This is a genomic window from Streptomyces sp. NPDC031340 (assembly GCF_055569945.1).
Genome location: NZ_JBVIIE010000043.1, coordinates 9,317 through 66,987, shown reverse-complemented (window position 1 = coordinate 66,987; position 57,671 = coordinate 9,317). Strand labels below are relative to the sequence as shown.

Annotated in this window: 45 protein-coding genes and 2 tRNA genes (1 of these 47 cut by a window edge); 12 read left to right on the top strand and 35 right to left on the bottom strand. The window is 71.3% G+C overall.

The window, feature by feature from the left end; translation table 11 throughout:
* The 4 genes from ACZ5GT_RS28790 to ACZ5GT_RS28775 all read right to left on the bottom strand — a co-directional run.
* On the bottom strand, positions 1-1,442 hold the 5' end (the start) of the coding sequence (locus ACZ5GT_RS28790) for an Rne/Rng family ribonuclease (RefSeq protein ID WP_469031834.1). 2,668 nt of this gene lie to the left of the window's left edge; only the first 1,442 of its 4,110 coding nucleotides appear in the window; the start codon lies at positions 1,440-1,442; its stop codon lies off the left edge, out of view.
* Between the two features lie 272 nt (positions 1,443-1,714).
* Positions 1,715-2,479, bottom strand: coding sequence for a TIGR03936 family radical SAM-associated protein (locus ACZ5GT_RS28785; RefSeq protein WP_469031833.1), 765 nt, complete (start codon positions 2,477-2,479; stop codon positions 1,715-1,717).
* A gap of 48 nt (positions 2,480-2,527) precedes the next feature.
* Entirely contained in the window at positions 2,528-3,718 is a 1,191-nt protein-coding gene (locus tag ACZ5GT_RS28780) for a hypothetical protein (RefSeq protein ID WP_469031832.1), read from the bottom strand.
* 248 nt (positions 3,719-3,966) lie between these two features.
* Positions 3,967-6,006 (bottom strand): restriction endonuclease, encoded by a 2,040-nt coding sequence (locus ACZ5GT_RS28775; RefSeq protein ID WP_469031831.1) that lies wholly within the window; start codon positions 6,004-6,006, stop codon positions 3,967-3,969.
* A gap of 438 nt (positions 6,007-6,444) precedes the next feature.
* Here ACZ5GT_RS28775 and ACZ5GT_RS28770 point away from each other — a divergent pair, with 438 nt between their 5' ends.
* Both ACZ5GT_RS28770 and ACZ5GT_RS28765 read left to right on the top strand, forming a co-directional pair.
* On the top strand, positions 6,445-8,124 hold the full coding sequence (locus tag ACZ5GT_RS28770; RefSeq protein WP_469031830.1) for a SpoIIE family protein phosphatase: 1,680 nt from the start codon (positions 6,445-6,447) through the stop codon (positions 8,122-8,124).
* Positions 8,125-8,338: 214 nt separating this feature from the next.
* Complete coding sequence (locus ACZ5GT_RS28765) at positions 8,339-9,334, top strand: terpene synthase family protein (protein ID WP_469031829.1); 996 nt, start codon at positions 8,339-8,341, stop codon at positions 9,332-9,334.
* A gap of 83 nt (positions 9,335-9,417) precedes the next feature.
* Here the strand turns inward: ACZ5GT_RS28765 and ACZ5GT_RS28760 are convergent, their stop codons facing one another.
* The 12 genes from ACZ5GT_RS28760 to ACZ5GT_RS28705 form a co-directional block, all read right to left on the bottom strand.
* Entirely contained in the window at positions 9,418-11,391 is a 1,974-nt protein-coding gene (locus ACZ5GT_RS28760) for a TIGR03960 family B12-binding radical SAM protein (RefSeq protein ID WP_469031828.1), read from the bottom strand.
* A gap of 141 nt (positions 11,392-11,532) precedes the next feature.
* On the bottom strand, positions 11,533-13,053 hold the full coding sequence (locus ACZ5GT_RS28755) for a CYTH and CHAD domain-containing protein (protein ID WP_469031827.1): 1,521 nt from the start codon (positions 13,051-13,053) through the stop codon (positions 11,533-11,535).
* Positions 13,054-13,268: 215 nt separating this feature from the next.
* A complete protein-coding gene (gene rodA, locus ACZ5GT_RS28750) occupies positions 13,269-14,468 on the bottom strand; it encodes a rod shape-determining protein RodA (protein ID WP_469031826.1) in 1,200 nt (399 codons plus the stop codon).
* The gene (gene mrdA, locus ACZ5GT_RS28745; RefSeq protein WP_469031825.1) at positions 14,465-16,714 is read right to left on the bottom strand and encodes a penicillin-binding protein 2; all 2,250 of its coding nucleotides are present in this window, start codon (positions 16,712-16,714) and stop codon (positions 14,465-14,467) included. Before mrdA ends, rodA begins: the two co-directional genes overlap by 4 nt.
* An 89-nt stretch (positions 16,715-16,803) precedes the next feature.
* Complete coding sequence (gene mreD / locus ACZ5GT_RS28740; protein ID WP_469031824.1) at positions 16,804-17,481, bottom strand: rod shape-determining protein MreD; 678 nt, start codon at positions 17,479-17,481, stop codon at positions 16,804-16,806.
* Positions 17,482-17,494: 13 nt separating this feature from the next.
* Entirely contained in the window at positions 17,495-18,436 is a 942-nt protein-coding gene (mreC, locus tag ACZ5GT_RS28735; protein ID WP_469031823.1) for a rod shape-determining protein MreC, read from the bottom strand.
* Between the two features lie 169 nt (positions 18,437-18,605).
* Positions 18,606-19,625 carry a rod shape-determining protein gene (locus ACZ5GT_RS28730; protein ID WP_006133575.1) on the bottom strand — a complete coding sequence of 340 codons (1,020 nt, stop codon included), beginning with the start codon at positions 19,623-19,625 and terminating at the stop codon, positions 18,606-18,608.
* Between the two features lie 348 nt (positions 19,626-19,973).
* Complete coding sequence (gene ndk / locus ACZ5GT_RS28725) at positions 19,974-20,387, bottom strand: nucleoside-diphosphate kinase (RefSeq protein WP_360745780.1); 414 nt, start codon at positions 20,385-20,387, stop codon at positions 19,974-19,976.
* Positions 20,388-20,454: 67 nt separating this feature from the next.
* Positions 20,455-20,811, bottom strand: coding sequence for a DUF4233 domain-containing protein (locus ACZ5GT_RS28720; protein WP_469031822.1), 357 nt, complete (start codon positions 20,809-20,811; stop codon positions 20,455-20,457).
* Between the two features lie 4 nt (positions 20,812-20,815).
* Entirely contained in the window at positions 20,816-22,300 is a 1,485-nt protein-coding gene (gene folC / locus ACZ5GT_RS28715) for a bifunctional tetrahydrofolate synthase/dihydrofolate synthase (protein WP_469031821.1), read from the bottom strand.
* Positions 22,301-22,460: 160 nt separating this feature from the next.
* On the bottom strand, positions 22,461-25,085 hold the full coding sequence (locus ACZ5GT_RS28710; protein ID WP_469031820.1) for a valine--tRNA ligase: 2,625 nt from the start codon (positions 25,083-25,085) through the stop codon (positions 22,461-22,463).
* On the bottom strand, positions 25,082-26,260 hold the full coding sequence (locus tag ACZ5GT_RS28705; protein WP_469031819.1) for an RNA-guided endonuclease InsQ/TnpB family protein: 1,179 nt from the start codon (positions 26,258-26,260) through the stop codon (positions 25,082-25,084). The genes ACZ5GT_RS28710 and ACZ5GT_RS28705 overlap by 4 nt, the downstream gene beginning before the upstream one ends.
* A 689-nt stretch (positions 26,261-26,949) precedes the next feature.
* On the opposite strand from ACZ5GT_RS28705, the gene ACZ5GT_RS28700 reads away from it, so the two are divergent.
* Positions 26,950-27,933 (top strand): hypothetical protein, encoded by a 984-nt coding sequence (locus ACZ5GT_RS28700; protein WP_469031818.1) that lies wholly within the window; start codon positions 26,950-26,952, stop codon positions 27,931-27,933.
* 106 nt (positions 27,934-28,039) lie between these two features.
* Here ACZ5GT_RS28700 and clpX read toward each other — a convergent pair whose 3' ends face one another.
* The 5 genes from clpX to ACZ5GT_RS28675 all read right to left on the bottom strand — a co-directional run bounded on the left by clpX (position 28,040) and on the right by ACZ5GT_RS28675 (position 32,822).
* On the bottom strand, positions 28,040-29,329 hold the full coding sequence (clpX, locus tag ACZ5GT_RS28695; RefSeq protein WP_469031817.1) for an ATP-dependent Clp protease ATP-binding subunit ClpX: 1,290 nt from the start codon (positions 29,327-29,329) through the stop codon (positions 28,040-28,042).
* Between the two features lie 168 nt (positions 29,330-29,497).
* Positions 29,498-30,178, bottom strand: coding sequence for an ATP-dependent Clp protease proteolytic subunit (locus ACZ5GT_RS28690; RefSeq protein ID WP_469031816.1), 681 nt, complete (start codon positions 30,176-30,178; stop codon positions 29,498-29,500).
* 70 nt (positions 30,179-30,248) lie between these two features.
* On the bottom strand, positions 30,249-30,854 hold the full coding sequence (locus ACZ5GT_RS28685) for an ATP-dependent Clp protease proteolytic subunit (protein ID WP_469031844.1): 606 nt from the start codon (positions 30,852-30,854) through the stop codon (positions 30,249-30,251).
* Positions 30,855-31,111: 257 nt separating this feature from the next.
* A complete protein-coding gene (gene tig / locus ACZ5GT_RS28680) occupies positions 31,112-32,521 on the bottom strand; it encodes a trigger factor (protein WP_469031815.1) in 1,410 nt (469 codons plus the stop codon).
* A 224-nt stretch (positions 32,522-32,745) separates the two neighbouring features.
* Positions 32,746-32,822, bottom strand: a tRNA-Pro gene (locus ACZ5GT_RS28675).
* Between the two features lie 166 nt (positions 32,823-32,988).
* On the opposite strand from ACZ5GT_RS28675, the gene ACZ5GT_RS28670 reads away from it, so the two are divergent.
* Positions 32,989-33,059: transfer RNA gene (locus ACZ5GT_RS28670), tRNA-Gly, on the top strand.
* A gap of 96 nt (positions 33,060-33,155) precedes the next feature.
* Positions 33,156-33,668 (top strand): hypothetical protein, encoded by a 513-nt coding sequence (locus ACZ5GT_RS28665; RefSeq protein ID WP_469031814.1) that lies wholly within the window; start codon positions 33,156-33,158, stop codon positions 33,666-33,668.
* Positions 33,669-33,797: 129 nt separating this feature from the next.
* Here ACZ5GT_RS28665 and ACZ5GT_RS28660 read toward each other — a convergent pair whose 3' ends face one another.
* Both ACZ5GT_RS28660 and ACZ5GT_RS28655 read right to left on the bottom strand, forming a co-directional pair.
* Positions 33,798-34,145, bottom strand: coding sequence for a DUF1330 domain-containing protein (locus ACZ5GT_RS28660; protein ID WP_469031813.1), 348 nt, complete (start codon positions 34,143-34,145; stop codon positions 33,798-33,800).
* A gap of 185 nt (positions 34,146-34,330) precedes the next feature.
* The gene (locus ACZ5GT_RS28655) at positions 34,331-34,525 is read right to left on the bottom strand and encodes a hypothetical protein (RefSeq protein WP_469031812.1); all 195 of its coding nucleotides are present in this window, start codon (positions 34,523-34,525) and stop codon (positions 34,331-34,333) included.
* Between the two features lie 542 nt (positions 34,526-35,067).
* Here ACZ5GT_RS28655 and ACZ5GT_RS28650 point away from each other — a divergent pair.
* A complete protein-coding gene (locus ACZ5GT_RS28650) occupies positions 35,068-36,288 on the top strand; it encodes an acyltransferase family protein (protein WP_469031811.1) in 1,221 nt (406 codons plus the stop codon).
* Between the two features lie 29 nt (positions 36,289-36,317).
* On the opposite strand, the gene ACZ5GT_RS28645 is transcribed toward ACZ5GT_RS28650, so the two are convergent.
* Together ACZ5GT_RS28645 and ACZ5GT_RS28640 are read right to left on the bottom strand one after the other, a co-directional pair.
* Positions 36,318-36,761 carry an HD domain-containing protein gene (locus ACZ5GT_RS28645; protein ID WP_469031843.1) on the bottom strand — a complete coding sequence of 148 codons (444 nt, stop codon included), beginning with the start codon at positions 36,759-36,761 and terminating at the stop codon, positions 36,318-36,320.
* Positions 36,762-36,902: 141 nt separating this feature from the next.
* Complete coding sequence (locus ACZ5GT_RS28640; protein ID WP_469031810.1) at positions 36,903-38,081, bottom strand: SpoIIE family protein phosphatase; 1,179 nt, start codon at positions 38,079-38,081, stop codon at positions 36,903-36,905.
* Between the two features lie 161 nt (positions 38,082-38,242).
* On the opposite strand from ACZ5GT_RS28640, the gene ACZ5GT_RS28635 reads away from it, so the two are divergent.
* Positions 38,243-39,505, top strand: coding sequence for a GNAT family N-acetyltransferase (locus ACZ5GT_RS28635; RefSeq protein ID WP_469031809.1), 1,263 nt, complete (start codon positions 38,243-38,245; stop codon positions 39,503-39,505).
* A 91-nt stretch (positions 39,506-39,596) separates the two neighbouring features.
* On the opposite strand, the gene ACZ5GT_RS28630 is transcribed toward ACZ5GT_RS28635, so the two are convergent.
* Positions 39,597-40,406: an Fpg/Nei family DNA glycosylase gene (locus ACZ5GT_RS28630; RefSeq protein WP_469031808.1), complete on the bottom strand. Its 810-nt coding sequence runs from the start codon at positions 40,404-40,406 to the stop codon at positions 39,597-39,599.
* 34 nt (positions 40,407-40,440) lie between these two features.
* Positions 40,441-40,929 carry a ribose-5-phosphate isomerase gene (locus ACZ5GT_RS28625; protein WP_469031807.1) on the bottom strand — a complete coding sequence of 163 codons (489 nt, stop codon included), beginning with the start codon at positions 40,927-40,929 and terminating at the stop codon, positions 40,441-40,443.
* 115 nt (positions 40,930-41,044) lie between these two features.
* Between ACZ5GT_RS28625 and ACZ5GT_RS28620 the strand changes: the two genes are divergently transcribed.
* On the top strand, positions 41,045-42,499 hold the full coding sequence (locus ACZ5GT_RS28620; RefSeq protein ID WP_469031806.1) for an amino acid permease: 1,455 nt from the start codon (positions 41,045-41,047) through the stop codon (positions 42,497-42,499).
* 135 nt (positions 42,500-42,634) lie between these two features.
* Here ACZ5GT_RS28620 and ACZ5GT_RS28615 read toward each other — a convergent pair whose 3' ends face one another.
* The gene (locus ACZ5GT_RS28615) at positions 42,635-43,213 is read right to left on the bottom strand and encodes a biotin transporter BioY (protein WP_469031805.1); all 579 of its coding nucleotides are present in this window, start codon (positions 43,211-43,213) and stop codon (positions 42,635-42,637) included.
* Positions 43,214-43,511: 298 nt separating this feature from the next.
* On the opposite strand from ACZ5GT_RS28615, the gene ACZ5GT_RS28610 reads away from it, so the two are divergent.
* Positions 43,512-43,745, top strand: coding sequence for a hypothetical protein (locus tag ACZ5GT_RS28610; protein ID WP_469031804.1), 234 nt, complete (start codon positions 43,512-43,514; stop codon positions 43,743-43,745).
* Between the two features lie 53 nt (positions 43,746-43,798).
* Here ACZ5GT_RS28610 and ACZ5GT_RS28605 read toward each other — a convergent pair whose 3' ends face one another.
* On the bottom strand, positions 43,799-44,437 hold the full coding sequence (locus ACZ5GT_RS28605; protein ID WP_469031803.1) for a mycothiol-dependent nitroreductase Rv2466c family protein: 639 nt from the start codon (positions 44,435-44,437) through the stop codon (positions 43,799-43,801).
* A gap of 136 nt (positions 44,438-44,573) precedes the next feature.
* On the opposite strand from ACZ5GT_RS28605, the gene pepN reads away from it, so the two are divergent.
* Together pepN and ACZ5GT_RS28595 are read left to right on the top strand one after the other, a co-directional pair.
* A complete protein-coding gene (gene pepN, locus ACZ5GT_RS28600; protein ID WP_469031802.1) occupies positions 44,574-47,144 on the top strand; it encodes an aminopeptidase N in 2,571 nt (856 codons plus the stop codon).
* Positions 47,145-47,452: 308 nt separating this feature from the next.
* Positions 47,453-48,643, top strand: coding sequence for a hypothetical protein (locus tag ACZ5GT_RS28595; protein WP_469031801.1), 1,191 nt, complete (start codon positions 47,453-47,455; stop codon positions 48,641-48,643).
* A gap of 83 nt (positions 48,644-48,726) precedes the next feature.
* Here ACZ5GT_RS28595 and ACZ5GT_RS28590 read toward each other — a convergent pair whose 3' ends face one another.
* Positions 48,727-50,490, bottom strand: a complete 1,764-nt coding sequence (locus ACZ5GT_RS28590; RefSeq protein ID WP_469031800.1) for a TIGR03767 family metallophosphoesterase — start codon at positions 50,488-50,490, stop codon at positions 48,727-48,729.
* A gap of 209 nt (positions 50,491-50,699) precedes the next feature.
* A complete protein-coding gene (locus ACZ5GT_RS28585) occupies positions 50,700-51,167 on the bottom strand; it encodes an NUDIX hydrolase (protein ID WP_469031799.1) in 468 nt (155 codons plus the stop codon).
* Between the two features lie 320 nt (positions 51,168-51,487).
* On the opposite strand from ACZ5GT_RS28585, the gene ACZ5GT_RS28580 reads away from it, so the two are divergent.
* The gene (locus ACZ5GT_RS28580) at positions 51,488-54,790 is read left to right on the top strand and encodes a S8 family serine peptidase (protein WP_469031798.1); all 3,303 of its coding nucleotides are present in this window, start codon (positions 51,488-51,490) and stop codon (positions 54,788-54,790) included.
* Between the two features lie 66 nt (positions 54,791-54,856).
* Here ACZ5GT_RS28580 and ACZ5GT_RS28575 read toward each other — a convergent pair whose 3' ends face one another.
* The 4 genes from ACZ5GT_RS28575 to ACZ5GT_RS28560 all read right to left on the bottom strand — a co-directional run bounded on the left by ACZ5GT_RS28575 (position 54,857) and on the right by ACZ5GT_RS28560 (position 57,442).
* Positions 54,857-55,552: a hypothetical protein gene (locus ACZ5GT_RS28575; RefSeq protein ID WP_469031797.1), complete on the bottom strand. Its 696-nt coding sequence runs from the start codon at positions 55,550-55,552 to the stop codon at positions 54,857-54,859.
* Positions 55,549-56,082, bottom strand: coding sequence for an RNA polymerase sigma factor (locus tag ACZ5GT_RS28570; protein WP_469031796.1), 534 nt, complete (start codon positions 56,080-56,082; stop codon positions 55,549-55,551). Before ACZ5GT_RS28570 ends, ACZ5GT_RS28575 begins: the two co-directional genes overlap by 4 nt.
* 63 nt (positions 56,083-56,145) lie before the next feature.
* Positions 56,146-56,919, bottom strand: a complete 774-nt coding sequence (locus tag ACZ5GT_RS28565; protein ID WP_469031795.1) for a hypothetical protein — start codon at positions 56,917-56,919, stop codon at positions 56,146-56,148.
* Between the two features lies 1 nt (position 56,920).
* Positions 56,921-57,442: an RNA polymerase sigma factor gene (locus ACZ5GT_RS28560; protein ID WP_469031842.1), complete on the bottom strand. Its 522-nt coding sequence runs from the start codon at positions 57,440-57,442 to the stop codon at positions 56,921-56,923.
* Between the last annotated feature and the right edge of the window lie 229 nt (positions 57,443-57,671).

Below are 57,671 nucleotides of genomic sequence, written 5' to 3'. Positions count from 1 at the left end.
CGCTCGGCCTGCTCGGCGGCGAGGTCGTCGGATTCGTCCGCGTCCTCGTCACCGCCGGCCTCGGCCAACTCGCCACGGCGGCGGCGACGGCCGCCCCGGCGACGGCGGCGGCGCGAACCGCCGTCCTCGCCGTCCTCGCCCTCGACGGCGTCCTCGGCCGACTCCTCGGCCTCCTCCTCGTCCTCGGCGACGGGCTCCACGGCCCTGGCCGCGGTCTCCTCGTCGGCGGCGGCACCCCGGCGGCGACGGCGGCGGCGCGTCCCGGCGGGCTGCTCCTCCGGCGTCTCCTCGGTCTCCACGGCCTCCACGACGTCGACCACGTCCTCGGCCTCCGCCGCCTCGGCGGCGGCTTCGGCGGCGGCGCGCTCCGGCGTCTGGAACTTCGGCTCGGTGAACACGGGCGCCTGGAAGACGGCGACGGCGGGCCGCGCGGGCCGCCGCTTCTCCTCCGGCTCGGCGGTCACCGGGGCGGGCGCGGAGAACCCGACGGCGGCCTTGCGCACGCTCCGGCGACGGGCACGCCGGGGAGCGGCGTCCTCGGACGCCTCGGGGGCTTCTGCGGCGGGGGCCTCGGCAGCGGGCGCCTCGGCGGGCGCCTGCGGCTCTTCGGGGGCCGGGGCGGCGGGCGTGGACGTCGTACGCGTGGCGCGGCGACGCGTACGACGCGGAGCCGCCTCCTCGGCCGGCGCCTCCTCCGGGACCTCGGCGGCGGGCGTCTCGGTGACGACCTCGGCGGCAGGAGCCTCGGCAACGGCCTCGGCGGACTCCGGCGCACCGGCGGGCGCGGACACCCGCCGCGTGGCACGCCGACGCGTACGGCCGGCAGCCGGCGCGGCCTCCTCGACAGCAGGCGCCTCGGCGGCGGGCGTCTCGGTGACGGCCTCGGCGGCAGGAGCCTCGCTCGCGGCCTCGGCGCTCTCGGCGGGCGCGGACACCCGCCGCGTGGCACGCCGACGCGTACGACCGGCAGCCGGCGCGACCTCCTCGACAGCAGGCGCCTCGGCAGCGGGCGTCTCGGTGACGGCCTCGGCCGCGGGGCTCTCAGCGGCGGAAGCCGACGGCAGCACGGTCTCCGCACTCTCCGCGTCGGCGGCAGACCCGGCGGGCGCGGAGGCCCGGCGGGTCGCACGGCGGCGCGGCCGAGCGGCGGGCGGCGCCGTCTCGGCGGCCTCGGTCTCCTCAGCGACCTGCGCCTCTTCGGCAGCCGCAGCCGCTTCGGTCTCCTCCGCCACGGCGGTCTCGACGGCCGTCTCGGCCTCGTCGGCCGGGTCGGCGTCGTCGGCCGTCACCGTCGGCGCGGTGATCTCGGCCGCGGTCTCGGCGGCTCCGGCGGGCGGTCCGGCCGGCCGGGAAGCGGCACGGCGCCGACGACGCGGCGGCAGGGTGTCGCTGGGAGTGTTCAGTTCTTCGGAACCCTGGGTGGGTTCGGTCGGTTCGAGCATGCGGGCGTTTCTCCCGTCAGGCTCCCGGGCGCCGCGCCTGGTCCGGCGTCGATGACTCGACCGCCGTTGACGTCCGCGGCTCGCGCTGTGCGCGGTGCCGCCGTCCGGGGCGCGGGCGCCACACGGGAGCTCTCTGTGTCCTGTCTCGCCGGTTCCGTCCGCCGATTTGCGCACGGCCTGGCGAAAGTCTTGTGGTCGGTGCGCTGCCCGACCCAGGTGGCTCCCGAGTCCGAGGGCGGCGCTTACGACGTCCGTCCTTCGCGGGACCTTCCTTACGCCGGCGCCTTCGCGGCGGCGGCTGAACCGGCCGTGATGAGGGCCGTCGCCGCCTCGCGGTCGGGCGCGAGCGGGTCGGTCACCGTGCCGGTCCCTTCATCGAGCAGCCCCTGCGCCAGCCTGGTCACCGCTACGGGGACCGGCGGCGCCAGGTCGGCCACGGCGCGGAGACCGGACAGGACGTCGTCGGGTCGTACGGCAGGCGTCACGTGCCGAACCACCAGCCGCAGTATCGCACAGGGCTGGTCGGTCGGCCTATCAACCGGTTCACCTTGTGTTTCGAGTCTCACGACCGCCGGGCGGGCGTCGAACGTCCGTACGCCGTTCTTCGTCATGCGCTGGACCTCGACGGCCTCGGCGGACTTGAAGGCGGCGACCGCCCGTTCCGCCTCGGCCGGGTCCACGCCGTCCAGTCGCAGCTCCCACTCGGAAGCGGTCAGCCGGTCGGCGAGTCCGGAGGTCCTGGCCTCCACCGCCTCGACGATGTCGAGCCCGGCGGGCAGCGACTCGTCGAGGAGCGCCCTGAGCAGTTCCGGATCCCGCGCCTCGGTGAGGGCGATCTCCAGGTACTCCGCCTCACTGCCCGTGCCGGTGGGTGCGGCATTGGCGTACGACACCTTCGGATGCGGCGTGAACCCCGCCGAGTACGCCATGGGCACCTCGGCGCGGCGCAGCGCACGCTCGAAGGCGCGCTGGAAGTCACGGTGGCTGGTGAACCGGAGGCGGCCGCGCTTGGTGTAGCGCAGTCGGATGCGCTGCACCGCGGGTGCGGGCGGCGGGCCTTCGGGCTGTCGCTTGCCCAGTGTCGTTCAGTCCTTCGTGAGAGCGGTCGTACTGCTACCAAGAGTACGTGTCTCGCGACCCGAAGGTTCCCGCCGGTCATCGGACCCGGTCTTCGCGGGCTCCCCGAGGAGCATCCGCCGGAAGTCGGCCCGCGCCTGCCGCACGGACGCGCGCGCGGAGGCCAGCGCCTCCCGCACCGCCCGCCCCACCGTGCGCGCGACTTCGGCGGCGGGCCGCAGCACCGCGTCCCGCAGGACGTGCCCGACGGGGGTGAGCACCGTCCGGTACACCCACCGCACCGGTTCCACGAAGATCCACCGCAGGAGGGTCCCGAGGAACCGCCCGACGGCGAGCGAGATCCGCCCGGCGACCCGCCAGGCGTGCCCGAGCGCGTCGCGGACCTCCCGCCCGACGACGAGGAGGAGACGTCCGGCGGGCGCCAGCACCCAGCGCCACAGCGCGAGCGCGGGCAGCACGAGCAGGACCCGGGCGAGCCAGTACAGCGCGACGCCGACACCGGTCACGACCAGGCCCGCGAACCGCGCGAGCCCCCTCGCGCACCAGACCACGGCCCGACCGATCGGCGCGAGCACCCACGCGTACACCCACCGGGCCGGTACGACGAGGAGGTACCGCACCAGCCACGCCACGGCGGCGAACACCCCGGCCGCGACCAGGGCGAGAACGGCCCCGCCCTTCCCCAGCACCCACAGCACGGCATGCCCGACCGGAGTGAGCACACGCGCGTACACCCACACCAGAGCGGCGCCGATCCCCCGCAACACGCAGACCGCGCCGCGCCCCACCGGCGTCAGCACGCGCGCGTACACCCACACCAGGCCCGCGCCGATCCCCCGCGCCACCCACACCAGACCGTGCCCCAAGGGCGTCAGCACGTGCGCGTACATCCAGGCGAGGGGGACGACGACCAGCACCTTCCCCAGCCACGCCAGCGCCCTGCCGCCCGGCACCAGGACGTACCGCCACAGCGCCACGAACGGCCACACGAAGACAGCCCGGCCGACCCACACCAACGCCCGCCCGAGCGGCCGCAGCACGGTGTCCCGCAGCACCCGGCCGGCCACGACGAACGCGTCCCACACCATCCGCACCGGCACGACCAGCACGAGCACGACGATCCGCACCGGAACGCGGACCGCGACGGCGAGGCACCCCTCGGGCTCCCGGCGCCGCGGCGGCGGCTTCTCCAGATCCATACCTGCGTAGACGCGGTGAACCGCCCCGCGGATGCAGCCCGCCTCGCCCGGCCTACCGCCCGGCCCGGCGCTCCAGGTCGACCGGCCCTGCGCGCCGGGGAGTCGGGGGGACCGTCAGCACGGCCCGCATCCCGCACCGCGGAACGGTCCTGGCCGGCCCGAGACGCCTCCCCCACCGGACCTGAGGCCACGTCCCCGGTACGGCGTCGGTGACCCCGGCGCCCCGGCGGCACTCCACGACCCCCGTGTCACTCCACGTCGATGCCGAAGTCCCGCACGAGTTCCTCCAGACCCCCGGTGTAGCCCTTCCCGCCGAGCACGAAGTCCCAGTCACCGCCCGCCCTGCGCCGGAAGGAACCGAGGACCAGGGCGGTCTCGCGGGCGCGGCCGTCGGAGACCTCCAGCCGGCCCAGCTCGGTCATCGACCGGTCCAGCAGCCGGATGCGGGCGTCGGTGAACCCGGACAGGTCGGCGTGCGGGTTCACCTCCGGGTCGACGGCCGCCACCAGCACGAACCGGTCGGCGGCCGCCGGCAGCGCGTCGAACGCGACCCGCATCGCCGCCTTGTCCGGCGCCGCCGCCCGCACCGCGCGTACCGAACCGTCCGGAGTCTGCGGATTGTTGAAGAAGACGAACTGGTCCTCGCCCAGCACCCGGTTGCCGTGACAGACCAGCGCGCACACGTCCAGCACGACGTCCCCGGACCAGCTCAGGCCCAGCACATTGTGCTCGTCCGGGGCGGCCGCGGGAGCGGGCGGAGCCGGTCGCGCCGGCGCCGGCCGGCCGCCGTCCCCCAGGCGTCCCCGCAGGCCGTGCCGGTGCAGCAGGTCGACGAGTTCCCGGCCCGAGACGAGTTCCAGGGGCTTGCCCCGGACGAAGGTGTGCGAGCCCGGACCGAACCCCGACGTCGTCACCAGGACGCCCTTGTTCGCACCGGTGTCCTGGACCGTGCCGTACAGGTCGCGCACCGCCGTGGGAGGCACCGTGTTGCGGTAGCGCTTGACCTGCACGACGATCTTGCCGCCGCGGATGGGTGCCGGGTCCACCGCGTCGACGTCCACGCCGCCGTCGTTCGAGCGCTGCGTGGTCACCGCCTCCATCCCCATGGCACGGAAGAGATCCGCCACGAGCGACTCGAAGGCGAGCGGATCCATCTCGTACAGGTCGGGTTCCTCGTCACCGCCGTGGGCGGCCACCTGACGTCCCACGTCCTGGGGCCGCCGCCCCGGCCGCACCGCGGAGGTGAGCTGGTCGGGCCGGGTCGCGAGCTGTCCCCGCAGGGCATCGCTCAGGCAGCTCACCGCCTCCACCTGCGCCAGGTGCAGCTCGGTGAACACCGCCCGCGGGGCCATGACGGTCGCCAGGAAGATCTGCGCCTGCCTGCCCGTCGCCGGATCGCGGGCGTCCACGTAGCCGTTCAACGCGACGGAGTCGAGGACGCGGTGCTCGTCCGCGGCGAACAGCTGATGCAGCACCAGCAGAACGCTCTGCGCCAGCACTTCCCGGTACAGCGAACGCCGTTGGCCCACCGGACGTGCCGTCTCCTTGTACTGGCCGGTGGCGGACACGTACCTCACCGACTTCGCCTCCGGGACGACGTCGTACCCGGGAAGCTCCCAGTCCAGGACCAGTTGCCGCCCCTCCGGGTCGTAGGCCGCGGCGACCTGCCGCGGGAACTCCGCCGGCCAGGCCGTCGACGAGTAGAGCGCGGCGGTGAAGTACTCGACCACCGCGTCGGGTTCGCCGCGCCTCACCCCCTCGACCGCCTCCGCTATCCCGGCGTTGTGCCGGCGCACCTCGGCCCGCAGGGCCTGCGCCCGCTGCTCGTGCTCCCACTGCAGCGCCGCCAACTGCCGTTGCCGCTCCGCCTCGGCGGCCTGCGCGGCATGCCAGTCACGTTCGAAACGTGCCCGCGCCTCGGCCTGCGCCTGCGCCCGCTGGTTCGCGGTCCAGCCGCTCTGCGCCTGGTACTGGGCCGGATCGGGCATGCGCACCGGCCAGGCCAGCCGCCCCGGGTCGAACGGCGGGACCTCCTCCGCGCGCATCAAGGGCGCCGCCCTGAAGGCCGGCGCCGCGCAGCCCGTGCTCAACACCGCCTGCAACGCGGCCGTCTGAGCCTCCAGTTCCTCCGTCCGCCGCACGGCCTCCGCCTGCCGCTGTTCCCGGTGGTTCTGGGCGGCGAGCCGCTGACGGGCCCGTGCCTGCCTCGCCTCGGCCTCCGCCTGGCGCTGCTGCTGTCGCTGGATCTCGGCCCAGGCACCGACGAAACCAGCAGAGCGACGACTCATCCGCTACAGGCCCTCCCCAGGACGTCGGCAACGCCGACCGAGCTCCGGCCGCCCCCAGCGACCAGCAGTAACCATGCGACTGTATCCAGCGATCGCCGTTCCGGAGCCGACGCCCCCGATCCCGTCGCCGCCCTCCGTTCGCCGGCCGGCCCGATCGGCCGGGCGGGATGTCTGGCGCAAGATCCGGGAAGTCACTAACATGCACACAATCCGGCCACAGTCGGCCGGGCAGGCAGACTTCCCCGGCAGAGCGGACGCACCATCCGGTGCGAGAGCCCTGTTCGCCTCCAGGAGGGAACGGTGTCGTAGTCCCGTAGGCTCTCAGGTCGCCTCACCGGCTGGTTCCCGCCGACCATTCGCTGCAAGGCAACGGCCCATCCGGTTGAGCACCGTCGACCCCGCAGAGGGAAGCAGTTCACGCCGCGGCAGGGAGAACCAGTGAAAGACGTCGAGTCGGTGCGTACTGCCGCGTCCCGGGGAGGCGCGTCCCGTCCCGGCGCCTTCCAGGCCAGCGCGAGCATGGTGGAGGCGGGCTTCTTCTGCTGGGAGATCGCCACCGGCGAGATCGCCTGCGACCCGCTCACCCTCGCACTGCACGGCATGCCCGCGGACGGCCCGTCGGACATCTCGGACTTCCTGGCCTCCGTGCACGAGTCCGATCTGGTCGACGTGCGCGACGCGCTGGCACTCATAGCGAAATCCTGCGGCAACTACCAGATCGAGTACCGGGTCACCTCCGACGACGGCCGACAGCGGTCCCTGGAAGCCCGGGGCCGCGTCCTGCCGGGAACCGACGGGCTGCCGGCCCGCATGGTCGGCGTGGTCATGGACACCACGGCCGTGCACGAACGCCACGAGGCGGAGCGGCGGCGGTTCCACGAGCGCGCCACCCGCGACCGCTGGATGCGGGAGCTGACCGCGGCACTGGCCGTCGCGGTGACGGTCAAGGACATCATGGCCGCCGCACAGGCGGGACTGCGCACCTTCGGAGCGGACGCGCTGACGGTGGTCGCCCCGGAGGGCAGCCGGCTGACCGTCGTCGCCTCCTGCACCGACGACGAGCAGAGCGAGGACTCCCCGCCGGTCGTCGACGCCACCGCCCGCGCACTCGTGGAGGAATGCCTCAACCGCGGGGCGCCCGTCCTCGTCGGCTCCGCGGACGCACTGACCACCGGCTATCCGCACCTGGCGCCGCTCGCGCGGCCGGCCCCGCAGGCATGGGCGGCGCTCCCGCTCAAGGACTCGCGCGGCCACGTCAGTTCCTGCCTCGTCAGCTTCCCCGAGCCGCAGGAGTTCCTGCCCGAGGAGCGGGCCCTGCTGGTCGCCGCCATCGGACTGCTCTCCCAGTCGCTGGAGCGAGCGGGCATGTACGAGTCGGAACACGCGCTCGCCACCGAGCTCCAGCGCGGCATGCTGCCGCGCGGGCCGCTCGCGGTGCCGGGGGTGACCGTCGCCGCCCGCTACCAGGCCGCCACCTCCGGCATGTGGATCGGCGGCGACTGGTACGACGCCATCAGCCTGCCCGACGGCGGCGTGGCCCTGGTCATCGGAGACGTGCAGGGACACAGCGTGCACGCCGCCTCCCTGATGGGGCGGCTGCGCACCGCCGTGCACGCCTACGCGAACGAAGGACACCCGCCCGCGGCCGTCCTGGAACGCACCAACCGCCTGCTGGCCGAACTGAACACCGACCCGGACCGGGCCCTGTTCGCCACCTGCTGCTACCTGGCGCTCGACCCCTCCGACGGAACGCTCCAGGTGTGCCGCGCCGGTCACCCGGCCCCGGCGCTGGTCATGCCCCGCAAGCGGCCGCGCCTCCTCAAGGTCTCCGGCGGACTCCCGCTGGGGATCGACCGGGATCAGCAGTACCCGACCACCCGCCTGCGCATCGCCCCGGGCAGCGTGCTCGCGCTGACCACCGACGGCCTGCTCGAGGCCGTGAACAAGGACATCGACCAGGGCACCGAGCGGTTCCTCAAGGGGCTGCGGGGCGCCTGCACGGCGGACCTGGAGACCGTGGTCGACGACCTCCTCGCCGGCACCCGCAAGCCTCACGGCCCGGGCGACGACGTCGCCGTGCTGCTGGCCCGGCTGGACCGGCCCGCCCGCCGCCGCTGACCCGGCCCCGACCGCCCGGCCCGAGGGAGCCGCCCCGCGAAGAGCGACCGGCGCCGGAGAAGCGAGCCTCTGTCCAACGCCGCCGACCGGCAAGGTAATTTACGTCGGTGGCCGGGACTTCCTGGTCATGCTCCTTGCGGACCTTTGGCATCCGCATCGGCAACGCCGCTGGATGTCACGAACGGCAGAGAAGCACCGGAAAGCGAGCTGACGCATGGACAACTTCCGGATTCCGGACCTCTGCACACCCGTACCGGCGGCGCTCAATCCGGAACTCGCGACGGCCACGGCGGCCACCGAGGCGTGGCTGGACGAGTTCGGCCTGGTGCCCACCGAGGAGGCACGCCGGCACGTGCGGCGCACCCGGGTGGACCGGCTGACCGCATGGCTGTGCCCGACCGCCGCACCGGAGGCGCTGACACTCATCACCCAGTGGAACGCATGGCTGTTCCAACTGGACGACCAGTTCGACGACGACCCGGTGCGCGGTTACCAGCCCGAGCGGTGGCGGGAGGCGTTCGGACCGTTGTTCGCCGTCTTCGACGGAACCGTCGCGGCCGGACCGCTGACGCGTTCCCTCGCCGACCTGTGGCGCCGCACGACAGACGTCCGTTCCGCCACGTGGCAACGCAGGTTCGTTCCGCACCTGCTGTGGTACTTCGACAGCTACCGGACCGACATGATCCACCGTGAGGAAGGGCGCGTACCCGGCCTCCAGCAGTATCTCGCCCACCGCCGCGCCTCGTTTGCGTTCGACGCCGTCCTGGACCTGGTGGAGATCGGTACCGGCGTGGACCTGCCCGACCGACTGCACGCGAACCCGGCCTTCGCGGACATGCGGGAGGCGGTCATCTACGGGAACGCCTGCATCAACGACCTCTACTCGCTGCGCAAGGAACTCGCGCACGACTACGCCTTCAACGCCGTCACGGTGATCCGTCATCACCACGGGTGCAGCCTCCAGGAGGCGGTGGACCGAGTGGCCGTGATGCAGGCCGGATACGTCCAGCGCATCCTCGACCTCGAACAGGTCCTGCCGGAGCGGCTGACGCAGGCCGGCCTCACCGACGACGTCATCGACGACGCGCTGCGCTGCGTCAGGGACTTCCACGCGCTCACCGCCGGGGACATCGCCTGGTCGAAGGAGACCGGCCGCTACGCCGACATAGAGACCGAACCGACCTACCTGGCCGACCTGTTCACCCCGTAGCCACCTCACCCGAGTGACCGGACAGCGCTGAGCCCCCTCCCTGGGCAAGGAGGGGGCTCAGCGGTTCTCCACGTGCTTCCGGGTCAGTGCGCGTGACCTCCCGGCGCCGGCGCCGCGTTCTTGACCGTCAGCGGGAGCAGCTTCTTGCCGGTCGGGCCGATTTGAATGGAAGTGTCCATCTGCGGACACACCCCGCAGTCGAAGCAGGGGGTCCAGCGGCAGTCCTCGACCTCTGTTTCGTCGAGGGCGTCCTGCCAGTCCTCCCAGAGCCAGTCCTTGTCCAGGCCGGAGTCCAGGTGGTCCCAGGGGAGGACCTCCTCGTAGGTGCGCTCGCGGGTGGTGTACCAGTCGACGTCCACGCCGAAGGGGGCCAGCGCCTTGTCGGCGCAGCTCATCCAGCGGTCGTAGGAGAAGTGCTCGCGCCAGCCGTCGAAGCGGCCGCCGTCCTCGTAGACGGCGCGGATGACGGCGCCGATGCGGCGGTCGCCGCGGGAGAGCAGGCCCTCGACGATGCCGGGCTTGCCGTCGTGGTAGCGGAAGCCGATCGAACGGCCGTACTTCTTGTCGCCGCGGATCTTGTCCCGGAGCTTGGCCAGGCGGGCGTCGGTCTCCTCGGCGGAGAGCTGGGGCGCCCACTGGAAGGGGGTGTGGGGCTTGGGGACGAAGCCGCCGATCGAGACGGTGCAGCGGATGTCGTTGGAGCCGGAGACCTCGCGGCCCTTGGCGATGACCCGCGTCGCCATGTCGGCGATCTGCAGGACGTCCTCGTCGGTCTCCGTCGGCAGGCCGCACATGAAGTACAGCTTCACCTGGCGCCAGCCGTTGCCGTAGGCGGTGGCGACGGTGCGGATCAGGTCGTCCTCCGAGACCATCTTGTTGATGACCCTGCGGATGCGTTCCGAGCCGCCCTCGGGGGCGAAGGTGAGGCCGGAGCGGCGGCCGTTGCGGGTGAGTTCGTTCGCCAGGTCGATGTTGAAGGCGTCGACGCGGGTGGAGGGGAGGGAGAGGCCGATCTTGTCTTCCTCGTAGCGGTCCGCCAGGCCCTTGGCGATGTCGCCGATCTCCGAGTGGTCCGCGGAGGACAGGGAGAGGAGTCCGACCTCTTCGAAGCCGGTGGCCTTCAGGCCCTTGTCGACCATCTCGCCGATGCCGGTGATGGAGCGCTCGCGCACCGGGCGGGTGATCATGCCCGCCTGGCAGAAGCGGCAGCCGCGGGTGCAGCCGCGGAAGATCTCCACCGACATGCGCTCGTGGACGGTCTCGGCGAGCGGGACCAGGGGCTGCTTGGGGTACGGCCATTCGTCGAGGTCCATGACCGTGTGCTTGGACACGCGCCACGGAACGCCCGACCGATTGGGGACCACGCGGGCGATGCGGCCGTCGGGGAGGTACTCGACGTCGTAGAAGGCCGGGATGTACACCCCGCCGGTCTTCGCCAGGCGGAGCAGGACCTCCTCGCGGCCGCCGGGGCGGCCTTCCGCCTTCCACTCCTTGATGATCCGCGTCATGTCGAGCACGGCCTGCTCGCCGTCGCCGATGACCGCCGCGTCGATGAAGTCCGCGATCGGCTCGGGGTTGAACGCGGCGTGGCCGCCGGCGAGGACGATCGGGTCGTCGAGGGTGCGGTCCTTGGACTCCAGCGGGATGCCCGCCAGGTCGAGGGCCGTCAGCATGTTCGTGTAGCCGAGCTCCGTGGAGAAGGACAGTCCGAACACGTCGAAGGCCTTCACCGGGCGGTGGCTGTCGACGGTGAACTGCGGGACGCCGTGCTCCCGCATCAGCGCCTCCAGGTCCGGCCACACGCTGTAGGTGCGCTCGGCGAGGACGCCGTCCTGCTCGTTCAGGACCTCGTAGAGGATCATGACGCCCTGGTTGGGCAGCCCGACCTCGTAGGCGTCCGGGTACATCAGCGCCCAGCGGACGTCACAGGACTCCCACGGCTTGACCGTGGAGTTGAGCTCTCCGCCGACGTACTGGATCGGCTTCTGCACATGCGGGAGCAGAGCTTCGAGCTGCGGGAACACGGACTCGGCGACCGCAGCGACTTCGGCAGACATCTCGCGAACCTTCGTGGGATGGACTGGCAGGGACTGGACTGGCAGGTACTGGACTGGCATCCGCCGGCAGTCGGGCGACGGCCGGACGGCTGACAGGGGTGACCATCTAGCCTAACGCGGTCGCCGCCCTTCCCCGTACGTTCAGATGTCCGCCGCCTGCCGCATCGGCGTCCACAGCCGGGGCAGCCGTGTCTCGGCCGTCGCCGCGCGGTGCTCCTCGCGGCCGTAGAGGACCCCGTAGGTGAACGTGTTCTCCCCGGCCGCGTGGGCCACCGCGGCCAGCTCGCGCAGGGCCTGGCGGGCCATGACGCTGTCCTGGTGGTCGCCGAGCAGGCCCTGCAGCGTCTTCATGGACCTGGCCAGGTCGGACGCCGGGTCGCCGAGGGCCGCCACGGCCGCCTCCGCCGCGTACCGGGCCCGCTTGGCCTTCTTGCGGGCCTCGTGCAGGGCGAGGTCGCGGTCCTGGCCGGGCGGGAGCTCGATGGCCCGCTCGACGAGCGTCGTGACCCTGCCGAAGTCCTTCCGCACGGCCTTGGCGATCACCTTGGACGGCTTGCCGGCGGCGGCCGGGAGGAGGGGCGGGTCGTCGAGCAGCGCGTCGAGGGCGTCGAGGAGGGCGAGGTAGCGCGGTCCGTCCAGTACGGCGATCAGGCGCCGGCGCGATCCCCCGCGCCGGGCCTTCGCCCAGCGGCGCACGCGGGCGCGGACGGGGCCGGCGACGAGGGCGTCGGGCAGTTCGTCCAGGGCGGCGGTGAGGCGGTCGGTGAGCACTTCGTGGTCGCGGTCGACGCCGAGTTCGCCGGCGAGCCACTTCAGTTCCTCGCCTACGGGGTCGGTGACGCCGCGGTCGAGGACCTTGCCGTAGGAGCGGAAGACGCTGCGCATCCGGCGGGTGGCGACGCGCATGCGGTGCACGGAGTCGTAGGTGTCCAGCCGTACGGCCGGGTCGAGGGCGAGGACGGCCTCCCGCTGGGCCCGGAGGTAGGCGAGGACGTGGTCGCCGGCGGTGCGCGGGGCCTTGACGGGCCGCTGCTTGCCGCGCCGCTTCTTGCCGCCCTTTCCGCGCGGGGCGGTCTCCGTCAGGGCACGGGCCAGCTTCGACGGGGACTCCGACGGTCGTACGCCGGCGCCGCGCAGCCGCTCGTCGACCTGGTCGAGGAAGCCGGGGTCACCGCCGTCGGCGAGTTCCACCTCGATCTCGGTCCACTGGGCGGCGCCGCCGTCGCCGGTGAGGCGTTCGGCGTGCACGGCGTCGACGCTGGCCTCGGCGAGCACGCGTCCTTCGGCGTCGACGAGGTCGCGCACGTCGCGGTCGGAGCGCAGCCGGACCACCGGGATCAGCTCGGCGTCGCGGATGCGGGAGCGGACGAGCCCGAGGTGGCCGGGCGGAACGGTGCCGGTGAGCGGGGCTCTGATCTCGTCCCGGACGCCGGGGGCGACGGGGAGTTTGAGGTGCCAGCCCGCGTCGGAGCCGCCGGTGCGGCGGCGCAGGGTGATGGCGGCCGCGGCGAGGCGCTCGTCGGCGGTGTCGTAGTAGGTGGCGTCCAGGCTCACGACACCCTTGTCGATGACGGCCGCGACCCCGGCGACCCCGGTGAGGTCGGGCAGGCCACTGTCGTCGGATTCGTACTTCCGCTCGATCTCGCGCTTTGTGTCCGCCATGCCCCGAATCTACTGGGACATCACCCCGGACGGCAGGGCCCTTCGGGCACGACCGTCCGCCCGCCCGGGGGCAGCACCCCGAAGGGGCGCGGCCGCCGACCCGGGGGGGGGGAGCGCCCAGAAGGGGCGCGGGGAACTGCGCGACCGGCCACGACGGCGCGGCAGACGATCGACGGCCTGCCGCGGCACGTCCATCGGCACTGCCGGCGCAGCGTTCACGCCGACATGGGCCGCTGTACCTTGATCGACTGGAGCAGTCCGACCGCCACCCACACCGCGAACATCGACGAGCCGCCGTAGGAGACGAACGGCAGCGGCAGTCCGGTGACCGGCATGATGCCGAGGGTCATGCCGATGTTCTCGAAGGCCTGGAAGGCGAACCAGGCGACGATGCCGGCGGCGACGATCGTGCCGTACAACTCGGTCGCGTCACGGGCGATGCGGCAGGCGCGCCACAGCACCACGCCCAGCAGAACGATTATCAGGCCGGCCCCGATGAAGCCGAGTTCCTCGCCCGCGACGGTGAAGACGAAGTCGGTCTGCTGCTCGGGCACGAACTGGCCGGTGGTCTGCGAGCCGTGGAAGAGACCGGCGCCGGTCAGTCCGCCCGAACCGATCGCGATGCGGGCCTGGTTGGTGTTGTAGCCGACGCCCGCCGGGTCGAGGTCGGGGTTGGCGAAGGCGGCGAAGCGGTTGATCTGGTAGTCGTCCAGGATGTGCAGCTGCCAGACGGCGATCGCGCCGACGGCGCCGGCCGTGATCAGGCCGAACACCCAGCGGTTGGAGGCGCCGGAGGCGAGCAGCACGCCGAGGATGATGATCACCATGACCATGACCGAGCCGAGGTCGGGCATGAGCAGCACGATCAGTATCGGCACGGAGGCCAGTCCCAGGGACTGCAGGACGGTGCGGTGGTCGGGGTGCTGCCGGTCACCCGCGTCGACCTGGGCCGCGAGCAGCATCGCCATGCCCAGGATGATCGTGATCTTCACGAACTCCGAGGGCTGGAGCGAGAATCCGCCGCCGAGGACGATCCAGGAGTGGGCGCCGTTGACGGTGGAGCCGAGCGGGGTGAGCACCAGCAGGATGAGGAGGACCGAGGCGCCGTAGAGGACGGGCACGGCCGTGCGCAGGACGCGGTGGCCGAGCCAGACGGTGCCGATCATCAGGGCGAGTCCGATGCCGGTGTTCATCAGGTGCCGGAGCAGGAAGTAGTACGGGTCGCCCTGGTTGATCTCGTTGCGGTTGCGGGTCGCCGAATAGACGAGGACGGAGCCGATCGCGGACAGCGCGAGGGCCGCCAGCAGTATCGGCCAGTCCAGGCGGCGGGTGACGGAGTCGCGGGCGAAGACTCGGGTCCAGCCCGCGCGTTCGGGACCGTATCCGGAGACGGAGAAGGTGTTGGCTCCGGTCATGTCGGCATCCTCCGGCTTCCCTTCCTGCGTGGCCGCCTTCGGGTGTCGCGGTTGGTGTTCGTGGGCGACGCCGTGGTGGCGCCGGGCTGGGTCTCGTCCGGCGCGGTCGCGCCCTCGTCGGTCGCCTGGATGTCGTCGACCGGGTCCTTGGAGATCTTCGGGGAGGCGATCGTGCCGTCGGTCTTGATCTTCGGGAGGGTCTTCTGCGGGGTGGGCAGCAGCGCCTTCTTCTTGTCGATCGAGCCGTCGGACCGGACGCCGTACAGCGCGCTGTAGATGTTGCGCACGGCCTCACCGGAGGCGCCGGAACCCGTACCGGCCTGGGCGATGGTCATGACGACCGTGTAGTCCTTGGAGTACGTGGCGAGCCAGGAGGTGGTCTGCTTGCCGTAGACCTCGGCGGTGCCGGTCTTGGCGTGCAGTTCGATCTGGTCCTGCGGCCAGCCGCCGAACTTCCAGGCGGCGGTACCGCGGGTGATGACGCCGGCGAGCGCGGAGTCCATGCCCTTGATGGTGGCCTGGCTGATCGGCAGCTTGCCCTGGGCCTTGGGCTTGATCTCCCGCACGGTCTTGCCGTCCGCGCTGATGACGGCCTTGCCGATGGTCGGCTGGTACATGGTGCCGCCGTTGGCGAGGGCGCCGTAGATCACGGCCTCCTGGATCGGCGTGACGAGGGTGTCGCCCTGGCCGATGGAGTAGTTGATCTCGTCACCGGCGCGCATCTTGTTGCCTTCGAGGCAGTTCTCGTAGGCGATCTTCTCGACGTAGGTGCCGTCCTTCTTGCCGGTCTTGCACCAGTAGCCCTTGTTGGCCTCCCAGAAGGACTGCTTCCACTTGCGGTCCGGGACGCGGCCGGTGACCTCGTTGGGCAGGTCGACGCCGGTCTCCTTGCCGAGGCCGAACTGGTGGGCGGCCTTGAAGAAGTAGTCCTTGGCCTGGCCCTTCTTGGGGTTGATGCCGCCGTCCTTCTTCCACTCGTTGTGGGCGAGGCCGTAGAAGACGGTGTCGCAGGAGACCTCGAGGGCGCGGCCGAGGGAGATGGGGCCGAAGTTCTCGCCCTCGAAGTTCTTGAAGACCTGGCCGCCGACGGAGTAGGAGCTGGTGCAGGGGTAGCCGCCGTCCCACTCGTAGCCGGCCTCGACCGCGGCGGCGGTGGAGACCACCTTGAACGTCGAGCCGGGCGCGGACTGACCCTGTATGGCCCTGTTGATCAGCGGGTAGTCGGAGTTCTTGCCGGTGAGCTTCTTGTAGTCCTTGGCGGAGATGCCGCCGACCCACACGTTGGGGTCGTACGTCGGCGCGGACGCCATGGCGACGACACGGCCGGTCTTGGCCTCCATCACGACGACGGCGCCGGAGTCGGCCTTGTAGTTGGTGCCGGTGATCTTGTCGAACTGCTGCCGGGCGACCTTCATCGCGCGGTCCAGCTCGTACTCGGCGACGCGCTGGACGCGGGCGTCGATGCTGGTGACGAGGTTGGAGCCGGGCTGGGCGGCGTCCGCCTCGGCCTTGCCGATGACGCGGCCGAGGTTGTCGACCTCGTAGCGGGTGACGCCGGCCTTGCCGCGCAGCACCTTGTCGTACTGGCGCTCCAGGCCGGAGCGGCCGACCTGGTCGGACCGCAGGTAGGGCGAGTCGGTGTCCTGGGCCTGCTGGATCTCGTCGTCGGTGACCGGCGAGAGGTAGCCGAGGACCTGCGCGGTGTTGGACTTGCCGGGGCTCGCGTAGCGGCGGACGGCCTCAGGTTCGGCGGTGATGCCGGGGAAGTCCTCGGCTCGTTCGCGGATCTGCAGGGCCTGCCGGGGCGTGGCCTCGTCGGTGATGGGGATCGGCTGGTACGGCGAGCCGTTCCAGCAGGGCTGCGGCGTCTTGGCGTCGCACAGCCGCACCTTCAGCAGGACCTCCTCGGGGTCCATGCCGAGGACGCCGGCCAGCTTGGTGAGGACGGCCTTGCCGTCGTCCTTCATCTTCAGCAGGTCGGTGCGGGAGGCGGAGACCACCAGGCGGGTCTCGTTGTCGGCGAGCGGCACACCGCGCGCGTCCAGGATCGAGCCGCGCACCGCGGGCTGGACGACCTGCTGCACGTGGTTGCCGGAGGCCTTCTTGGCGTACTCGGCGCCCTCGCGGATCTGCAGGTACCACAGGCGGCCGCCGAGGGTGCCGAGCAGGGAGAGGACGAGGATCTGGATGACGACGAGACGGATCTGGACGCGTGGGGTCCGTCCGGTCTCCGGGATGTTGGTCATGGCTGTCTCCCCCTCTCAGTTCATGTACGGGTCGTACGAGTCGTATACGACGGACCTGTGAGGCTCCGCGGCGGGCAACTGCCGTGTCGTCACAGCCGCTTGACCCCCTTGATGCGGCCCACCCGCGTGGTGCGGGTACGGGCCTTGGTCTTCAGGCCGCCGAGGCCGCCGCGCTGCCCGCCGATCTTCAGGCCGGTGCCGTTGGAGATCCAGCCGGAGGAGATGTCGGCGCTCTTGGCGGCGGAGGTGCTCTCGGCGAGCGGGTCGTTCTCGGCGCGCCGGGCCAGGGCCATGATCCCGGGGACCACGAACGGGGCGAGCAGCAGGTCGTACAGGGCCGCGGTGAACATCAGGCCGGGCAGGCCGACGTGGCGGGCGGCGGTGTCACCGACGAGGGCACCGACGCCCGCGTACAGCAGGGTGGAGCCGATCGCCGCGGCGACCACGGTGAGCATGGGACCGGCGGCCGACTTCAGCCGGCCGTTCTCCGGTTTCATCAGGCCGGCGAAGTAGCCGATGACGCACAGCACCAGGGCGTAGCGGCCGGCGGCGTGGTCGGCGGGCGGGGCGAGGTCGGCGAGCAGGCCGGCGCCGAAGCCGATGAGGGCGCCGCCGACGTGGCCGTAGACCATGGCGAGGCCGAGGACGGTGAGCAGCAGCAGGTCGGGGACGGCTCCGGGCAGGTGGAGGCGGGCGAGGACGCTCACCTGGATCACCAGGGCGACGACGACGAGCGTCGAGGCGAGCAGGATCCGGTTGACGCGCACGGGGAATCAGCTCCTACTGCTGGGACTGGCCGTCGGCGCTCGCGCCGGCTGACGGGGTGACCGTGACGGTGACCGTCGGCGTCGGGGTGGGCTTGGGCTTCTTCGGGAGCACCGTGTCGCGCGGGTCCTTCTTCGGTGCCTCGACGACGACGCCGACGATGTCGAGCTTGGTGAAGCTGACGTACGGCGTGACGTAGAGGGTGCGGGTGAGGCCGCCGCCGGAGGGGTCGACGCGGGAGACGACACCGACCGGGACGCCGGGCACGAACGGCTTGTCGGCCTGGGAGCCGAAGGTGGCCAGGCGGTCGCCCTTCTTCACCTCGGCCTTGCCGTTGAGGAGTTCGACGCGCATCGGCCGGTCGCCCTGCCCGGCGGCGAAGCCGAGTTCGTCGCTGTTCTCCATGCGGGCGCCGACGGTGAAGTCGGGGTCGTTGGCGAGCAGCACGGTGGAGGTGTCGGGGCCGACGGTGGTGACGCGGCCGACCAGGCCGTCGCCGTTGAGCACGGTCATGTCGCGTCTGATGCCGTCGTTCGCGCCGACGTCGATGGTGATGGTCCAGGAGAAGCCCTGGGCCGCGCCGATGGCGATGACCTGGGCGCCCTTGATGCCGTACTGGCCCTGGCCGGCGATCTTCAGCATCTTGTCGAGCTGCTTCAGGCGGCTGTGGCTGCGGTCGTCGCTGCCGAGCTTCGCCTTGAGGGCCGCGTTCTCCTTCTCCAGCCGGGCGAGCCGGTCGTGCCGGTCGTCGGAGTCCCGGATCGCGGAGACGGCGTTGCCGACCGGGTCGACCACGGCCGACACGCCGTTCTCGATCGGGCCGAAGACCGTGGCCGCCGCCTGGCGGGCACCGTCGACCGGCGAGTCCTCTCCGCCGCGGATGTCCACCGTGATCAACGCGAACGCGATGGCGATCAGCAGCACCAGGAGCAGCCGGCTCTCTCGTGTGTCCCTCACGTGCGGCGGCCGTGCCCTTCCTCGTAGGAATACGGGTGTTGGGAAATGTGATGGTGAATCGGGGCGAGCATATGCCTCTGCGGCAACTGCCTCTATGTCAACTGCCTCTATATCAACGATCCGCCGTACGAGAGGAGATCGTCTCGTACGGCGGAATCGAAGAGGTGGGTCATCTGCGCGGCTGGGCGTCCAGCACCTGCTGGAGCGCCTCGAACTCCTCTACGCACTTGCCCGAACCGAGCGCCACGCTGTCCAGCGGGTCCTCGGCGATGTGGATCGGCATGCCCGTCTCGCGGCGCAGCCGCTCGTCGAGTCCGCGCAGCAGGGCGCCGCCGCCGGTCAGCACGATGCCGCGGTCCATGATGTCGCCGGACAGCTCCGGCGGGCACTTGTCGAGGGTCGTCTTGACGGCGTCGACGATCGCGTTGACGGGCTCCTCGATCGCCTTGCGCACTTCGGCGGCGGAGATGACGACGGTCTTGGGCAGCCCGGAGACGAGGTCCCGGCCGCGGATCTCGGTGTGCTCGTCGGTGTCGAGGTCGTACGCCGAACCGATCGTGATCTTGATCTGTTCGGCCGTCCGCTCACCCAGCAGCAGCGAGTACTCCTTCTTGATGTGCTGGATGATCGCGTTGTCCAGTTCGTCGCCGGCGACGCGGATGGACTGGGCGGTGACGATGCCGCCGAGGGAGATCACCGCGACCTCCGTGGTGCCGCCGCCGATGTCCACGACCATGTTGCCCGTGGCCTCGTGGACCGGCAGGCCGGAGCCGATGGCCGCGGCCATGGGCTCCTCGATGATGTGCACCTGGCGGGCGCCGGCCTGGGACGACGCCTCGATGACGGCGCGGCGCTCGACGCCGGTGATGCCGGAGGGCACACAGACGACGACCCGCGGACGAGCCAGATACCTCCGCTTGTGGATCTTCAGGATGAAGTAGCGGAGCATCCGCTCGGTGATCTCGAAGTCGGCGATCACGCCGTCCTTCAGCGGACGCACGGCGACGATGTTGCCGGGCGTGCGCCCGATCATCTTCTTCGCTTCGGCGCCGACCGCGAGAATGCCACCGGTGTTCGTGTTGATCGCGACGACGGACGGCTCGTTGAGTACGATCCCGCGACCCCTGACGTACACCAGCGTGTTGGCGGTCCCGAGGTCGACAGCCATGTCACGGCCGATGAACGACATTGAGTTCCCCATCAGGATTCGTCTGGCCTTCCTGGGAGCTTTTGAGGGCTTTTCAGGTCGGCGAAGCGGGTGCGGTGACGTGAAGGCTTACATCGTAGACGCGCCTTCGCGAACACTGCGGGAGGGTCTTCGCCATTGTCAGCAGATGATGCGCGGCTCCGCTTGTGGAGACGGGCGTTCGGGGGCACTCGTTCCCTCGAACGCCGCCGCGTATGCGCGGAGGGTGCGGGGCCACGGCACCGCACCTTCCGTTTGTGCCGACGCAGGAGCCGCGCGCGGGACGCGTGCGGCGTTGCACGCGGGACGCGTGCGGGGTGGGGTTACGGAACGGGGACTACGGGACCGGGGTCACGCGCGGCCCGGGAAGAAGATCTTCACCTCGCGCTCGGCGGACTCCTCGGAGTCGGAGGCGTGGATCAGGTTCTCGCGGACGATGACGCCGTAGTCGCCGCGGATGGAGCCGGGCGCGGCGGCGATCGGGTCGGTCGGGCCGGCCAGCGCGCGGACGCCCTCGATGACCCGCTCGCCCTCGACGATCAGGGCGACGACCGGGCCGGAGGACATGAACTCGACCAGCGGCTCGTAGAACGGCTTGCCCTTGTGCTCGCCGTAGTGCTGCTCCAGCGTCTCCTGGTCCAGGGTGCGCAGTTCCAGCGCGGTGATCTGCCAGCCGGCCTTGCGCTCGATGCGGCTGATGATCTCGCCGGTCAGGCCGCGACGGACGGCGTCGGGCTTGAGGAGGACGAGGGTGCGCTGGGTCACGGGAAGGCTCCTTAGTTCCTGCCAGGTGTGCGGTGGGACGAGGCTACAGGGCGTGTCCGGGCACCTGTTACGCAGCGTCAGGCGTCGAGGAGTCCGACTGCGCCGCGAATCTCGCCTTCGCCTCGTCGATCTTCCTCCCGTAGTGCACCGACGCCCACCACAGGGCGGCGAAGACGGCGCCCAGGAAGAACATCGTCGGCACGGCGAAGCCGGAGGCGATCAGGGCGGCCTGCAGGGCCCAGCCCAGCGCGACGCCGCCCGGACGGGTGACGAAGCCGCACAGCAGCAGGCACAGCAGCATCGCGACGCCGCTGACGGTCCATACGGTCGTCATCGACAGGCTCGGGTCCTTCATGGCCACCAGCCCGGCGAAGCCGATGACGAAGAACTCGCCGATCAGCGTCGAGGAACACAGCACACGCACGGGGTCAGCCCCTTCCCAGGAGCAGTCGGGCCTCGCCGACGGTGACGACGGAGCCGGTGACGAGGACGCCGCCGCCCGCGAACTCGCCCTCCTCCTCGGCGAGCGTGATGGCGGCCTCCAGGGCGTCCGGCAGCCGCGGCTCGACCTGGACGCGCTCCTCGCCGAACACCTCGACGGCGATCGCGGCCAGCTCGTCCGCGTCCATGGCGCGGTGGCTGGAGTTCTGGGTGACGACGACCTCGGCGAAGATCGGCTCGAACGCCTCAAGCAGCCCGCGGACGTTCTTGTCGCCGCTCGCGCCGACCACGCCGATGAGCCGGCTGAAGTCGAACGCCTCCTGCACCGCCTCGGCGGTGACGCGGGCGCCCGCCGGGTTGTGGGCGGCGTCCAGGACGACGGTGGGCGAGCGCCGCACGACCTCCATGCGGCCCGGCGAGGAGACGGCCGCGAACGCCTTGCGGACGGTGTCGATGTCCAGCGGCTCGGCGCGCGCGGCGCCGACCCCGAAGAACGCCTCGACGGCGGCGAGCGCCACGGCCGCGTTGTGCGCCTGGTGCGCGCCGTGCAGCGGCAGGTACACCTCGGCGTACTCGCCGCCCAGGCCGCGCAGGGTGACCAGCTGCCCGCCGACGGCGACCTGCCGGGCGACGACGCCGAACTCCAGGCCCTCGCGGGCCACGGTGGCGTCCACCTCGACGGCCTTCTTCAGCAGCACCTGCGCCGCGTCCACCGGCTGCTGGGCCATGATCACGGTCGCGTCCGGCTTGATGATGCCGGCCTTCTCCACGGCGATCTCGCCGGGCGTCCCGCCGAGCCGGTCGGTGTGGTCCAGGTCGATCGGCGTGACCACGGCGACATCACCGTCGATCACGTTGGTGGCGTCCCAGCTGCCGCCCATGCCGACCTCGACGACGGCCACGTCGACGGGCGCGTCGGCGAACGCGGCGTAGGCCATGCCGGTGAGCACCTCGAAGAACGACAGCCGGTACTCCTGCTGGGAGTCGACCATCTCGACGTAGGGCTTGACGTCCTGGTAGGTCTCGACGAACCGCTCGGCGGAGATCGGGGCGCCGTCCAGGCTGATCCGCTCGGTGATCGACTGGACGTGCGGCGAGGTGTAGCGGCCGGTGCGCAGCTCGAAGGCGCCGAGCAGGGCCTCGATCATGCGGGCGGTGGAGGTCTTGCCGTTGGTGCCGGTGATGTGGATCGAGGGGTACGACCGCTGCGGCTCGCCCAGCACGTCCATCAGCGCGGAGATACGGCTGACCGAGGGCTCCAGCTTGGTCTCGCCCCAGCGGGTGGCGAGCTCCGCCTCGACCTCCCGCAGCGCCTTGTCCACCTCGGGGTCCTCCGGGCGCGCGGGCACGTCGGCCTGCGGCGGGCCGCCCTGGGTGCGCAGGGTGCGGCTGCCGGCCTCGATCACGGCGAGATCGGGGTCGCGGTCGGTCTCGGCGGCGATGATCTCGTCGAAGGGGTCGCTCTCACTCACCCGGCCAGTCTACGGAGCCCGCCGGACAAAGTCGGCGGCACCTCGGGGACGGGGCGCGGCGGCGGAGGCTCGGGGCGCCCAGGGCCCCGCGCCCGGGGGTGGCCGGAGCCCCCTGCCTCGACGGGGCAGGGGGCTCCGGGACGGCGCTCGGGCTCGGGGCTCAGCCCTGTGGCAGGCGCTCCAGCTGGGCCTCGATGCGGGCGATGTCCTCCTCGGCCTTGGCCAGCCGCGTGCGGATCTTGTCCACGACGGGCTCCGGCGCCTTGGCGAGGAACGCCTCGTTGCCCAGCTTGGCCTCGGCCTGCTGGCGTTCCTTCTGCGCCGCCGCCAGGTCCTTCGCCAGCCGCTTGCGCTCGGCGGCCACGTCGATCGTGCCGGAGAGGTCGAGGGCGACCTCGGCGCCGGCGACCGGGAGGGTCGCCGTGGCCGTGAAGTCCTCCCCCTCGGGCTGCAGGCGCAGCAGCTGGCGGACGGCGGCCTCGTGCGCGGCGAACGGCGTGCCGTCCAGGGTCAGCCGGGCCGGCACCCGCTGGCCGGGCTGGAGGCCCTGGTCGGCGCGGAAGCGGCGGACCTCGGTGATGACCGACTGCAGGCTCTCGATCTCCCGCTCGGCGCCGGCGTCCCGGAAGCCGCTGTCGGCCGGCCACTCGGCGATGACGACGGACTCGCCGCCGGTGAGGGTGGTCCACAGGGTCTCGGTGACGAAGGGGACGACGGGGTGCAGCAGCCGCAGGGTGACGTCCAGGACCTCGCCGAGGACCCGCTTGCTGACCTCGGCCGCCTCGCCGCCCGCCTGGAACGTCGTCTTGGACAGCTCGACGTACCAGTCGAAGACCTCGTCCCAGGCGAAGTGGAAGAGGGAGTCGGAGAGCTTCGCGAACTGGTAGTCGTCGTAGTAGGCGTCGACTTCGGCGACGACGGAGTTCAGGCGGGAGAGGATCCAGCGGTCGGTGGCCGACATCTTCTCCGGCTCCGGCAGCGGACCGTCCACCGTCGCGCCGTTCATCAGGGCGAAGCGCGTGGCGTTCCAGATCTTGTTGGCGAAGTTGCGGGAGCCCTGGACCCAGTCCTCGCCGATCGGGACGTCGACGCCGGGGTTGGCGCCGCGCGCGAGGGTGAACCGCAGTGCGTCGGAGCCGTACTTGTCCATCCAGTCCAGCGGATTGACCGCATTACCGAAGGACTTGGACATCTTCTTGCCGAACTGGTCGCGGACCATGCCGTGCAGGGCGATGGTGTGGAACGGCGGGGTGCCGTCCATCGCGTACAGGCCGAACATCATCATCCGGGCGACCCAGAAGAAGAGGATGTCGTAGCCGGTGACCAGGACGGAGTTCGGGTAGAACTTCGCGAGCGACTCGGTCTGTTCGGGCCAGCCGAGGGTGGAGAAGGGCCAGAGCCCGGAGGAGAACCAGGTGTCGAGGACGTCGGTGTCCTGACGCCAGCCCTCGCCGGACGGCGGCTGCTCGTCTGGGCCGACGCAGACGACCTCGCCATCCGGGCCGTACCAGACCGGGATGCGGTGGCCCCACCACAGCTGGCGCGAGATGCACCAGTCGTGGAGGTTGTCGACCCAGTCGAAGTACCGCTTCTCCATCTCCTGCGGGTGGATCTTGACCTTGCCCTCGCGGACGGCGTCGCCGGCCGCCTTCGCCAGCGGGCCGACCTTGACCCACCACTGCATGGACAGGCGCGGCTCGATGGTGGTCTTGCAGCGCGAGCAGTGTCCGACGGAGTGGACGTAGGGCCGCTTCTCGGCGACGATCCGGCCCTCGGCGCGCAGCGCGGCGACGATGGCGGAGCGGGCCTCCAGCCGGTCCAGGCCCTGGAAGGGGCCGTGGGCGGTGATGACGGCGTGCTCGTCCATGATCGTCAGGGACGGCAGGCCGTGGCGCTGCCCGATCTCGAAGTCGTTCGGGTCGTGGGCCGGGGTCACCTTGACGGCGCCGGTGCCGAACTCGGGGTCGACGTGGGTGTCGGCGACGACCGGGATGGAGCGGTCGGTCAGCGGCAGCCTGATCAGCTTGCCGACCAGGTGCTTGTAGCGCTCGTCGTCGGGGTGGACGGCGACGGCGGTGTCGCCGAGCATCGTCTCGGCACGGGTGGTGGCGACGACGATGGAGTCGTCCCCGTCCCCGTACTTCATGGAGACCAGTTCGCCGTCGTCGTCCTGGTACTCGACCTCGATGTCGGAGATGGCCGTCAGACAGCGCGGGCACCAGTTGATGATGCGCTCGGCGCGGTAGATCAGCTCGTCGTCGTAGAGCCGCTTGAAGATGGTCTGGACGGCCTGGGAGAGCCCCTCGTCCATGGTGAAGCGCTCACGGGACCAGGCGACGCCGTCGCCGAGGCGGCGCATCTGCCCGGAGATCTGCCCGCCGGACTCGGCCTTCCACTGCCACACGCGCTCGACGAAGGCCTCCCGGCCCAGGTCGTGCCGGGACTTGCCCTCCTTGCCCAGCTCGCGCTCGACGACGTTCTGCGTGGCGATGCCGGCGTGGTCCATGCCGGGCTGCCACAGCGTCTCGTAGCCCTGCATGCGCTTGCGGCGGGTCAGCGCGTCGATGAGCGTGTGCTCGAAGGCGTGCCCGAGGTGCAGGCTGCCGGTGACGTTCGGCGGCGGGATGACGATGGTGTACGGCGGCTTGTCGCTCTTGGCGTCCGCCTCGAAGTAGCCCCGCTCCACCCAGCGCTCGTACAGCGGCCCCTCTACGTCGGCCGGCGCGTACTGGGTCGGCAGTTCGGTGTCGGGCGCTGGTGGCTGCTGCTGAGCGTTCTCGGTCACGGGCTCAGTTTAGGGGTGTCGCGGGGCTGTCTCGAAACGCCTTTGTTCTTTGGCATCCTCCCGGCAGTGACCTGCAGGGATTCCTTGTAGCCCTCGATATCCGACGATGGCGGGGCCATGTCGGACGAGGGGTTCAGGGGTTCACGCGTGCGTCCCGTACACATGGCGGACGAAACAGGCCGGGCGTGGCCTGCTGATGCGTGCTGTTCACCGCAATGCCCTGCGGCAGAGTGCGCGTCGTGCTGGTGCTGGAAGGCACGGCTGAGGATGACGACCGAGGCGTTGTGGTCCGCGTCATCGGTGTGCCCACACCCCGTACAGGCGAAAGCATCGCGGCTGACCCGCGATGCAGGGTCCCAGTGGTTGCAGACGCCACACGTCTGCGACGTCCTGGCCGGTCGCACCAGAACGAGCTCAGCTCCGTAAGCCGGGCATTTGTAGGCCAGCTGCCGTCGTCGTTCTCCTGGGACGTTGTCGAGGACGGCCCGGTTCAGGCCGGCTTTCTGCGAGACGTGCGTGCCAGGTTCGGCGGCCGTTCCCTTGGCACTGCGCGTCATCTGCTTCACGCGGAGATCCTCGATGGCGACCAGGCCGTGGCTCTTGGCCAGGTCGGTGGTGAGCTTGTGCGTGAAGTCCGCGCGACGTCGGGATTGTCGCGCCTTCAACTCCGCAATGGCACGGAGCGTGCGTCGCAGTCGGTTGCTGTACTTGCCTCCTCGATCCCTCTTTGCCTCCCGGATCTGCCGTTCCCTGCGCCGCTCCAGCCCGACCAGCCTCCGCTGCTCGCCTTTGGTCAGCGTCCGAGGCATGAGCCGGGGCTCTGCCTCATCCGACAGGTACGCCGCCTGCTTCACACCGAAGTCGACTCCCACGGATGGTTGCCCATTCGGCAGTGCGGCGGCCTTCCCCGTATGGACGCCGAAACTGACGAACCAACATCCCGTCGCATCCCTGCTGATCGTCGCATTCTTGATACGGCCGCCAAGCGGACAGGACAGTCTGAACTTGACCTCCCCCAGCTTGGGGATGCGGAGGCAGGCCCATTTGCGGTTCAGCTTGGCCACTCGGACGGCCTGTCCGGGAATGGGGATCGCCAACCGCGAGGTGCGCTTCTTGAAGCGAGGGAAGCCTCCCGGATGCTCCGGGTTCCAGAAGTTCCGGTAGGCCTGGTCCAAGTGAACTACTCAGCGCATTCATGGTATGGCAGACAAGTCGAACTTGTCTCCCATACCATGAAAACCATCAACTCAAGGAAGAGACATCGCTCCGCAGCGATCTGCGGCAGGTGCAGCAACGGTGCACCGAATCGTGCGCCCTACGAGCGCACCGATCTCGAACCGGACAGCGCCGATAGCGAGGTCACTTCCAGCGGCCCGGGACGGCGCGGCCCTACACCTCAGCAGACCGCTCACTGATCACCACGCCGGATGCCACGTGACCGTTGGCGCGCCGCTGGGAGGGTGCTCGCGGAACCCGCAGCACACGCCCGACACACAGGCGGGCGACCAGCTCACGCCCGAGCTGCCCGCACACCTGCGCGCAGAAGTTTTGACAGACCGCGCCAGTTTCGGCGCCTTCGGGCGCCGTGCAGCCAGCTCCACCTTCCACTGACCGGGCAGCGGCCGAGCGAACCAGTCGACATGACCGATAAAACATGCCATACAGCAACTACACGACACAGATGGACAAATCGCAGTCATATGGTTTCTAACAGGACAAACCGGCCTGCCGAATTGAACCAATGCGTCGAGTATCTGGAACAACCTGTCAACAACTAGGCACCAATACCCCCCATGCGCTTCGCGCTCTTGACCCTTCCGCCAAGATGTCTGGAACACATAAGCATCTGGAGGGGAACCCAGTAATGAGTCAGAACCAGCCGGGCCCGTACGGCGGGCAGCCTCAGCAGCCCGGGCCGTACGGCCAGCCGGGCCCCTACGGCCAGCAGCCGCCGCAGGCCCCCCAGCCCGGCTATGGCTACCCCCAGCAGCCGCCGCAGGGGCAGCCCGGCTATGGGTATCCCCAGCAGCCCCCGCAGGGCATGCCGCCGCAGGGCATGCCCCAGCAGCCGAACCCGTACGGGCAGCAGCCGCAGTACGGTCAGCAGCCCCCGTACGGCCAGGCGCCCTACGGCATGCCCCAGCCGCCGATGCCGGGCGGTGGCAAGAAGAAGACCGGCCTGATCATCGGCGCGGTTGCGGTGGTGGCGGCGATCGCGGTGGGAGCGGCAGTCCTGCTCGGCTCGAGCGGCGGCGGCAGCGGCTCGGACGTCGCCGACGACGGTGCCCACAAGCTGACGGCGCCGGCGACCGTGATCAACGGTACGTACAAGAAGGCCGACAACGCCGGGTCCTCGGGCTCCATGAGCGACTCCGACCTGTCGGACTTCGAGAAGTACGGCGTGAAGAACCCGAAGGACGTCAGCGCGGGTTACTCCAACGGCACGGGCATGACCATGAAGAACCTGTCGTTCGCCGGCGTCTACGGCACCATCGACAACCCCGAGGCCGTCGTCGACGCCATGTTCGCCAAGATCTCGGAGGAGTCGAAGAAGGACAGCGACCAGGGCACGCTCATCGGAAGCCCGCAGACGGTCCACCCGGACGGCTTCTCGAACGGCATCATGAAGTGCCAGCAGATCGAGGTCAAGAACGACCAGTCCACCACCACGGGCGCGGGCACGCCCGGTACGTTCAAGATGCCGTTCTGCATCTGGGGCGACCACAGCACCATCGCCTACGTGACGTCGTTCAGCCTCGCCTCGCTGGCCACCGGTGACGGCGGTTCCATCGACGATGCGGCCTCGCTGGCCGCCAAGCTCCGCAACGACGTCCGCGTCAAGGCCTGACGCGGCAGCCGCCCCACAAACCGGCGGCAGGCGCCACACGGCGAAGGGGCCCCGGTCGACCGGGGCCCCTTCGCCGTGTGCGGCTTCGCCGTGTGCGGGACGGGTGTCAGGCCGTCTTCTGTTCGCCCGGGCCGCGGCCGTTGCGGGCGTCCCTCGGGATCAGGGTGGGGTTGACGTTGGAGTGGACGACGTCCGCCGTGATGACGACGCGGGCCACGTCGTTGCGGGACGGGACCTCGTACATCACGGACATGAGGACTTCCTCCATGATGGCGCGCAGGCCGCGCGCGCCGGTCTGCCGGAGGATGGCCTGGTCGGCGATGGCCTCCAGCGCCTCGCGCTCGAAGTCCAGTTCCACGCCGTCGAGTTCGAACAGGCGCTGGTACTGCTTGACGAGGGCGTTGCGCGGCTCGACCAGGATCTGCAGGAGGGCCTCGCGGTCCAGGTTGTGGACCGAGGTGATGACGGGCAGGCGGCCGATGAACTCGGGGATCATGCCGAACTTGACCAGGTCCTCGGGCATGATGTCCTCGAACTGGTCCTTGGCCTGCAACTCGCGCTTGGAGCGGATCGTCGCGCCGAAGCCGATGCCCTTGGCGCCCGCCCGGGACTCGATGATCTTCTCCAGGCCCGAGAAGGCGCCGCCCACGATGAACAGCACGTTCGTCGTGTCGATCTGGATGAACTCCTGGTGCGGGTGCTTGCGGCCGCCCTGCGGCGGGACCGAGGCCGTGGTGCCCTCGAGGATCTTCAGCAGGGCCTGCTGGACGCCCTCGCCGGAGACGTCGCGGGTGATCGACGGGTTCTCGCTCTTGCGGGCGACCTTGTCGATCTCGTCGATGTAGATGATGCCCGTCTCGGCCTTCTTGACGTCGTAGTCGGCCGCCTGGATCAGCTTCAGCAGGATGTTCTCGACGTCCTCGCCGACGTATCCGGCCTCCGTCAGCGCCGTGGCGTCGGCGATCGCGAACGGGACGTTCAGCATGCGCGCCAGCGTCTGGGCGAGGAGGGTCTTGCCGGAGCCGGTGGGGCCCAGCAGCAGGATGTTGGACTTCGCGAGCTCGATCGCGTCGTCACGACCGCTGCCGCCGCCGTTCTCGCCGGCCTGGACGCGCTTGTAGTGGTTGTAGACCGCCACGGACAGGGCCTTCTTCGCGGCCTCCTGGCCGACGACGTAGCCCTCGAGGAACTCGTAGATCTCGCGCGGTTTGGGAAGCTCCTCCCAGCGCACCTCGCTGGTCTCGGCGAGCTCCTCCTCGATGATCTCGTTGCAGAGATCGATGCACTCGTCGCAGATGTACACACCAGGCCCTGCGATGAGCTTCTTGACCTGCTTCTGGCTCTTGCCGCAGAACGAGCACTTGAGCAGATCGCCGCCGTCACCGATGCGTGCCACGGTGTGCTTCCCCTTCGCCTGGGAGACGCCTGGATGTTGAGAATCCAGCGGCTCCTGGTGCTGCCTTATGTCGACGGTACCTTGCCGAGCCCCCCGTCCGGGCCCCCCTTGGCACGGTTCACTTGGACGTGACCGTGCCAAGGAGCGGCAGACAATACAGCCTCCGCGTCAGCGGACGGTCGCGTTGTTCATCTTCCGGGTGGAGATGATCTGGTCGATCAGGCCGTACGACAGGGCGTCCTCGGCCGTGAGGATCTTGTCGCGCTCGATGTCCTCGCGGATCTTCTCGATCGGCGTGGTGGAGTGCTTGGCCAGCATCTCCTCCAGCTGCGAGCGCATCCGGAGGATTTCGTTGGCCGCGATCTCCAGGTCGGAGACCTGGCCGCGGCCGGTCTCGCTGTAGGGCTGGTGGATCAGCACGCGGGCGTTCGGCAGCGCCATGCGCTTGCCGGGCGTGCCGGCGGCCAGCAGGACGGCCGCGGCGGAGGCCGCCTGGCCCATGCAGACCGTCTGGATGTCCGGCTTCACGAACTGCATCGTGTCGTAGATGGCCGTGAGCGCGGTGAAGGAGCCGCCGGGGCTGTTGATGTAGACCGAGATGTCCCGGTCGGGGTCCATCGACTCCAGGCACAGCAGCTGCGCCATGACGTCGTTGGCGGAGGCGTCGTCGATCTGCACGCCGAGGAAGATCACGCGCTCCTCGAACAGCTTCGCGTACGGGTCGTACTCGCGGATGCCCTGCGAGGTGCGCTCGACGAAGCGCGGGATGACGTACCGGGACTCGGCGACGGGCACCGTGAGCTCGGCGCGTGCGCGGTCGTACGGGCCGCTGCCGGGGAAGTCGTTCACTGTCTGTCTCCTAGGAGCTGAGGCGGTCGGCTGGGGGCTGCGTGGGGGCATTCCGGTCCCCGTGCGGGGCTCAGGCCCCGGTGCCGCCGCCGCCCGGCATGTTGGCGGCCGTGGTGATGACCTCGTCGATGAGGCCGTAGTCCTTGGCCTCGTCGGCGTCGAACCAGCGGTCGCGGTCGGAGTCGCGGGTGACCTGCTCCACCGTCTGACCCGTGTGGAAGGCCGTCAGCTCGGCCATGCGCTTCTTGGTGTGCAGCAGCCGCTCGGCGTGGATCTTGATGTCGGACGCCGAGCCCGCCAGGCCGGCGGAGGGCTGGTGGATCAGGATCTCGGCGTTCGGGAGCGCGAAGCGCTTGCCCGGCGTGCCCGCGCTGAGCAGGAACTGCCCCATCGAGGCGGCGAGGCCCATGGCGATGGTCACCACGTCGTTCTTGATGTACTGCATGGTGTCGTAGATCGCCATGCCGGCCGTGATCGAGCCGCCGGGGCTGTTGATGTAGAGGTAGATGTCCTTGTCCGGGTCTGCGGCAAGGAGCAGCAGCTGCGCGGTGATCTTGTTGGCGATGTCGTCGTCGACCGGCTGGCCGAGGAAGATGATCCGCTCGTTGAGCAGCCGGTTGTAGACCTGGTCGCCGAGGCCACCACCGATGGAAGGCTCGCCGGCGGCGGAGGGCATCAGATTCGTCACGTATCCACCTGCTCGTCTTACGACGGCGCCGGGCCGTCTCACGTTTCCCTGCCGGGGGCCGTCCGGCGGTTCGGTTCGCCGACACCCCTGCCCCCGTACTCATGGACCCTAACGCGCGGGTCCCGTCGGGGAATCCCGCACAGGGGGGTGTTCGCCGGGGGCGTAGCGCCGGGCCGGGAGACGGACGGGCCCCGGGTCATCGAATGACCCGGGGCCCGTCTGCGGCTTGTGCGGCGCCGTGGGTGTCAGCCCTCGGTCTTCTCCGCGGCCTCGTCCTCGGCGGCGGCGGCCGTCTCGGCGCCTTCCTCGGCCTGGGCGGCTTCGGCGGCCTCGTCGGCCTCCTCCTCGTCGTCCAGGTCGATGATCTCGCCGTTGGTGTCCTTCACCGTGGCCTTCTCGACCACGACGGCCAGGGCCTTGCCGCGGGCGACCTCGCCGACCAGCAGCGGCACCTGGCCGCCCTCGACGACGGCCTGCGCGAACTGGTCCGGGGACATGCCGGAGGAGGCGGCGCGGCGCATGAGGTGCTCGGTGAGCTCCTCCTGGTTGACGTTCAGCTTCTCCTGCTTGACCAGCTCGTCGAGCACGAACTGGGTCTTGATGCCCTTGATCGCGGCGTCGCGGGTCTCGTCCTCGAACTCCTCGGCGGTCTTGCCCTGGATCTCCAGGTACTTCTCGAGGTCGAGGCCCATCTGGCCGAGCTGGTGGTGCTCGAGGTTGTGCTTGCGGGTGTTGATCTCGTCCTCGAGCAGCTTCTCGGGGACGGGCACCTCGACGAGCTCCAGCAGCTTCTCCAGGACGCGCTCCTGGGCCTGCGTGGCCTGGTCGTACTGCTTCATGTTCTCCAGGCGCTTGCGGCTGTCGGCCTTCAGCTCCTCGAGGGTGTCGAACTCGGAGGCGAGCTGCGCGAACTCGTCGTCCAGCTCGGGCAGTTCACGCGCGGCGACCTGGGTGACCTTGACGGTGACCTCGGCCTCCTTGCCGGCCGCGGAGCCGCCCTTGAGCTCGGAGGTGAAGGTGGCCTCCTCACCGGCGGACAGGCCCTTGACGGCGTCGTCGATGCCGTCGAGCAGCTCGCCGGAGCCGATGGTGTAGGAGACGCCGTTGGCCACGCCGTCCTCGAGGACCTCGCCCTCGACCTTGGCCTGGAGGTCGATGGTGACGACGTCGCCGTCCTCGGCGGCGCGCTCGACCGGGGAGGTCGAGGCGAAGCGCTCACGGAGCTGCTCGACCGACTTCTCGACGTCCTCGTCGGTCACCTCGACGGCGTCGACCTCGACCTCGATGCCGGAGTAGTCCGGGATCTCGAGGGCCGGGCGGACGTCGACCTCGGCGGTGAAGTTCAGCGTCTCGCCGTCCTTCAGCTCGGTGATGTCGACCTCGGGCTGGCCCAGGACGGAGAGCTCGGCCTCGTTGACCGCCTCGGTGTAGAACTTCGGAAGCGCGTCGTTGACCGCCTCCTCCAGGACCGCACCGCGGCCGAACCGCTGGTCGATGACGCGGGCCGGGATCTTGCCCTTGCGGAAGCCCTTCACCGTGACCTGCTGGTTGATCTTCTTGTACGCCGCGTCGAGGCTGTCCTTGAGCTCCTCGAAGGGCACCTCGACAGTGAGCCGAACCCGGGTCGGGTTCAGGGTCTCCACGGCGCTCTTCACGGTTCGGTCTCCTTGTGGCTGACTTCTTGGTTTCTACCGGGGCCAGACTGGTCCGGCGGATTCGCCGCCCGCCCGGAGAACGTCCGGAGGATCCAGTGGGTGTCCAGTGGGTTCCTGCGGATGAGACACACGGGCGCGCAGCTTGCATAGTAACCGCCACGGCTGAACGCCCCAAAGGCGATCAACCGGAGTGATCGCTCGGGTGACCGGTGTTGACCGGTCGGTGGTCGGGGTGGCGGGATTTGAACCCACGGCCTTCCGCTCCCAAAGCGGACGCGCTACCAAGCTGCGCCACACCCCGTCTGGTGCGACACGTAGGGTACATGGCCGACGACAGCGTGGCCGCCGCATTTCGCCGGCGCCGCGGGGGCGTCCGGCGCGGGCGGGAAACGGGGTGTGCGGCGAGGGGCGGCGACCCGCTACGATGCCTTCAGTGCCGCGGTCACCTGACCTGCGGCGCGTCGTGTGCGGGCGTAGCTCAATGGTAGAGCACTAGTCTTCCAAACTAGCTACGCGGGTTCGATTCCCGTCGCCCGCTCTGTAGTACGAAGGCCCAGGCAGGCGGTGGATTCACCGCCTGCCTGGGCCTTCGGTCGTTCCACGGCGCCGGGCGATGGGTGATGGGTGATGGGTGATGATTGCCTCCATGTGGGGGGTCGATCATCGTTCGGCGCACGGTGTGATGTCTGCCGCCGTGCTCGTGACAGTCATGGCGCTGACGGGATGCGGCGGGACTCCGCTGCCGGTCGGGGATCCAGATCCGGGGCATCGACGGCTCAAGGCGATTCGACCGGTGCTGTCCGTGGTGCCGCCGGGCGCACACGTCACGCTGAAGCAGAGCTTCGAGCCGCACTGGGACTCGTGCGACGGAGCGAGGTCGACCTACGGGTGGAACGAGGCGACCGTCGCTGTCGACTTCAGCGGAGGCGGGTCCGAGCTCCGGGTAGCCGCACACATCCGGACCGCCATGCAGGATCTGGGCTGGACGTTCGACCGAGGCTCGATCGCTCGGGGCGAGTGGACGTGGCACAAGAAGTTGGCCGACGGCAGCCAGGCCTCAACGCGACTGCTCGGACCCGGTGACCCAGCTGACTGGAACCTGCAGGCGACAGCGCCGCCCGCTGCTCGCCCGGTCAAGGGCTGCTGAACGCAGGCGGGTTCGCTTCCCGTCTGCCGCTCCGTACGGCTCAGGGCCGGGTCGGAGGATCGTTCTGCGAACCGGCCCTGATCGTTTCCCGGAGCGGTGTTCGGTTCTGCGGCGGGTCGAACCGGAGGGCTACTCGGCCGGCAGGGCCTTCCGCATCGCCTTCGCGGTGGCAGCCGGGTCGTAGCCCTCGGGGACGCCTTCGACCAGGATGATGTCGCCCGCGATGTGCCGCGAGCGCAGCGGTGCGATCTCCTGGTACTCAGGTGAGTCCCACCAGGCCCGCGCCTCGGCGATCCCGGGGAAGCCGATCACCACGACGTGTCCGGGCCAGGCGCCCTCCTTCACCTCGTGCTGCGTGGCGTGCACCAGGAAGCGGCCGCCGTACGGCTCGAAGGTGGCGGGGATGCGCTCGATGTACTCGGCGATCTCCGGATGCGGAGCGGCCTCTCGCAGGTGAGCTATGGCGTAGGCGGGCATGGCGTCCTTCCGGTCGGTCGGGCTCCGTATGCCGGTGATCGTGGCATGCCGACGCGCCGGGGGCGATTACCTCACAGGTAAGCGGACCCCGTCCGCGGTGCGGACTCACCTCGCCGCGGCGGGCCGGGCGCGGCCGGGCGAACCGGGTGGGGCAGGGCGGGGCCGGCCGGAAGCTGAGCGGGTTGTCAGAAGCTGATCGAGTTGATGGTGTCGGCCAGCGAGTTCAGGAACCGGTTGATCGACGGGGCCATGCCTGTCGAGGCGAGGAAGAAGCCGAAGAGGATCGCGACGACGGCGGGACCGGCCTTGATCGACCCGCCCCGGATCAGCACAACCAGGATGATCGCCAAAAGCAGCACCACTGACAGTGAAATGGCCACAACAGATCACACCCTCGGTCGGTCCGCTCTCCCGGCCTGGGGACGCACCCCGCGCACCCCGCCAGAACCATCGTGCCACCAACTGGGCTGGCTTATGCGGTACCTGAGGCATCGGCGGCCCCGCCCGGCGCCGCGGCGCGCCGGGGCGGGCCGCTCACGGGAGCTCCGCCGGACCCAACGGTCCTGATCCGCACGGCAATTCGAGAACACACCCGCGCGGGGAATTGGCCGCATCGTTTCCATGCCCACACAACCTCCGCGCGGGTATTCCGAATTGTTGCAACACGCTTGTCAAATGCACCGTCAAATCGGCATGAATCGTGACAAGCGGGACGTCGAAAGTGTGCTGCCCGTCACGCCGGCGGGATGCCAACCGCCCCGAATGCGGGGGTACCCGGAGTTCATAAACCGGGAAAGACCTCGAAGGTTTTACGGATACCCACAGACAACGCTAGGGTGCCTCAAATGTTCTACGCTGCCTCGTCCCCCGCATGCGCAGCGGCGTACCCGACCGTCTCCCCGTGTCACTGGGGGGAAGGTCTGTGACGGACTCGCTGCGACCGCAAGGCCACCACCGAGCGCCGCTCCCCCCGGCACAGCCGGCGTCAGGAGTGCCGACTCCGCGCTCACCGCAGAAACAGCACGACCGGCAGGACCAGAACCACGCCGACCGGAACCGGCAGGGCCAGAACCGGCAGGCGACACCCGGCAAGCAGCGCGACTCGTTCTTCGACAACGCCAAGTACCTGGCGATCGTGCTGGTGGCCATGGCCCACTCCTGGGAGCCCCTGAAGGGCGACAGCCGCCTCCTGGAGGGCGTGTACACGGTGGTGTACACCTTCCACATGCCGGCGTTCATCATCATCTCCGGCTACTTCTCGCGCAGTTTCGACATGCGCCCGGACCGCCTCCGGCGGCTGGTCACCGGCATGCTCGTGCCGTACGTCGTCTTCGAGACCGCGTACACCCTCTTCAAGCGCTACGGCGACCACGACCCGGGCATGACGGTCAGTCTGCTCGACCCCTGGTACCTCACCTGGTTCCTGCTCGCCCTGTTCATCTGGCGGCTGACCACCCCGTTGTGGAAGATCGCCCGCTGGCCGCTGCCGCTCGCGCTCGGCATCGCGATGTTCGGCTCCGTCTCGCCCGAGATCGGCAACGACCTGGACCTGCAGCGCGTCCTGCAGTTCCTGCCGTACTTCGTGCTGGGCCTGTGCATGAAGCCCGAGCACTTCCAGCGGGTCCGCACGCGGGCGATGCGCATCGGGTCGGTGCCGGTGTTCGCGGTGGCCCTGGCCATCGGCTGGTGGGCCGTGCCGCGCATGAACACCGCCTGGTTCTACCACCGCGACGCCGCCCAGGAGCTGGGCGCCCCCTGGTGGACCGGCCCCGTCATGGTGCTCGCGCTGTTCGGCTGCTCGCTGCTGCTGACCGCCTGCTTCTTCGCCTGGGTGCCGCGCCGCCGCATGTGGTTCACGGCGCTCGGCGCCGGCACGCTCTACGGCTACCTGCTGCACGGGTTCCTGGTGAAGGCCGGCGACTTCTACGGCTGGTTCGAGCCCTCGTGGCTGCACCGGCCGCTCGGCGAGATCGCCGTGACGGTCGTCGCCGCCGCCGTCGTCACCGTGCTGTGCACCCGGCCGGTGCAGCGTGTCTTCCGGTTCGCGATGGAGCCCGAGATGAAGTGGGCCTTCAAACGGGACGCGGCGGAGCTCGCCCGGGCCCGGGAGAAGAGCGAACCGCGCGCGAAGGTGCCCGCCTAGACCCCGGTCAGCCGTCCGTCAGCCGTCCTTCAGCCGCCCGTCAGACCGAGAAGCGCGCGCATCCGCGCGTACTTCTCGGTCAGTCGTTTCCGGGTGGCCGGGTCGTCGAGGCGGGCGATGCGGGCCGGATCCGCGTTGTGCGCCAGATCCGCCTCCTTCACCAGCAGCGCGCCCGGCGTGGCCAGGACGCGCCCGGCGTACGTTTCCGGCGTCTCCCCCGCCCGCTTGGTGACCGCGCGGACGATGTCCTTCGTGCGCCGGCTCAGCGCGGCCTCGTCGAGCCACCGCCCGGAGAGCGCGTCGTCCTCCACGGCGTCGTGCAGCCAGGCCGCGGCGATCTGGTCGTCGTCGCCGCCCCGCGCCCGGACGCCCTCGGCGACCGCCCGGAGGTGCTCGGCGTAGGGGCGCCCCGCCTTGTCGGTCTGCCCCTCGTGGGCGGCGCGGGCGACGGCCTCCACCTCGGCCAGGGTCATGGTCCGCTGCGTCTCGGTCACGCCGCCAGTGTCGCCCATCACGGCGCGGACCGGATCGGCACACGGCGGATCGGCACGCGGCGGTTCGGCAACACCGCGGCTCGGCACACGGCAGGGCGCACGCCGCTCAACGCGCGCCGCTCAGCGCACGCCCGCCGCCGTCGGTCCTTCGCGGCAGATCAGCAGCAGGGCCCGGTCGTCGTTGACGTCCTTGGCGACCGCCTCGATGAGGTGCCAGGCCGCCCCGTGGAAGCCGCCGGCCACGTACCGGTCGGCCTCGCCGGTCAGCCGGTCGATGCCCTCGACGATGTCGCGGTCGGAGGTCTCCACCAGGCCGTCCGTGAACAGCATCAGCACGTCGCCGGGCCGCAGCGAGCCCTTCACGGGGTCGAACTGGGCGCCGTCGTACACGCCGAGGAGCGGCCCCTCGGCGGCCTTCTCCTCCCACCGTCCGCTGCCCGCGCTGAGCTGGAGCCCCGGCGGATGCCCGGCGGAGTAGAGCTCGTAGTCGCCGGAGTCGAGGTCCAGGACCAGGTGGATGGAGGTCGCGAAGCCCTCCTGCCAGTCCTGGCGGAGCAGGTAGCCGTTGGCGGCCGGGAGGAAGGCGTGCGGCGGGAGCGAGCCCAGCAGGCCGCCGAACGCGCCCGACAGCAGCAGGGCCCGCGAACCGGCGTCCATGCCCTTGCCGGAGACGTCGGTGAGGACGACCTCCAGCGTGCGGCCGCCGTTGGTGCGGGCGGCGACCACGAAGTCGCCCGAGAAGGACTGGCCGCCCGCGGGCCGCAGCGCCATCTCCCGGTGCCAGCCGACCGGCAGCTTCGGCAGCTTGCTCTGCACCCGGATGCGTTCGCGCAGGTCGAACAGCATCGTGCCGCCGCGCCGCCACGGCACGCCCACCCGGCTGCGGAACTGCGCGAGCAGCAGCCCGAAGAACCCGCACGCGGCGACCACGAGGACCACGCCGGGCGTCACGCGGGACGGACCCTCGGTGTACGGGCCCAGCCACACCGACTCCACGATCAGCGCGGTGGCCGCCGCCGCGTACAGCCCGAGCAGGCTCGCCGGACGCAGCACCAGACCGCCGACGACGACCGGCAGCACCAGCGCGGCCGGCGAGAACCACACCGAGTTGGCCAGCGTCGCCGCCGTGATGACGGGCACCAGCAGCAGCAGTCCGGCGAGCGCGACCCAGTCCGAGCCGTCGCCGCGGAAGTAGTCGACGGCGCTTCTGCGCACGCCGACGCGGGCCCGGTGCCACTGCATCTTCAACCGGGCCGTGAACGTCTCGGCTGCCGAGCGCCGCTGTCGTCCTGCTGCCATTAGTTCGGGACCCTATCCATCGCAGGCCGCGGTTGGCACGCGAGGTCCGACTTATCCCCCCGTAGGAGCCCAACTTCACAACGCCGGAGGCGGTGTTCCCGCTCCGGCGCCCCCGGGGAAAATACCTCGCCCGTCCCGCACCTCCTTGATAGGCATGATGCATGGCGACTGACGCGGCGAGGGACGGGCGGAGCGACGGAATCGTCGTCCGGGGGCTGACGCGGGACGAGTGGGACCCCTGGTACGACACCCTGCTGCGCGCCTTCGGCGGGGTCCCGGAGCCGGCCGAAGAGCGGGAACTGTACGACTCGCTCACGGAGGTCGACCGTTCGCTCGGCGCGTGGGACGGGGAGACGTGCGTGGGGACGGCGGGGGCGTTCAGCTTCCGGCTGACCGTGCCGGGTGGCGCCGCGGTGCCCACCGCGGGCGTGACCATGGTCGGCGTGGCGGCCACCCACCGGCGGCGTGGCCTGCTGACGTCGCTGATGCGCCGGCAGCTGGACGACGTGCGGTCCTGGGGCTGGCCGCTGGCCGCGCTGACGGCCTCCGAACCGGACATCTACGGCCGTTTCGGGTACGCCGTCGCCACGCACCGCGTCGACGTCGAGGTCGACACCGCGCGGGTACGGCTGTCCGTGCCGCCGGGCACCGACGAGGTGCGGCTGCGCTACGCGGCACCGGCCGACGTGCTCGACGTGTGCGAGGCGGTGTACGCCCGCAGGGTGCCGGGCCGGCCCGGGATGCTGGCCCGGCTGCCCGGCTGGGAACGGCTGCCGCTGCTCGACCCGGAGGCTGGCCGGGCGGGGGCGTCGCCACTGCAGTGCGTTCTCGCGGAGCGGGACGGCGAGGTGGTCGGGTACGCCCGCTTCCGGGTGAAGCCGGAGTCGGACGAGGGCGGGCCGCGGGGCACGGTGATCCTGGAGGACACCGAGGCGCTGGACCCGGCGGCGCACGCCGCGCTGTGGCGGTTCCTGTTCGACATCGACCTGACGTGCACGCTGACCGCGCGGGGCCGTCCGGTGGACGAGCCGTGGCAGTACCTGGTGTCCGACCCGCGCCGGTGCCGCCCGCGGCTGCGTGACGCGCTGTACGTGCGGCTGGTGGACGTCGGGGCGGCGCTGGAGGCGCGCACCTACCAGGCCCCGGTGGACGTGGTGTTGGCGGTGGAGGACGCGTTCTGCCCGTGGAACGGGGGGCGTTGGCGGCTGACCGGGGACGCGAAGGGCGCGTCCTGCGAGCGGACCGAGGACGCCGCCGATCTGGCGCTGTCGGTGCGGGAGTTGGGCGCGGCCTATCTCGGCGGGGTGACGCTTGGCGCGCTCGCCGCGGCCGGGCGGATACGGGAACTGCGGCAGGGCGCGCTGGCGGAGGCGTCGGTGGCGTTCGCCTCCACGGTGGCGCCCTGGCTGCCGCACGGGTTCTAGCGGTTCCAACCGTTCCAGCGGTTCCAACCGTTCCAGCGGTTCCAACCGTTCCAGCGGTTCCAGCGGTTCCAGCAACGCTCGCGGGGACCGTTCAGGCCGGCTGGCAGGCGGGGCACCAGAAGAGGTTGCGGGCGGCGAGGCCGACGGTGCGGATCTCGCCGCCGCAGACGTGGCACGGCAGGCCGGCCCTGCGGTACACGTACACCTCGCCGCCGTGGTCGTCGACGCGGGGCGGGCGGCCCATCGCCTCGGGGGTGTGCTCCGGGCGGACGGTGTCGATGCGGTTGTTGCGGACGCCCTCGCGCATGAGCGCGACCAGGTCGTGCCAGACGGCGTCCCACTCGGCCGGGGTGATGTCCCGGCCGGCCCGGTAGGGGTCGATGCCGTGCCGGAAGAGGACCTCGGCGCGGTAGACGTTGCCGACCCCGGCGATCACCTTCTGGTCCATGAGCAGCGCGGCGATCGTGGTCCGGCTGCCGCGGACGCGCCGGTAGGCGGCCTGCGGGTCGGCGTCCGCGCGGAGCGGGTCGGGGCCCAGGCGCGCGTGTACCGCCTGCTTCTCGGCGTCCGTGATCAGCACGCAGGTGGTGGGGCCGCGCAGGTCCACGTAGGCGCTCTCGTGCGCGAGGCGGAGGCGGACGGTGTCCGTCGGCGGCGGGGCGGGCCGGCCGCCGAAGGTCACCTTGCCGAACAGGCCCAGGTGGATGTGGACCCAGTCGGTGTCGCGGAAGCCGAGGAAGAGGTGCTTGCCGTGGGCCTCGGTGCGGGTGAGTTCCGCGCCGTCCAGGAGGGCGGCGGCGTCGGAGAACTTGCCCTGCGGGCTGGTCACCCGGGGTGCCGTGCCGGAGAAGCGGTCGGCGTAGTCGAGCGCCAGCCGGTGGATCGTGTGCCCCTCTGGCACGTGCCGGTTCCCTTCCTGTACCCCCGGGCGGCGGTCAGTCCTGCTGCGGGTGGTGCGCCGGGATCGGGGGCAGTTCGCCCGTCGTCTCGTACTCCGCCAGCATGTCGATGCGGCGGATGTGCCGCTCGTCACCGGAGAACGGGGTGCTCAGGAAGGTCTCGACGAACTTGGTCGCCTCGTCCGTCGTGTGCATGCGCGCGCCCACGGCGACGACGTTCGCGTTGTTGTGCTGGCGGCCCAGCGACGCGGTCTCCTCGCTCCAGGCGAGAGCCGCCCGCACGCCCTTGACCTTGTTGGCGGCGATCTGCTCGCCGTTGCCGGAGCCGCCGATCACGATGCCGAGGGAGTCGGGGTCCGCGGCCGTCCGCTCCGCGGCACGCAGGCAGAAGGGCGGGTAGTCGTCCTGGGCGTCGTAGATGTGCGGGCCGCAGTCGACGGGGTCGTGGCCGGCCGCCTTCAACCACTCGACGAGGTGGTTCTTCAGTTCGAAGCCGGCATGGTCGGAGCCGAGATACACGCGCATGCTCCGAGTGTGACACGACCGTTTCGGGGAAGCAGCGTCGGGTGTCACCCCCCTGGACCGGCCTGTACAGGGCCGGGACGGAAGACCGCTCACCCGGCGCGAAGGAATTCCCCGTATGACTGCGCAGCCGACCCCGGCCAAGGCCGGCGACCCCGGCTCCGGCCTCCAGGCCGGACTCAAGAACCGGCACCTGACGATGATCGCCATCGGCGGCGTCATCGGCGCCGGCCTGTTCGTCGGATCCGCTTCCGGCATCGCCACCGCGGGCCCCGGCATCCTCCTGTCGTACGCCCTCGTCGGGACGCTGGTCGTCCTGGTGATGCGGATGCTGGGCGAGATGTCCGCCGCCAATCCGACGTCGGGTTCCTTCTCGGCGCACGCGGACCGGGCGCTCGGCCGCTGGGCCGGTTTCACCATCGGCTGGCTGTACTGGTTCTTCTGGGTCGTGGTGCTCGCCGTGGAGGCCACCGCCGGCGCCAAGATCCTGGAAGGCTGGATGCCGGCCGTCCCGCAGTGGGGCTGGGCGCTCATCGTGATGGTGGTGCTCACCGCCACCAACCTCGTGTCGGTCGGCTCCTACGGCGAGTTCGAGTTCTGGTTCGCCGGGATCAAGGTCGTCGCGATCGGGGCGTTCATCGTCATCGGCGCCCTCGCGGTCCTCGGCGTGCTGCCCGGCGTGGACGACGACAGGGCGGGCCTGTCCAACCTCACCGGCCACGGCGGCTTCCTGCCGAACGGGCCCGGCGCCATCCTCACCGGCGTCCTGCTCGTGGTGTTCTCCTTCATGGGCAGCGAGATCGCCACCCTGGCCGCGGGCGAGTCGGAGGACCCGCAGCGGGCGGTCACCAAGTCGACCAACAGCATCATCTGGCGCATCGCCGTCTTCTACCTCGGCTCGGTCCTCGTGGTCGTCACCCTGGTGCCGTGGGACGACAAGTCGATCGCCGAGAAGGGCTCGTACGTCGCCGCCCTCGACTCCCTCGGCATCGCGCACGCCGGTCAGATCATGAACTTCATCGTGCTGACCTCGGTGCTGTCCTGCCTCAACTCGGGCCTCTACACGGCCTCCCGGATGGCCTTCTCGCTCGGCGAGCGCGGGGACGCGCCGCGGGCGTTCGCGCGGACCACGTCCCGCGGTGTGCCAATGGCGGCGATCGTCGCGTCGGTCGTGTTCGGCTTCCTCGCCGTGTTCTTCAACTACGAGTTCCCGGACTCCATCTTCCTCTTCCTGGTCAACTCCAGCGGTGCGGTCGCCCTGTTCGTGTGGCTGGTGATCTGCTTCTCGCAGCTGCGGATGCGGCGGATCGTCCAGGCGGAGGCGCCCGAGAGGCTGGTCCTCAAGATATGGCTGTACCCGTACCTGACGTGGGCGACGGCCGCGCTGATCGTGCTGGTGCTCGGCTACATGCTCACCGACACCGAGCACGACGGCCGGGTGACGGTGCTGCTGTCGCTGCTGGTCGCCGCGGTGGTCCTCGTCGTCGCCGTGGTGAAGGAGCGGGCCGCCGGCGGGCGGGCGTCCGCCGGGTCGGCGTCCGTGGCGGCGCGGGACGAGGTCAGGACGGGCTGACTCGGCGGCCGGGCCGACGGGCCGTGCGCCGCGCAGACGTGCGGACGTGCGGACGTGCAAGAGGCCCGCCGGGCAGAAGTCGCGCTTCTGCCCGGCGGGCCTCTTCTCGGTCGAGGGGACCAGGGGACTACCGCGTCACCGCTTGACGAGCTTCCAGGCGGTGGGCAGCAGGCCCATCGCCAGCGCCGCCTTCAGGGCGTCGCCGATCAGGAACGGGGTCAGGCCGGCCGCGATCGCGGCGCCCGCCGAGAGGTGGGCGGCGGCGGCCAGGTACGGGACGCCGATCGCGTAGATGACGGCCTCGCCCAGCAGCATCGTGCCGGCCATGCGCAGCGCCGAGCGGTCGGCGCCGCGGCGGGCCAGGGCGCCGACGACGGTGGACGCGAGCATCATGCCGAGGATGTAGCCGAAGGAGACGGCCACGCCCGAGGAGCCCTCGGCGAACCACGGCACGCCCGCGAGGCCGGCCAGCGCGTACAGGGCGAGCGAGAGGAAGCCGCGGCGGGCTCCCAGCGTCGTCCCGACGAGCAGCGCGGCGAAGGTCTGGCCGGTCACCGGCACCGGGGAGCCCGGGACGGGAACGGCGATCTGGGCGGCGATGCCGGTGAGCACCGCGCCGCCGAGCACGAGGGCGGCGTCCCGGACGCGGGAGGCGGGCAGGAGGTCGGCGAGAACCTGCCCGGTGCGGGCGGTCGTGGCGGTGGCGGTGCTCATGGGGACTCCGCGGGTCGGGCAGCTGGGGACACCGCGACGCTAACCCAGGGCTCCGGCGCCGATCACCGTCAGCGCTCGACAAAGGGGGTGTCGGCGGATTGGTGGGTTCCAGACAAAGCCGCCGGGCGACACCGGGGGCGGAGTGATAACAGTCACTGAGGCAGGGACGTTTCGCTCACGTGCGGCGCGTGCACGCCGACTGTCGGTTCCCACCAAAGGGGGAAGCGGCGGCCGTTCGGGGTGCGGGCGGCGGGCGCGCGCGGTACCACGGAGCGGGGGCCGGTGTGAGGAGGCGTACGTGACCGAGATCGAGCGGGAGTGCCCGACCTGCGGCAGCAGGCAGAAGTTCCGGATGCTCGACGCGGCGGAGAAGGCGGCGGTGCGCGAGGCGAAGGGGCCCCGCCACTTCGTGGGCGACCTGTGGCGCTGCACCGCGCCGCGCTGCCTGTGGTACCAGCCCCACCTCCACCGCGGCGGCGGCGGTCTCCTGCCCGAGAGGTTCCGTACGGAGGAGACCGACGCCGCCGGGTGACGGGCCTCGGAGGTTGTCTCAGAGGTTGCCTGGGAGGTGCCTCGGAGGGCGCCTCAGAGGTTGCTGAAGTCCGGTCCCGCGGTCCGCGTGCGCTTGATCTCGTAGAAGCCCGGGATCGAGGCGACCGCGAGCGTGCCGTCCCAGAGCCGGGCGGCCTCCTCGCCCTTGGGCGCGGGGGTGACGACCGGGCCGAAGAAGGCGATCTGCTCGCCGTCGGCGCCGGGCACGGCGATGACCGGGGTGCCCACCTCCTGGCCGACCTTGTCGATGCCCTCCTTGTGGGAGGCGCGCAGCTCCGCCTCGTAGGGGGTGGAGTCCCAGTGGTCCATCAGGGACTCGGGCAGCCCGACGTCCTTCAGCGCGGCGGCGACGGCCGCCTTCTCCGCGCCCTCGCCCTGGTTGTGGATGCGGGTGCCCAGCGCGGTGTAGAGGTCGCCGAGCACCTCGGCGCCGTGCTCCTGCTGCGCCGCGATGACGACGCGGACCGGGCCCCACGCCTTCGTCGCGAGCATCTCGCGGTACTCCTCGGGGAGGTCGTCGAGCTTGTCCTCGTTGAGCACGGCGAGACTCATCACGTGCCAGCGGACGTGGACGTCCCGGACCTTCTCCACCTCCGTCATCCAGCGCGAGGTCATCCAGGCCCAGGGGCACAGCGGATCGAACCAGAAGTCGACGGGAGTCTTGTCCGACATGTCTCTCCTCAGCGGGAAGCCTTTTCCCGGACAACGCCACTGATCGTCCGCGCCATTCCCGGATGCCCGCGGTCAGCAGCACGTGGCAGGATCGGTCCTGTCCAGCCCTGCCCAGGATCTTGAGGGAGTGCCGCCCGTGCCCGGTGAGAATCTGTCCCGCGACGAGGCCCGGGAGCGGGCCGCCCTGCTGGCCGTCGACGGGTACGAGGTGTCCCTCGACCTGCGCTCCGCCGTCGGCGCCGCGGACGACGGGCCGCGCACCTTCCGCTCCGTCACGACGATCCGCTTCCGCTGCAACGAGCCGGGCGCGTCCAGTTTCGCCGACCTGGTGGCGCCGCGGGTGACCGCCGTCTCGCTCAACGGCCGCGACCTCGACCCGGGCGCCGTCTTCGACGGCTCGCGGATCCTGCTGGAGGACCTGGCCGCCGACAACGAGCTGGTCGTCGACGCGCAGTGCGCCTACTCCCGCACCGGTGAGGGCATGCACCGCTTCGTCGACCCGGAGGACGACGAGGTCTACCTGTACACGCAGTACGAACCGGCCGACTCCCGGCGGGTGTTCGCGAACTTCGAGCAGCCGGACCTCAAGGCGCCGTTCCGCTTCGAGGTGCGCGCGCCCGAGGGCTGGACGGTGTGGAGCAACGGCGTCGGCGAACTCGCCGGCGGCGTCTGGAGGTTCGCCGAGACCAAGCCGATCTCGACGTACATCACCTGCGTGGTGGCCGGCCCGTACCACTACGTGACCGACGCCTACGAGCGCACCCTCCCCGACGGCAGCACGCTGCGGATCCCGCTGGGCGCCATGTGCCGCAAGGGCCTGGCGCCCCACTTCGACGCCGACGACGTCTTCCTGGTCACCAAGCAGGGCCTGGACTTCTTCCACGAGCGCTTCGACTACCCGTACCCGTTCGGGAAGTACGACCAGGCGTTCGTGCCCGAGTACAACCTCGGCGCGATGGAGAACCCGGGGCTGGTGACCTTCCGGGAGGAGTTCATCTTCCGCGGGAAGGTGACCCGGGCGTCGTACGAGGGCCGGGCGAACGTGGTGCTGCACGAGATGGCGCACATGTGGTTCGGCGACCTGGTCACCATGGAGTGGTGGGACGACCTGTGGCTGAAGGAGTCCTTCGCCGACTTCATGGGCGCGTTCTCGCTGGTCGGCGCCACCCGCTTCACCGACGGCTGGATCACCTTCGCCAACCGCCGCAAGGCGTGGGCCTACCGCGCCGACCAGCTGCCGTCCACGCACCCGATCACGGCCGACATCCGCGACCTTCAGGACGCCAAGCTGAACTTCGACGGCATCACGTACGCCAAGGGCGCCAGCGTCCTGAAGCAGCTGGTGGCGTACGTCGGCCAGGACGCGTTCCTGGAGGGCGCCCGGCGCTACTTCAAGCGGCACGCGTACGGCAACACGCGCCTGGGCGACCTGCTGTCGGTGCTGGAGGAGACCAGCGGCCGGGACATGGGCGCGTGGGCGCGGGCGTGGCTGCAGACGGCCGGCGTCAACTCGCTGACCCCGCGGGTGCTGCTGAGCACCGACGGCCGGGTGGAGGAGCTGGCGGTGGAGCAGGAGGCCGCCGAGTCGCAGCCGGAGCTGCGGCCGCACCGGGTGGCGGTGGGCCTGTACCGGCGTGAGGACGACCGTCTGGTGCGGTACGCGCGCGCCGAGGCGGACGTCGACGGCGCGCGGACGGTCGTCACGGAGCTGGCCGGCGCCCAGGCGCCGGATCTGGTGCTGGTCAACGACGACGACCTGACGTACTGCAAGATCCGCTTCGACGGGATGTCGCTGGACACCCTGCGGGAGCACCTGGGCGCGGTGACCGACCCGCTGGCGCGGGCGCTGTGCTGGTCCGCGCTGTGGAACATGACCCGCGACGCGCTGCTGCCGGCCCGGGACTTCGTCGGCCTGGTGCTGCGGTTCGCGGGCCGCGAGTCCGACATCGGCGTGCTGCAGATGCTGCACGCGTGGGCGACGTCGTCGCTGGTCCACTACGTCACGCCGGAATGGCGGCCGACGGGCGAGCGGCTGCTCGCCGAGGGGGCGCTCCGGGAGCTGCGGGCCGCCGAGCCGGGCAGCGAGCACCAGCTGGCGTGGGCGCGGTTCTTCGCGACGACGGCGTCGGCGCCGGACGACCTGCGGCTGCTGCGGGACCTGCTGGACGGCGCGGAGAAGGTCGAGGGCCTGGAGGTCGACCAGGAGCTGCGGTGGGCGTTCCTGGAGCCGCTCGCCGCGCACGGGGCGGCGGACGAGTCGGTGCTGGCGGCCGAGCTGGCCCGCGACGACACGGCGTCCGGCAAGCGGCACCAGGTTCGCTGCCTGGCCGCCCGCCCGTCGGCGGCGGTGAAGGCGCAGGCGTGGGCGCAGGTGGTGGAGTCCGACGCGCTGTCCAACGCCCTGGTGGAGGCGACGATCGCGGGGTTCGCCCAGCCGTCGCAGCGGGAGCTGCTCGCACCGTACGCGGCGAAGTACTTCGAGGCGATCGAGCGGGTGTGGAGCGAGCGGTCGATCCAGATCGGCATGAGCGTCGTCCAGGGCCTGTTCCCGGCCTTGCAGGACTCGCAGGCGACGCTGGAGGCGACGGACGCGTGGCTCGCCGCCCACGAGCAGGCCGCTCCGGCCCTGCGACGGCTGGTGCTGGAGGCGCGGGACGACCTGGCGCGCGGGCTGCGCGGACAGGCGTGCGACGCGGCCGCGGGCTGACCGTCGCAGGTCTGCGGCGCGGCCGCCGGCTGACCGCCGTAGGTCGCGGTCGCGGGCCGACCGTCGTAGGTCTGCGGCACGGTCGCGGGCCGACCGTCCCGGGTTCGCGGCCCGGTCGCGGCCGGTCCGCGACCGTTACGGAATCCGGGCAACAGTAGCCGTAACCCCTGGTCCCACCCGAACGGACCAGGGGTTTTCCTTTGTCTTCGGCATCCGAACATCCGTCCTTTAGCGCTACCTTGTCCGCATTTGTCGACGAGCGTGTAACAGCGGTTAGCGGGCCATCGGGTGGGGGGAATGGCGGGAGCATGAACCACAACACCCCCCGCACTCCCCTTTCCGCCCGTCCCCTCCCCGAGGTGAGCCGCCGCGTGCTGACGTCGGCGCAGTTGCGCTCGCTCGGTGTGTCGCCCGTGGAGACGAACGAGCGCTGCCGTCCCGGCGGCCCCTGGCAGCAGATCCTGCCGGGCGTCTTCCTGCTGCACCCGGGTCCGGCGACCAGCGAGGAGCGGCTGCACGCGGTGCTGAGGTACGCGGCGCGCGAACCTGACGCCGCGTCGCCCGGACAGCCGGCCACCGCGGTGCCGGCGCAGCCGGGAGCCGCTGTGCAGGTACAGCCGGGATCCGCGATGCCGGTACGGCCGGCCGCCGGGCGGTCGCACCGGCCCGCGCAGCCGGACGCCGCGGCTTCCGGGCAGCCGGGCGCCGCCGTGCCGGTGCAGCCGGGCGCCGGGCAGTCACACCGGCCGGTGTACCCGGGCGCGGTGATCACCGGCCTGGCCGCCCTGGCGCTGCACGGCTTCGCCGCCGCGCCCTCGCTGCTGGCGCTGGAGAAGATCGACGTCCTGGTCCCCCGGCTGCGCAGGCTGCGGTCGGCCGGCTGCGCGCGGATCGTCCGCACGTCCGCGCTGCCGGCCGCCCGCCTGGTGACCGGCGTTCCGGTGGCGCCGGTGCCGCGCGCCCTGGCGGACGCGGTGGCCCGGCTGACGGACCCGGGCCGGGTGCGCAGGCTGCTGACCGAGGCGGTGCGCGACGGCCACTGCGAACCGGCCGCCGTCGTCCGGGAGCTGGACCGGGCGAAGCTGCTGGACCGGCCGCACGTGCTGGACGCGGTGGACTCCCTGCTGGCCGAGAGCCGGGCGGTCGCGGAGGACCGCCTGTACCGGATGGTGCGCGAGTACGGCCTGCCCGAGCCGGTGTGGAACGTCGAACTGCGCCTGCCGGGCGGACCGCACCTGGGCGGCCTCGACGCCTACTGGCCGCGGGAGGCCGTGGCGGTGGAGCTCGACACCCGCGCCCCGCGCCACGACGAGGACGCGCCCTGGTCGGAGTACGTCCGCAAGCGCGAGCACCTGGAGCGCCTGGGCATCACGGTCGTCCACGTCACGCCCAGAAAGCTGCGGGACGCCATGCGGCAGCAGGCGGCGATCGTCCGTACGGCGCTGATGGCCGCCTCGGACCGGGAGCCACCCGCGCACGTCGTGGTGGAGCCCCGTTAGGCCGTGGTGGCCGGATCGTCCACGCGCGGGGGCCGCCGGCGCCTCCCGGCACAGGCCCCCGCGTGTGGACGCGTGCGCGCGTTTCAGGCCTTGCGCAGGACCAGTTCGGTGTTGCGGTCGTCCGGGTCGCCGCCCAGCGTCAGGTTGGCGCCCGGGGCGTTGTACGACAGCTCCCGGTACAGGGCGGCCAGGCCCGTCTGGGAGAGGTCGGCGAAGTCCGTGCGGTGCGGGGCGGAGGACTCCACCAGGGTGGTGAACAGGGACAGGGTGCCGTCCTTGTTGTCGGCGATCTCGATGACACGGGCGAGCTGCGGGTGGTCGACGTGGGAGGCGGTGGAGATCTCCCAGAAGGAGCGGCCGTCGGGCGCCGAGTGCGGGGTGATCTCGTTGCGGTGGATGTGGCCGTTGACCCAGGCCAGGACGTTGCGGTGGCTGCCCAGGAGGGCGAGGACCTCCTGACCGCCGTGGCGGCGTTCGCCGGGGCGGGCGGGGTCGGCGACGCCCGTGTTCGTCATCGTCCTGCTGGTGTGGTGGCTGAAGACGACGACGTAGGAGTCCTTGTTGTCGCGCAGCTGCCGGTCCAGCCACTTCAGCTGGGCGCTTCCGACGGACCCTTCGTAGTGGCCGCCCGGGTCGGTGGTGTCGAGGCTGATGCCGACGACGTCGTCGGCGATGCGGAAGGCGTAGTACTGGGTGCCCGCCGCGAGGTTGGCGGTGGAGTAGCCGTGGCCGACCGGGCCGACGCCGCGGTGGGCGGGGTCGAGGTGGGCCTTGAGGTAGTCGGCGGGGGTGTAGGGGGCGCGCCGCTCGTCCGGCGTGACGGAGCGCATGTCGCGGGCGTGGGCCTTGAGCAGGTCGCGGAAGGCGGTGCCCCGGGGGTCCGAACCGTTCTTGATCGCGCTCTTGAGCTTCTTGGCCTCGGCGGCGGGCAGGCTCATCAGCTTCTTCCCGCCGACGGCGTACTCGGCGAGCCAGGAGTCGCCGTGGCCGTAGCAGCCCAGCGGCATCGCGTCATGGTTGCCGACGGTGGAGTACCAGGGCAGGTTGAGGCCGGGGCTGCGGACCTCGCGGACGGCGGCGGCGAGGAAGCCGTCCAGGTGCGGGAAGCCGAGCTGCTTGTCGGCGTCGCGGACGGCGGAGTCGGGCTGCCAGTACTGCTTGAGGCCGCTGTTCTGCACGCCCTCGTAGTGGCGCGGATCGCCGGAGTCCGGGGTGATCCGGCCGCCGCTCATGACCGTCAGGAACCACTCCAGCTCGGACTTGGCGTTGTTGTCGGTGTTGTCGCCGGTGGTCATGGCGAAGTGCAGCGGGGAGCCGGTGACCGGCGCGCCGCGCAGCGAGTTGATCCGCTCCACCAGCGCGATCGCGCCCTGCACGGTGAGCGCCTCCTGCGGGCGCCAGGCGTGCGGGTCGGCGGAGCGCAGGTACTCCAGGCGCATCGGGTGCTGGGTGTCGACCAGGTGCAGGTCGGTGAGCTGTACGAAGGCGGCGAGCGCGGTGCGGCGGCCGGCCCGGCCGGACTTCGGGGCGGCGAGTTCGCCGCGGACGACGCGGGCCCAGCCGGGGCCGTCGCCGAGGCGGCGGTAGCCGGAGCCGGTGCGCGGGGTGGCGACGGAGGCCAGGGTGGTGCCCCTGGTGTAGGGGGCCAGGGGCGCCGCCGGGGCCGTGCGGGACTGGGCCACGACGCGGGTGGCTCCGGTGGTGGCGCTGTTGGTGGCGGCCTGGCTGTCGGTGGGCCGCAGGGCGTGGCCGACGCCCGCGGAGACGGCCGCGGCGCCGGTGACGGCGAGGACGGTACGGCGGTTGACGCCCGGCGTGAGGGCGGCGACAGAGCGTGTGCGCGACATGGCGCGATCTCCCCGGGTGCGAACGCGTCGGCAGGGTCGCGGGCGCTCGCTGTCGCGAACGGCCCGCTCTCCTTGGATGCTTGGCACCGGGAATGGCCTGCGCGTGAACGAGACGGCAACGCGCGACGCCGATCACCGGACGTGGATCTCGGGCCACCCCGCGCGCCCTCGAGCGCTCCCCGGACGGCCGGGAGACGGTCACGCCGTGTTCATCCGCCGGGGTAGCGGACCTCGTCCAGCCGTCCGGTGACCGGCCGCTCCCGCAGCAGCCGCAGTCCCAGGTCGACCATCGGGACCCGGGTCAGGCCGGGCACCTCCTCCAGCGCGTGCCAGGCCGCCATGTCCGTCGAGCCGCCGACCTCGTTGCGCAGTCGCCCGCCGGTGATCCTCGCCTCGTAGAACAGCCGCAGGGCGTGGTGGTCGGCGGTACGCCGGAAGCGGCGCGGGATGCCGCGGCGGAAGGAGTCGACGCCGAGCAGGCCGGTCACCTCGACGTGGTAGCCGGTCTCCTCCTCCACCTCCCGCAGCACGGTGTCGCCGGGATGCTCGCCGTGGTCCATGCCGCCGCCGGGCAGCGTCCACTCCGGCTCACCGTCCGGGTTGATCCAGCGGGCCAGCAGCAGTTGCCCGTCCCGGACGCATATGGCGTAGGCCGCCACCCGCAACGTCTCGCGCACACCGGGACGTTAGCCGCTGCCGCTCGGATCATGCCGGTGTCCCGGCGCGGGGTTCGGCCCACCGGCGAAAGCTTCGCGTCACCACGCCCGTCGGCCCGCAACCGGAACTCCTGGGTGTTTTGCCCGGGTTGAACGTTTCTGACCCCAATAGGTATCGCGGGTTTTCCCCATACATCCATATCGTTTCGGTCAACACTCCCCAAACAAGTGATGGTTGCGTAAAGCTGAGCGATCGTCCGGGATCGCCTTCCGGACTGCCGCGGCCAGGGCCGATCGGCCCGGTCGTACCCAGCTCGTTCCTTTACCTACAAGGGATGCCGATGACCCACACCCCCCAGCGCGATCCGATATCGGGCGCGAGACGCGTGGCCCGCGTCGCCGTGGCCGCAGGTCTCGTCACCGCGCTCTCCGCCGCGGGCCCGATACCCATGGCCTTCTCCGCCGACGGCCCGGCCGCCGCGGCCCCGTCGGACGGCACCGTCAAGTCCGCCGACGCCAAGCTGGGTTCGGACGACGCGGACCTGCTCGCCGCGGCCAAGGCGGCCGGCGACAAGAACGTCACGATGATGATCGCCACAGCGCCCGGAAAGACCGAGCAGGTCGCCGGGGAGCTGGACGCGGTCAAGGGCGGCTCGGTGGGCCGGACCTACGACAAGCTCGGCTACGTCCGCGCCACGGTCCCCACCGCCAAGGCGGACGCGGCCATCGCCGCCGCCGCCAAGCTCTCCTCCGTGCACGGCATCGACCTGCGCGAGGAGATCCCGCTCGACGACCCGAGCGCCACCGGCACCGCCAAGTCGGCCACGACGGCGACCAGTTACCCGGCACCGGACAAGAACACCCCCGCGAAGAACCCGTACAACCCGTCCTTCGAGACGGGCGCCGTCGACTTCGTGCAGGACCACCCGAAGGCGGACGGCCGCGGGGTCACCATCGGCATCCTCGACTCCGGCGTCGACCTCGGCCACCCGGCCCTGCAGAAGACCACCACCGGTGAGCGGAAGATCGTCGACTGGGTGACCGCGACCGACCCGATCGTCGACAGCGACGCCACCTGGCGCCCGATGGTCACCTCGGTGTCCGGCCCGAGCTTCACCTACGGCGGCAAGTCCTGGACGGCACCCGCCGGGTCGTACCAGGTCAGCCTGTTCCGTGAGTCCGCCACCGCGGGCGGCGACGCCAAGGGCGACGCCAACCGGGACGGCGACACCACCGACAGCTGGGGCGTGCTGTACGACGCCGCCGCCGGCACGGTGCGCGTCGACCTCAACAACAACAACGACTTCAGCGACGACACGCCGATGAAGCCGTACAAGGACGGTTTCCAGGTCGGGTACTTCGGCACCGACGACCCGTCCACCGACGTCGTGGAGCGCCAGCCGTTCGTCGTGCAGATCCGCAAGGACGTGCCGATGGACCCCTACGGCGGCGACTGGGTCGGCAAGAAGGCCGACTTCGTCAACATCGGCGTCATCGAGTCCGAGCACGGCACGCACGTCGCCGGCATCACCTCCGCCAACGGCCTGTTCGGCGGCAAGATGAACGGCGCGGCGCCGGGCGCGAAGATCGTCTCCTCCCGCGCCTGCACCTGGAGCGGCGGCTGCACCAACGTCGCGCTCACCGAGGGCATGATCGACCTCGTCGTCAACCGCGGCGTCGACATCGTCAACATGTCGATCGGCGGTCTGCCGGCGCTCAACGACGGCAACAACGCCCGCGCCGAGCTGTACACGCGGCTCATCGACACCTACGGCGTCCAGCTGGTGATCTCGGCCGGCAACTCCGGCCCCGGCGCCAACACCATCGGCGACCCCGGCCTGGCCGACAAGGTGATCTCGGTCGGCGCCGGCATCTCCCGCGCGACCTGGGCCTCCAACTACGGCTCTGGCGTGGAGAAGAAGTACGCCATGATGCCGTTCTCCTCGCGCGGCCCGCGTGAGGACGGCGGCTTCACGCCGACCCTGGTCGCCCCGGGCGCCTCGATCAACACCACCCAGACCTGGCTGCCGGGCTCCCCGGTCGCCGAGGCGGGCTACTCGCTGCCGGCCGGCTACTCGATGCTGCAGGGCACGTCCATGGCGTCCCCGCAGGCCGCCGGTGCGAGCGCGCTGCTGCTGAGCGCCGCCAAGCAGAAGGGCATCGACCTGACGCCCGCCACTCTGCGCACCGCGCTGACCTCGACGGCCCACCACATCAAGGGCGTCCAGGCCTACGAGGAGGGTGCCGGCCGCATCGACATCATCGACGCCTGGGACGCCATCAGGGACGGCGCCACCGCGCACGACTACACCGTCAAGGCGCCCGTCGACACCGCGATCGACCAGTTCCTGAAGACGCCGGGCTACGGCACGGGCCTGTACGACCGCGAGGGCGGCCTGAAGGCGGGCCAGAAGAAGACGTACGACGTCACCGTCACCCGCACCTCCGGCCCCGACCGGGCCGTCCGGCACGAGCTGAACCTCGCCAACAACGCCGGTGACACCTTCCGGATCGTCGGCTCCGACGAGGTGAAGCTGCCGCTGAACCAGCCGGTCACCGTCAAGGTGCAGGCCGCGCCGCGGTCCGCGGGCATCAAGAGCGCGATCCTCGAGGTCGACGACCCGAGGACCGAGGGCACCGACGAGCAGATCCTCACCACGGTCGTCGTCTCCGCGCCGGTGGCGTACACCTTCTCCGCCGCCGACACCGTGCAGCGCAACAGCTCGCAGTCGTACTTCGTGACCGTGCCCGAGGGCGCCAAGTCCCTCGAGGTCGCGATCGGCGGGCTGAAGGACAAGAGCCAGACCCGGTTCATCGCGATCCACCCGTACGGCACGCCGGTCGACACCACCTCGACGCCGTTCTGCTACAATAACTACCTCGACGGCAACGGCTGCAGGCCCGACGTGCGCGCGTACGCCGACCCGCAGCCCGGCGTCTGGGAGATCGAGGTCGAGTCGCGCCGCACCTCGCCGCTGCTCGACAACCCCTACAAGCTCGACGTCGCCGTCTACGGCGCGGCCTTCGACCCGGAGACCGTGACCGTGCCCGAGGCCCAGGTCGGCACCCCGGCCGCCGTCTCCTGGAAGGTGACGAACCAGCTCGCCGCCCTCGACGGCAAGCTGGTCGGCGGCCCGCTCGGCTCGTCCAAGAACGCCCGCCCGACGATCGCGGAGGGCGAGACCCGGACCACCACGGTCGAGGTCCCCGAGGGCGCCAAGTCCCTGGACGTGGCGATCGGCAACGTCTCGGACGCGGCGGCCGACCTCGACCTCACCGTGAAGGACTCCGCAGGCAAGGTCGTCGGCCAGTCAGCCGACGGCGACTCGGAGGAGGCGGTCTCGATCGCCTCGCCCGCAGCCGGTACGTACACGATCGAGGTCGCGGGCTACTCCGTCCCGTCCGGCTCGACCGAGTACAACTACCAGGACGTGTTCTTCTCCTCCGCGCTCGGCACCGTCACCGTCGGTGACCCGGCCGCGGTACAGCTCGGCACGGGCGCCTCGGCGACCGTCTCCGCGAACGTCACCGCCGCGGCGGCCGCTCCGGAGGGCCGCGAGTTCTTCGGCCAGGTGCAGCTGGTGAACGCGAACGGCACGGTCGCCGGCCTCGGCAACGTGGCGATCGAGAAGGTCACGCAGTAGCACCATCGAGTACGGCCATGGGGGCGGGCGTCCGTACGGGCGCCCGCCCCTTCGTCGTGTGCGCGGTCATCCGGCGCCGTCGCACTCGAGTCCGCGGGCTTCCGGCAGGGCCCGCTCGACGCGCTGGCGCCCTTCCTCCAGGGCGTCGCGGACGGTCCCGGTACGGCCCTCGCCGTAGGGCGGATCGCCCGCGCGGTAGGTGTCGGGTCCCTCCCCGGGCAGGCTCGACACCAGGACGAGCATCCGCACCCCGGTCCGGTAGTAGGACGGGACGTTCGCCCCCTCGTCTGTGAAGGCCAGCCGCCGTTCACCGCTCGCCGGTTTGTACCAGCGGTCCACGTCCAGGACGATCCGGTACCGGTGGTCGCCGCCCATGGGCTCGACCCGTTCCACCGTGCCCTCGACGACATGGGCGGAGCAGGCGATGAGCCCCGGGTAGGTGAGCGAGGCGGCGGACCCGCCGTCCACGGCCCCGTTGTGCGCCACTAGGTACGCCGTGCCCGTGCCCAGCAGCGCGGCGGCCGCGCACGCCGCGAGGGCGAGCAGGCTCCGGCGCCCGGGCCGTCGCCCGCGCACCGGAACGGGCTCCGCCCGTCCGGGGGCCTTCCGGGCGAGCCCGTCCCCCATCCACCGCAGCTGTTCCCGCACGGCGGCCATGTCGCGTTCCGCGGCCGCGTACCGGTCCGCCGGGTCCCCGTCCGATGCGGGTGAGGGCTCACCCAGCAGAACCGCCATCAGCTCGTCGTCCTTCTCCACCCTCATACCGCCTCTTCGACGTGCAGCCGCTCGCGCAGGAGCCGCGCCGCCGCGTACAGCCTGCTCTTGACCGTGCCCAGGGGAATGCCGAGTTGCTCGGCGATCTGCGGCACCGAGAGATCCGCGTAATAACGCAGGACCAGCACCTGCCGCTGTGTGGCGGGCAGGGCGTCGAGCCCCTCGGCGACGGCCAGGGCCCGCAGGCTGTTCTCCGTGCTGTCCGGCGCCCGCTCCTCCGGTGCGCTCAGCAGGGTGAGCCGCGCGCTGACGCGCTCCTGCCGGTTGCGGGTGCGGTGCCAGTCCACGGCGAGGTTCGAAGCCACCACCGCGGCCCAGGCCCCCACGTCCCGCGGCGGGTCCTCGCCCCGCGCCCGGCGTTCCAGCAGCCGCAGCCGGACCTGCTGGAGCCCGTCCTGGAGATCGTCCTGCGGGACCCCGCCGAGAGCGAGGACGGCGCGGACCCGATCGGCCTGCGCCGCGTCCAACGGGTCCGCGTCCGCCTCCGCCTTCGCACGCCGCGGTCTCCTGATCGGCAACGGTGTCTCCCTCGTCGTGTTTCCCCTATGACGTGGGAGCCGCACCGATCGTTCGAAGGCCGGTCACCCGCAGGCGATCTCCCGCGACGCGGGCAGCGCGCGGGTGAGAGCGGGGCGTTCGCGGGCGATGACCTGCTCGCCGACGAGCACCTGGTCCGCGGTGGCCGAGTGCTGCGGGAGGGCCACCAGGACGTGGTCGCCCTTGTGGAGGCCCTTGGGCACCACGCCCTCGTCGAGCAGGAAGGTGATCTCCGGCTTCCCCTTCGCCGGCTTGTACGAGCGGTTCACGTGCAGGACGATCCGCTCCTGGCCGGTGCCCGCGGGGAGCTGCTCCACGCCGGTGACCCGGCCCTCGGCGACCACGCGGGCGCAGGCGAGGTAGCCGGGGTCGGCGAGGGTGGAGCCGGCTTCGGAGGCGGCCTTGTCGGCGCTTCCGCCCCGGGCATCCGAGCTCGCGCCTGTCCCGCCCTGCGCGACCAGCCAGCCCAGGCCGGACAGCACGGTCGCGACGGCCGCCGCGGCCAGCGCGCCGAAGGCGAGCGCGCGCACCCGGCGCCGGGTGCGTGGCCGCCGTACGGGTGCGGGCGCGCGGATTGCGGCGGGCGCGGGGACCTCGGCGGGCGCCGGGGGCTCGGCCAGTGCGTCACCGATCAGGCGGAGCTGTTCGCGCAGCAGCGTCACGTCCGCTTCCGCCCTGCGGTGGTCGGCCAGGAAGGCGGCGTCCGCGCGGGCGTCGTCGGGCAGGTCCTCGCCGGTGATCGCGGCCATCAGGGCGTCGACGCCGGCGTAGCCGCCGGAGTCGTCGTGTCCGTCGTGGCTGTCGTGTTCGGCGGGCATGTCACACCACCTCGTCCTCGTGCAGGCGGGCGCGCAGGGCCCGGACCGCCGTGTGCAGCCGGCTCTTGACCGTGCCCTCCGGGACGCCGAGCTCGTCGGCGATCGAGCGGACCGGCAGGTCGGCGTAGAAGCGCAGGACGAGAACCTGGCGCTGGGCGTCGGGCAGTTCGTCCAGGCCTCGGGCCACGGCGAGGGAGAGCACCCGGGTGTCCTCGCCGGAGGGGTGTTCCGGCTGGCGCAGGGCGGCGAGCCGCTCGCCGAGCCGCTCCTGGCGGCGTTTGGCCCGGTGCCAGTCCATGGCCAGGTTGGAGGCGACGACGGCCGCCCACGCGGACACGTCGCGCGGCGCCTCCTTGCCGCTCGCGGCCCGCTCCAGCAGCCGCAGCCGGACCTGCTGCACCCCGTCCGGCAGGTCCGTCTGCGGCACTCCGCCCAGCGCGAGCACCGCCCGCACCCGGCGTTCCAGCGCCGCGTCCAGGGGATCGTCGTCCTCCTGGGCCCGGCGGGCCTTTCCGCGCAGCACAAGCCACCCCCTCACCGCGTTTCCTCTACGACGCCGGAGCGCGCGGAAACGTTCGGTGCGGTGCCCGGAATTTCTCCGGCCGTCTCCACCGAGTCCCCTCCACGCCGACGGGGGCAGGGGGGGGGGGGGGGGTGGCATCTGCGGCGGGGGGGGAGGCGGCGCATGGCGGGGGGGGGGGGTGGGGGGGGGGAGCCGGGGGGAGGAACCAAGCCGTTCGCCCTTCCTTCTC

Coding starts and splice junctions, on each gene's coding strand:
- ACZ5GT_RS28780 (WP_469031832.1), bottom strand. CDS start 3,718: ATGGATCTGGAGAAGCCGCCGCCGCGGCGCCGGGAGCCCGAGGGGTGC.
- ACZ5GT_RS28775 (WP_469031831.1), bottom strand. CDS start 6,006: ATGAGTCGTCGCTCTGCTGGTTTCGTCGGTGCCTGGGCCGAGATCCAG.
- ACZ5GT_RS28765 (WP_469031829.1), top strand. CDS start 8,339: ATGGACAACTTCCGGATTCCGGACCTCTGCACACCCGTACCGGCGGCG.
- ACZ5GT_RS28760 (WP_469031828.1), bottom strand. CDS start 11,391: ATGTCTGCCGAAGTCGCTGCGGTCGCCGAGTCCGTGTTCCCGCAGCTC.
- ACZ5GT_RS28755 (WP_469031827.1), bottom strand. CDS start 13,053: ATGGCGGACACAAAGCGCGAGATCGAGCGGAAGTACGAATCCGACGAC.
- rodA (WP_469031826.1), bottom strand. CDS start 14,468: ATGACCGGAGCCAACACCTTCTCCGTCTCCGGATACGGTCCCGAACGC.
- mrdA (WP_469031825.1), bottom strand. CDS start 16,714: ATGACCAACATCCCGGAGACCGGACGGACCCCACGCGTCCAGATCCGT.
- ACZ5GT_RS28730 (WP_006133575.1), bottom strand. CDS start 19,625: ATGTCGTTCATCGGCCGTGACATGGCTGTCGACCTCGGGACCGCCAAC.
- ACZ5GT_RS28700 (WP_469031818.1), top strand. CDS start 26,950: ATGAGTCAGAACCAGCCGGGCCCGTACGGCGGGCAGCCTCAGCAGCCC.
- ACZ5GT_RS28685 (WP_469031844.1), bottom strand. CDS start 30,854: ATGCCCTCCGCCGCCGGCGAGCCTTCCATCGGTGGTGGCCTCGGCGAC.
- ACZ5GT_RS28665 (WP_469031814.1), top strand. CDS start 33,156: ATGATTGCCTCCATGTGGGGGGTCGATCATCGTTCGGCGCACGGTGTG.
- ACZ5GT_RS28660 (WP_469031813.1), bottom strand. CDS start 34,145: ATGCCCGCCTACGCCATAGCTCACCTGCGAGAGGCCGCTCCGCATCCG.
- ACZ5GT_RS28645 (WP_469031843.1), bottom strand. CDS start 36,761: ATGACCCTGGCCGAGGTGGAGGCCGTCGCCCGCGCCGCCCACGAGGGG.
- ACZ5GT_RS28640 (WP_469031810.1), bottom strand. CDS start 38,081: ATGGCAGCAGGACGACAGCGGCGCTCGGCAGCCGAGACGTTCACGGCC.
- ACZ5GT_RS28635 (WP_469031809.1), top strand. CDS start 38,243: ATGGCGACTGACGCGGCGAGGGACGGGCGGAGCGACGGAATCGTCGTC.
- ACZ5GT_RS28625 (WP_469031807.1), bottom strand. CDS start 40,929: ATGCGCGTGTATCTCGGCTCCGACCATGCCGGCTTCGAACTGAAGAAC.
- ACZ5GT_RS28620 (WP_469031806.1), top strand. CDS start 41,045: ATGACTGCGCAGCCGACCCCGGCCAAGGCCGGCGACCCCGGCTCCGGC.
- ACZ5GT_RS28615 (WP_469031805.1), bottom strand. CDS start 43,213: ATGAGCACCGCCACCGCCACGACCGCCCGCACCGGGCAGGTTCTCGCC.
- ACZ5GT_RS28605 (WP_469031803.1), bottom strand. CDS start 44,437: ATGTCGGACAAGACTCCCGTCGACTTCTGGTTCGATCCGCTGTGCCCC.
- ACZ5GT_RS28595 (WP_469031801.1), top strand. CDS start 47,453: ATGAACCACAACACCCCCCGCACTCCCCTTTCCGCCCGTCCCCTCCCC.
- ACZ5GT_RS28590 (WP_469031800.1), bottom strand. CDS start 50,490: ATGTCGCGCACACGCTCTGTCGCCGCCCTCACGCCGGGCGTCAACCGC.
- ACZ5GT_RS28580 (WP_469031798.1), top strand. CDS start 51,488: ATGACCCACACCCCCCAGCGCGATCCGATATCGGGCGCGAGACGCGTG.
- ACZ5GT_RS28575 (WP_469031797.1), bottom strand. CDS start 55,552: ATGAGGGTGGAGAAGGACGACGAGCTGATGGCGGTTCTGCTGGGTGAG.
- ACZ5GT_RS28565 (WP_469031795.1), bottom strand. CDS start 56,919: ATGCCCGCCGAACACGACAGCCACGACGGACACGACGACTCCGGCGGC.